Here is a 57,671-nt window from a genome sequence, read left to right on the forward strand (position 1 = left end):
CCGCCCGGACCAGCACCCGCACGGCGCGTCACGAGGCAAACGTTCCCTGACACGGCACTAGTCGTCGCGTTCCGCGCAGAGCAGGTCCCGGACCCGGTGCAGGCGCAGGGCGAGCTGCATGTCGAGGGCCCGGTCCGGTCTCTGCCAGTCGTCGCCGAGGAGCTGGGCGATGCGGTCCAGCCTTCGGGAGACGGTGTTCGGGTGGACGTGCAGCATCTCCGCCGCGCGGGTTCGGCTGCCGCCCGAGTCGAAGTAGACCTCCAGGGTCTCGGCGAGGTTGGCGAACCGCCGGGCGTCGTAGTTCAGCACCGGCCCGAGGACCCGGTCGACGAAGCCGGGGACGTCGCGGCCGTCGGCCACCAGCAGCCCGAGGAAGCCCAAGTCCCGCGAGCAGGCCGCCCGTCCCGTCGCGTCCAGCGCGGCCAGGGCGTCAACGCACCGGGCCGCCTCCTGGTAGGTACCTCTGACCGCGTCGGCGGTCCGCACCGGGCCGGCCCCGCCGGCGGTGACCGGCAGGCCGAGCAGCCCGCCCAGTTCGCGGGAGACGTCCCGGGCCCGGGCTCCCGGGTCGTGCCCGGGCAGCAGCAGCACCGCGTGTCCGTCGCGCATCGCCTTCATCCCGTCCAGCCCGTGCGCGACGGAGACCGCCCGTTCGACCACGCCGGGCGGGGCGGTGCCCTCGGGCCGGGCGACCACCACCACGTACGGCCGGTCCAGGTCGAACCGGGTCCGGCGGCCATGTTTGCCGTCCCGGTCCAGTTCCGGCCAGGGACCCAGCAGATCCTCCAGCAGCTGGTCGCCCGGACGACCCCGGATTCCGACGGTCTGGGTCAGCAGCAGTGCGACGGACTGGGCGACAGCCGGCAGGATCGCCATCCGCTCGGCGTCGAACGTCTCGTCGGGGTGGAACAGCACACAGCCGAGGTCGTCGGCGCTGGCGGTCACCGGCACCACCCAGGAGCCGGTGCTCAGCCGGGCGGGCCGGCCGGTGGTGCGGGCGCCGAGCCGGGCGCGGGACACTTCCCGCTCGTCGGGTGCAGGGAGGCCACCGACCGCGGCCAGCGCGACACCGGTCCGGTCGCGGACCTGCAACGCCCCACCCAGCCGACGTACCGCGCTGGCGGCCAGGTCGTCCAGTCCGCCGCTGTCGAGGACAAGCTGGACCAGTTCGGGTTGCAGGCCGCTCACCTCCCGGACCGCGCTCAGCTCGGCGCGGGCCTGGGCGGCCTCCTGCTGGGCCTGCTTGAGGTCGGCCAAGGTGTCGCAGAGCACGCTGATCCGGTTCACGGCGGTCGCCGCGAGGTCGGCGAGCAGGCGCAGGGCGGCCACCTCGTCCGGGGCGAAGTGCCGGATCTGCCGGTGGCCGACGTGCAGGTCCCCGAGGTGCTGGCCGTCCACCCACAGGGCCACCGACAGGACGGCGTGCAGCCCTTCCGCGCGGATCAGGCCGTCGGTGACCGGGTGACGTTCGAGCCGCTCGTCGGTAAGGTATTCGGCCGTCCAGGAGATCGGCTCACCGCCGCCGACGGGGACGAGCAGGCCGCGCCGGCGGGGCAGCCGGAAGCCGTCGTTCAGTGTGGTGGCCGCGCCGACGGCCGAGGCGATGTAGGAGTCGCCGGTCACCTTGTCGACCAGGCTGACGAACGCCACGTCGATGGCGAGCAGCAGTTGCGCCCGCCGGACGACCAGGTGCAGCCCGGCCTCCAGATTCGGGGCCCCGGCGAGGTCCCGGGCGGTGTCGACGAGGGCGGCCAGTTCGGCTCCGCGCCGGCACCGCCGGCCGACGGTCTCCCGCAGCTCCAGGGCGAGCCGCTTGGCCGTCACTATCCGGTCGAGCGCGGCCCGGTCCACGCCGTCGCGCTGCGCCTGCTGCACCAGTTCCTCGTACCGTGGGACGGGCGCCTCCCGGGCCAGGAGTTCGAAGAACTGAAGTTCGTGGTCTCGCGACGGAGAGCCGGAGCCAGTCATGCGTCCCACCACCTCGCACACAACGCCTACGGACAGGGGCCAGGAATCCGGGAATCTCCGTTTGCGGCCATCGATACACCTATCGTATCCCGCGAACCGCAACCGATCCCGCACAATCCTTTGTCGACGCTCTGGCGTGCACGGGTACCGCACTGCGCCCTGCCACACCCGCGCAGAGCTGGTCTTTCGCCGTCGGCACCGGGCGGACAGGCCGGCCAGGTCCGGCCCGTGCGAGGTTGCAGACACTTCCTGACTCTCCTATTTGTCCCCGACCGTCGTGAAAGGTCTCACTCCGGCACGCGGAACCGGTTGATCTCGGGTAGGTGGCGCTCCCGCAGCTCGACGTTCCGCACCCCGAGCCCGGACCGTGGCGCGAGTGCCAGGACACCCACCTTGCCCTGGTGGAGGTTGTGGTGCATGTCGTACACCGCCTGGCCGATCTCCTCCATCGGGTAGCAGCGGGACAGCGTCGGGTGGATCTTCCCCTTCACGACCAGCCGGTTGGCCTCCCACGCCTCCCGGTAGTTGGCGAAGTGGGTACCGATGATCCGCTTCAGAGACATCCACAGGTACCGGTTGTCGTAGACGTGCTCGAAGCCACTCGTCGAGGCGCAGGTGACCACGGTGCCGCCCTTGCGGGTGACGTAGACCGAGGCGCCGAAGGTCTCCCGGCCGGGATGCTCGAAGGCGATGTCGACGTCCTCGCCGCCGGTCAGCTCCCGGATCTGCCGGCCGAACCGCTTCCACTCCCGGGGGTTCTGGGTGTGCTCGTCGGACCAGAAGCGGTAGTCCTCGGCGACCCGGTCGACGATGGCCTCGGCGCCCATCCGGCGGCAGATCTCGGCCTTCTGCGGACTGGAGACCACGCAGACCGGGTTGGCCCCGCCAGCCAGCGCGAGCTGGGTGGCGTGCGCCCCGAGGCCGCCGGTGGCGCCCCAGATGAGGACGTTGTCGCCCTGCTTCATCCGGGCCCCGTTGCCGGAGACGAGCTGCCGGTAGGCGGTGGAGTTGACCAGCCCCAGCGAGGCGGCCTCCTCCCAGGTCAGGTGGGCCGGCTTGGGCATCAGCTGGTTGGCCTTGACCAGCGCGATCTCGGCGAGCCCGCCGAAGTTGGTCTCGAAACCCCAGATGCGCTGCTCCGGGTCGAGCATGGTGTCGCCGTGGCCGTCGGCGGACTCCAGCTCCACCGAGAGGCAGTGCGCGACGACCTCGTCGCCCGGCCGCCAGCGGTTCACCCCCGGTCCGACGCGCAGCACCACGCCGGCCAGGTCCGAGCCGAGGACGTGGTACGGCAGGTCGTGTCGCCGGGCCAGCTCGGACAGACGGCCGTACCGCTCCAGGAAACCGAAGGTGGCCAACGGTTCGAAGATCGACGACCAGACGGTGTTGTAGTTGACCGAGCTGGCCAGCACCGCGACGAGGGCCTCCCCGGGACCGAGTTCGGGGACAGGCACCTCCTCGACGTGCAACGACTTGCGCGGGTCCTTCTCCTGGCGGGAGAGGCCCGCGAACATCTCCGTCTCGTCCTTGTGCACGGTCACCGCCCGGTACGAGGGCGGCAACGGCAGGGCGGCCAGCTCCCGCGCGTCCGGCTCCGGAGCGAGGATCGCGTCGAGGATGCGGTTCATTTCGGTGGTGTCTCGCACCTGTGTCTCCCAGGAGTCGGGGTGGGCGGGAAGGGGTCAGGTCACGTTCCGGCGTCCGGGGCCGAGCCCCGGGGGGCCGGGCCGGGCGGTCAGGGGTGGACGCCGACGAAGAGGCCCCGGCCGGACGGGCCGGGCGTCAGGTACTCCGTGGTGAAGCCGGACCGCGCGAAGGCGCGCTCGTAGTCGGCCCGCTCGAAGAGGGTGATCAGATGGCTCTCGTCGAAGTGCCGGATCCCACCGTCGGCGCTGGCCACCAGGTAGTGCACGGTGATTCGGGTGGTGCCGCCCTCACGCACCGAGTGGGAGACGCGGGAGATGGTGCGGCCGTCGACCTCCAGCAGGCTCGCGCCCACGTACCCGGGCGTGAACGTCTCCGGGAACCACCACGGCTCGACGATCACCACACCCCCGGGGGACAGATGCGCGGCGAACCGGGCCAGCGTCGCGTCCAGCTCGGCTGTTGTCCCCAGGTGGCCCACCGAGCTGAACATGCAGGTGATGACGTCGTAGCGATGTCCCAGGTCGAAGGTACGCATGTCTCCGAGGTGCAGGGCCGCGCCGGGGTTGCGCTGCTGGGCGATGCTCAGCATGTCCGGGGCCAGCTCGACGCCGCCCACGTCGTCGAAGAGCCCGGCGAGGTGCCGCAGGTGCAGGCCGGTACCGCAGGCCACGTCCAGCAACGTCCGGGCACCTGGCCGGCGGGCCCTGGCCAACGCCGTCAGCTCCTCCGCCTCCGCCGCGTAGTCCTTGCCTTTCCCCTGATACACCAGGTCGTAGACCTCGGCGATGGCGTCCGCGTACATCATGGATCGTGTCAGCCCTTCACGAGTGGTCGGTGGCAGTGCCGGCCGGACGGCCGGACCGGTGCGCTGCGATGAGGGACTCCAGGATCCGGACCACCTCGGCCGGCGACGGTGCGGCAAGCAGCTCGTCGCGTTGCCGACGGGCAGCGGCCGTGATCGACGGATCGCCGAGGACCCGGGCCACGGCGGCACGCAGGGAGTCGGCGGTCAGCTCCTCCGGCCGGATGGCGATGCCCGCCCCGAGCCGTTCCGCCTGCTGCGCCTTGAGCGGGGCGTCCCACAACGACGGGATCATGATCTGCGGGACGCCGTAGAGCGTCGCCGTCGACCAGGTGCCCGCGCCGCCGTGGTGGATGATCACGGCGCAGCTCGGCAGTAGCACGTCGAGTGGCACGAAGTCGCAGATCCGGACGTTGTCCGGAAGGTCGCCGAGGTGGTCGCGCTGGGCGTCGCTCAGCGTAGCCACGACCTCCACGTCCAGGTCGCCGAGGGCGCCGAGCAGCTCCTGGAAGGAGACCGCGTCCTTGCCGTACGTCTCCCGGCTCGACACCCCCAGGGTCAGGCAGACCCGGGGCCGCTCGGCCTTGGCCACCCACTCGGGCACCACCGACGGACTGTTGTACGGCACGTACCGCATGGCCACCCGGCGACCGGGGACGGGCAGGCCGGTGCTCCCTGGTGTGGGGTCGACGGTCCACTCGCCGGTGACCAGGGTCTCCACCTCGTCCTCGCCGATCTGGCAGCCGTACCGGTGCAGCGTCCAGCGCAGCCATTCGGCCATCGGGTCCTCGCGCTGCTCGGCCGGCAGCCCCGCCAGCGCCTCGGTGAACAGCCGCCGGGAGTTGCCCACCACGTCGGGCCCCCAGAGCAGCCGGGCGTGCACCGCCCCGACGACCCGGGCCGCGACCGGCCCGGCGTAGGTAAACGGCTCCCAGAGAACCAGGTCCGGCTGCCAGGAGCGGGCCAGCGCGACCATGTCGTCCATGGTGGAGTCTCCGTTGAGCGGGGCGAAGCACAGCGCCGTGAGCATCGTCTGCTGGCCGAGCAGGTACTCCCAGGTCAGCACCTCGGGCCGGGTCTCGGTGAAGTCCAGGCCCCGCTGGTACGGCACCAGGTCGCCACCGATCTCGGTAAGCAGGTCGATGATCGCCTGGTCGTCGCCGACCGGGACGGCGGTCAGCCCGGACGTCACGATGGTGTCGGTGAGCGAGGGCTGGCTCGCCACCCGGACCTCGTGGCCGGCCGCACGCAGCGCCCAGGCAAGCGGTACCAGGCTGTAGTAGTGGGTGTTGTGCGCGAAGGACGTGATCAAAACCCGCATCAGGTGGCCTCTTTCGTCGCCGGGCGGTCATCGGGCTCAGGGGTGCCGCCGTCCCGGGTGACCGGGAGCCGGGCGTGGCCGAGCAGGACGGGCGAGCGTCGCCACCGGACCCCGCGCCCGGCCGGCCGCAGCGTGGGTGCCGCCTCGGCCAGGGTCCGCAGGGCGGTCGTGACGACGAGCCGAATCAGTTCCCCCGCCCCGGCCAGGTGCGGCACCCCGACGAGTCCGAGCGCCGGGGCCGCCGGGCGGGTCAGGTCGAAGCCGTCCCGGCCGGGGTCGCCCGCCGCGAGCACCGCCCGGTTCGCGGCGGCGACCAGCACGACCAGGTGACCGTCCGCCGGGACGAGCTGCCCGACGACGGTGACGTCCTCCAGCGCGACCCGGCTCTCCAGACGCACCGGAGGGAACCAGCGCAGGGTCTCCTCGACGGCGACGGCGGCCAGGTCGGGGTCGGCACGGAGCAGGGCCCACTGCGAGGGCCGGTCCAGCAGTGCCCGGACCGCGCTGCAGAGCAGGGTCGTCGCCGGTTCGGCGGTGCCGACCGCCAGGGCAAGCCTGGCGGTCACCCGGTCGTCGGCCCGCACGTCAGTGGCCGGGCCGGCCGCGGACGCGCCCTGGGTCGCTGCGGACGCCTCGGCGAGCAGGCCGGCCAGTTCGGCGGTGGCGGCCGCCATGGCCAGGGCGTGCGCCACGGTCTGCGGGCAGAGCCGGCTGTCCAGGGTCCGACCGGCGGCGGCCAGGGTCTGCTCGAACCGGCCCTGCCGACCGGCCGGCACCCCGAGCAGGTCGGCCAGGACCGACGCGGTCAGTCGGCGGGCCAGGGTGGCGAGGTCCACGTCGGTCCCGGCCCCGTCGAGCAGGGTCAGGGTGCTCTTCTCGACCCGGATCCGCAGCCCTTCGGCGTCGGTGCGCAGGACCGGGCCGCCGAGCCCGGTGAGCGCGTCGAGTCGCCGCCGCGTCTCCGGCCCGTAGTCCAGCGCGGTACCGGCCAGCGGCAGGGTCTGCTCGGCGGGGCGGTGCCCGGACCGGTTCAGCCAGCCGAACCGGTCGTCGGTCAGCACCTCGCCGGCCAACGCGGCGTCCCCGGTCACCCAGGTGTCCAGGTGGTCGCTGCGGAACAGCGGCCCGTGCGCGACCACCTGTTGCTCGTACCGGGTGGGGTCGTCGGTCTCCGCCCGCAGGATCAGCGCGTACGGGTCGCCGTGGTTGCCGGCGAACCACTGCGCCGCGCGGGTCAGTTGCAGCCGGCGAGCCCAGGTCGCGGGGTCTCCGTCAATGAGGGCTGTGGTCATCTGCGTTTCCTCCTGCTGTCGTCGGGTCAGCGGGGACGGACCGGACCGGACGGGTCACGGCACGCGGTTCGGGCACACCTCGTCGAGCCACGTGTGCACGGTCGCGGCGGTGACCGCCGCGTGTTCGGTCATCATCGAGAAGTGGGTGCCGGGCACCTCGGTGCTGGTGTGCGCGCCGGCCCAGTGCGAGCGCCAGTCCTGCCTGGCGTCGTCCGGCCAGGTGCCCATCGGCTCGCCGGCGTACAGGTGCAGGACGGGCGCCCGGGTCGGCCGGGGCACCCAGTCCAGGAGCATCCGGTGGTACGCGCCCATGGCGGTCAACCGGGTGTCGTCGACCGGCAGGACGGACCGTTCGGTGGCCCAGGCCAGCATCTCCTCCCGCCACATCCCCATCGCCCCGGGGGCGGCGGGCGTGTAGATGTCCATCAGCACCAGGGCCACCGGCCCGCTGCACCGGGCCTCCAGGTGCAACGCCAGCGCGTGTGCCATGTTCGCCCCGGCGGAGTGGCCCACCAGGACGAAGGCTCTCCCGGCGGCGTACGCCCGGACGGCGTCGGCCTGGGCGTCGAGCAGGGCGTCCAGCCCGGCGGGCAGCGGCTCGCCGGGCAGGAAGCCGGTCTGCGGCAGCACGGCGACGTCGCGCTGGCCGGCCAACGCCGCGGCGAAGGCCGTGAACTCCCGGGGGCCGGACGCCACGGCGGTGCCCGCGCAGCAGATCAGCAGAGGGCCGCCCGCCCCGGTAGCGAGCGGCACCGGCGTCGGCTGCCGCCCGTTCAACTCAGCCGGGCTGGTGAAGAGGGGACGGAAGGTGGCGACGGTGCCGAGGACCGTCACCGCTTCGCCGGCCCGACCGTCGCCGACCGCCCGCCGGTACATGCCGACCAGGGCGCTCTCAGCCGCCGACGGGGCCGCTGCGCCGGCCACGTCCGAGCCCAACCGGTGCAGATGCGCGGCGAGGGCGTCGGGGGTGCCGTGGTCGAAGACCACGGCACCCGGCAGATCCAGCCCGGTGGCCGCGGCGAGCCGGCGGCGCAGGTGCACGGCGGCCAGAGAATCGACACCGAGGGCGGCGAACTCCGCGTCGGCCGGGACGTCGTCGGTGCCGTCGTGCCCCAGCACCTCGGCCGCCTCGGCGAGGACCAGGGCCAGCAGGGCGGCCCGGTCGGCGGTCGCCGGCAGGCGTCGCGGGGGCACGTCGGCGGGTGCCGGGTCGGCCGGGCCAGGCTCCCCGGCCGGCAGATCAGCCAGCAGCGGGGCGGGTCGGGCGGCGGCGAACCCGGCGGCGAACCGGGCCCAGTCCGTGTCGGAAACAGTCACCCCGGTCTCGTCGGCGTCCAGGATCCGCCCGAGTGCGGTGAGCGCGGCCCCCGGGGCCATCGCGCGCACGCCCCGCCGGCGCAGGTACTCCTCCCCCACGCCCTCGCCCATCCCGGCCCCACCCCAGACGCCCCAGGCGACGGAGGTGGCGGGCAGCCCGGCGGCGCGGCGGCGCGCGGCGAGCGCGTCGAGGGCGGCGTTGGCTGCCGCGTACGCGCACTGCCCGCCGCTGCCCCACACCCCGGCGGCGGACGCGAAGGTGACGAAGGCGTTCAGGTCGCCGGTGAGGTCGTGCAGGTGCACCGCCCCGGCGACCTTTCCGGCGCAGACCTCGGCGAACGACTCCGCGCTGGTCTCGCACAGTGGTGACACCTGCGGCACGCCCGCCGCGTGGAAGACCGCGGTGAGCGGCGCGTCGGCAGGCAGATCGGCGAGCAGGTCGGCCACCGCCGCCCGGTCGGCGACGTCGCAGGCGACCACGGTCACCGAGGCGCCGAGCGCGGTCAGTTCCGCCCGCAACGCGGCGGCACCGGGGGCGTCGTCGCCCCGGCGGCTGGTGAGCACGAGGTGCGCCGCCCCGGCGCGCGCCAGCCAGCGGGCGGTGTGCGCGCCGAGCGCCCCGGTGCCGCCGGTCACCAGCACCGTGCCGTGTGGACGCCAGGACCGCGCGGCCGCTGGCGGCGGGGCGGGGACCAGCCGGCGGGCGTACGCGACGCCGGCCCGGACCGCCACCTGGTCCTCCGCGCCGGTCAGGGCGGCCCGGAGCCGGTCCCAGTCCTGGTCGTCCGGCTCGGCCGGCAGATCCACCAGGCCGCCCCAGAGCCGGGGCAGTTCCAGCGCGGCGACCCGGCCGAAGCCCCAGAGCTGGGCCCCGGCGACTGACGGACCCTCGCCGGCCGTCACGGCGACCGACTGCCGGGTCACACACCACAGTGGCGCGGACGCCGCCCGGTCGGCCAGGGCCTGGGTGAGGAACAGGGTCGCCAGCACCCCGCTGGGCACCGCGACGAACCGGGGATGCGGCCGGTCGTCGTCGCCCAGCAGGCTGAGCAACCCGTCCGGACGGGTGCCGCCGACGGCGTCGGCCAGCAGCGCGGCGAGGGTGTCCCGGTCGACGTCGGAGGCGTCCACAGTCACCGGGGTCACCGTGGCACCGGCGCGCCGCAGGGCCGCCTCGGCCGCGCCGGGCAGCGACGGGCGGCCCGGGTGGGTGGGCGCCAGGAGGATCCAGTGCCCACTCCGCGAACCGGGGTCGGCGGCCGGCGGCGGCAGAGACCGCCAGTCGATCCGGTACCGCCAGTCGTCGACGCGCGGGACCGGCGGGGCGGGCGGGGACACCCAGTACCGCCGGTGCTGGAAGGCGTACGTGGGCAGCTCGACCCGGCGGGCGCCGGTGCCGGCGAAGAGCCGGGACCAGTCCAGTTCGGTGCCGCCCGCGTACGCGGTGGCGAGCGCGGTCAGCAGGGTGACCGCCTCCGGCCGGCCGGGACGCAGCAGCGGTACCAGCACCGGCTCCCGCCCGGTGTCGGTGTCGGTGTCGGTGAGGCTCTCCTCGGCCAGCCCACACAGCACCCCGTCGGGGCCGAGTTCGACGAAGGTGGCGACACCCCGGTCCCGGGCCGCGTGCACCCCGTCACGGAACCGGACGGGCCGGCGGACGTGCCGGACCCAGTACTCGGGGTCGCGCAGCTCCTCGGCGGTGGCGAACCGACCGGTCACGTTCGACACCACCGGGATACGCGGGGGGTGGTAGGTGAGGCCCCGCGCCACCTGCCGGAACGGCTCCAGCATCGGGTCCATCAGGGGCGAGTGAAACGCGTGGCTGACGGTGAGGCGCTTCGCCTTGTGGCCGAGGGCGGCGCAGCGCTCGGCGACGGCCAGCACGATTTGCTCGTCGCCGGAGAGGACGACCGCGCGAGGCCCGTTGACCGCAGCCACGGCGGCCCGGTCCCCATGCCCGGCCAGCAGCGGCGCGACCTCGGCCTCGGTGGCCCGGACCGCCACCATCGCGCCGCCTGGCGGCAGCTCGCCCATCAGCCGCCCGCGCGCCGCGACCAGCGCGCACGCGTCGTCGACGGCGAGCACCCCGGCAACGTGGGCAGCGGCCAGTTCGCCCACCGAATGGCCGAGCAGCGCGTCGGGGCGCACCCCCCAGCCGTCGAGCAGCCGGAACAGCGCCACCTCGACGGCGAAGAGGGCGGCCTGCGCGTACCGGGTGCCGTCCAGCAGCCGGGCGTCGGCCGAGTCCGGCTCGGCGAAGAGCACCCGCAGAAGGGGACGGTCGAGGTACCGGTCCAGCCCGGCGACGAGCTGGTCCAGGGCGGCGGCGAAGGCCGGGTAGGCCCCGTACAGCTCCCGCGCCGCACCCACCCGCTGGCTGCCCTGCCCGGTGAAGAGGAAGGCGGTCCCGCCATCGCGCCGTACCGTGTCCCGGACCAGGCCGGGTGCGGGGCCGCTGGCGGCCAGCGCGTCGAGGGCGTGGCGCAGGCCGTCCCCGTCGGGTGCCAACAGTACCGCCCGGTGGGCCAGGGCGGCCCGGGTGGTGGCCAGGGAGAACCCGACGTCCAGTGGGTCCGGTTCGGTGGCCGCAGCCAGGTGCGCACGCAGGCGATCGGCCTGGGCGCGCAGCGCGGCTTCGGTGCGGGCGGAGAGCACCCATGGCATCAGCGGCAGGGCCGTCGGAGGGGCCGCCCCGGCGGGCGGGGCCGGGGCGGCGGTGGAGGGTGCGGGCGGCTGCTCGACGATCACGTGGGCGTTGGTGCCGCTGACGCCGAACGCGGAGATCGCGGCCCGTCGGGGCGCCCCGGACACCGCCGGCCAGGGCACCGCCCCGGTCGCCAGCCGGACTGCCCCGGTGGACCAGTCGACCAGCGGGGTCGGCACCTCGGCGTGCAGGGTGGGTGGGATCGCCTCGGCCCGCATCGCCATCAGCATCTTGATCAGTCCGCCGACGCCGGCCGCCGCCTGGGCGTGGCCGATGTTGGACTTCAGTGAGCCGAGCCAGAGCGGCCGGTCCTGGTCCCGGTCGGCGCCGTAGGTGGCGAGCAGGGCCTGCGCCTCGATCGGGTCGCCGAGCCGGGTACCGGTGCCATGCGCCTCGACCACGTCGACCTGGTCGGAACCGAGCCTGGCGTCGGCCAGGGCCAGCCGGATGACCCGCTGCTGGGCCGGGCCGCTCGGGGCGGTCAGCCCGTTGCTGGCACCGTCCTGGTTGACCGCCGAGCCCCGAATCAGCCCCAGCACCCAACGGCCGTCACGGACGGCGTCGGAGAGGCGTTGCAGAACCAGGACGCCGACGCCCTCCGCCCAGCCGGTGCCGTCCGCGCCCGCGCCGAAGGCCTTGCAGCGGCCGTCGGCCGCCAGGCCCCGCTGCCGGGAGAACTCGACGAAGGCCGCCGGGTCCGGCATCACGGCCACTCCACCGGCCAGCGCCAGCCCACACTCCCCGCGGCGCAGCGCCTGCACCGCCAGGTGCACCGCGACCAGCGAGGACGAGCAGGCCGTTTCGACGGTCAGCGCCGGGCCCTCCAGCCCGAGTACGTACGAGATCCGTCCGGACAGGACGGCGTCCGCGCTGCCGGTCAGCCGGAAGCCCGCCGACCCCTCGGGCACCTGCGACGGGTCGGTCGCGTACCCCTGGTGGGCGGCGCCGACGTACACCCCGGTCCGGGAGCCGCGCAGGCTGCGCGGATCCGTCCCGGCGCGCTCCAGCGCCTCCCAGGACACCTCCAGCAGCAGCCGCTGCTGCGGGTCCATCACGATCGCCTCGTGCGGGGAGATCCCGAAGAAGGCGGCGTCGAAGTCGCCCGCCCCGGTGAGGAACCCGCCCTGCCGGCAGTAGGTGGTGTGCGGCGACTCGGGATCCGGGTCGAACACCGCGTCGACGTCCCAGCCCCGGTCGGCGGGGAAGTCACCGATCGCGTCGGTGCCCGACGCGACCAGCCGCCACAGGTCCTCGGGGGAGGCCACCCCGCCCGGGTAGCGGCAGGCCATCCCCAGCACGGCGACGGGCTCGTGGAGCGCTGCGAGCAGTTCCCGGTGCTGTCGGCGCAGCCGCTCGGTCTCCTTGACGGAGGTCCGCAGCGCCTCGATCACCTTGTCGGGGGGCATGGCCATGGGTGGGCTCCTTGAGGAAGGGGTCGGGCGGGTCAGGAGCCGGCGCTGTCCAGCGCCATACGCACCAGTTCCTCCGAGTCGAGGTCGTCGATCTCGTCGGTGACCGGGTCGGGCCGGGACGGCACCGCGTCGTCGCGCAGCCCGGCCAGCGCGAGCAGGCCGTCCAGCAGCCCGGCGTCACGCAGTCGGGCCAGCGGCAGGGTGGCCAACGCCCGCCGGACCTCGGCCTCACCGGGTTCGCCGCCGGTTGGCGCGGGCGCCACCAGCCCGTCCAGATGCCCGGCGACCGCCGTCGCGGTGGGATGGTCGAAGACCAGCGTCGCCGGCAGCGGCACGCCGACCGCGGCCTTGAGCCGCTTGGCCAGGTCGACGGCGGTGAGCGAGTCGAAGCCGATCTCCCGGAACGCGGCGTCCGGGCCGACGTGCTCCGGGCCGGGGTGCCCGAGGACGGCGGCGACGTGCCGGCGGACGAGGTCGAGCAGGATCCGGTGGCGTTCCTGCGGGGCCGCCGCGGCGAGCCGCTGCGCCAGGTCGTTGTCGGCGGGTGCCGCCCCCGGCGACACGGCGGCGGCCAGCGCGGCACCGACCTCCGGCAGGTCGCCGATCAGCGCGCTGGGCCGGAACGCGGTGAACCCGGCAGTGAACAGGGCCCAGTCCACATCGGCGACGGCGACGAAGGTCTCGTCCCGGTCCAGGGCCGCCAGCAGGGCGTCCACGCCCCGCTCGGGCGGCATCGGCCGCAGGCCCCGGCGGCTGAGGTAGTCCCCGGCGGCGCCGTCCCCCATGCCACCCGCGCCCCACAGGCCCCAGGCGACAGAGGTGGCGATGTGGCCCTCGGCGCGACGCCGTTCGGCGAGCGCGTCCAGGGCCGCGTTGGCCGCCCCGTACGCGCTCTGCCCGCTGCTGCCCCACACGCCCGCGTTCGAGGAGTACAGGACGAAGGCGTCCAGGTCGTACCGCCGGGTGAGCTCGTCGAGGTGCCGGGCCCCGGCGACCTTCCCGGCGAACACCTCGGCGACCTCGGGCAGACCGGTCTCGTCGATCGGCACCGAGTGCGCGACGCCCGCCGTGTGGAACACAGCGGTCAGCGGCGGGTCGGCGGGCAGGCCGGCGAGCAGCTCCGCCACGGCGGCCCGGTCCGCGACGTCGCAGGCGGCCACGGTCACCTCGACGCCCAGCGCGCGCAACTCCTCGACCAGGTCGGACGTGCCCGGGGCGTCCGACCCGCGCCGGCTGGTCAGCACGAGGTGCGCGGCCCCGTCGGCGGCCAGCCGGCGGGCCACGTGCGCGCCGAGCGCGCCGGTGCCGCCGGTGACCAGGACGGTGCCCCGGGGCCGGTACGCGCGCTTCTGGGGCAGCGTGGGCGCGCGCCGCAGCCGACGGCCGTACGCGACCGCGCCACGCAGCGCGACCTGGTCTTCCGCGCCGGTCAGCAGGTCGACCAGCAGGTCCCAGACCGGCCCGTTCGCCGCGGTGGGCAGGTCGACAAGTCCGCCCCACGACCGGGGCAGTTCGAGCGCTGCGACGCGGCCGAACCCCCAGACCTGCGCCTGGTGGTCGTCGGCGGTCTCGGTCGGCGCGACGGCGACCGCGCCCCGGGTGACGGTCCACAGCCGGGCCGCAGGCAGGGCGTCAGCGACGGCCTGGGTGAGCAGCAAGGTCGCGGTGGTGGCGACGGCGACGGCCGGGTGCTCGGGGTGCGGACGACGGTCGGTGCCGAGCAGGGACAGCACGCCCTCGGTGTCCGGGCCGGCGGTGGTGGTGAGCAGCGCGGCGAGGGCGGCCCGGTCGGCGGTGACCGGATCGACGCTCAGGTGCCGCACCTGCGCGCCCCGCGCGGTGAGCGCAGCCGTGGCCGCCTCGACCGGCTCCGCCGGCTGGTCCCCGGCGGTGACCAGCAGCCACCGTCCGGTCAGCGGGCCACCGGTGTGCGCCAGCCGCTTCCAGCCGACCCGGTACCGCCAGCCGTCCACTGTCGTCGCGGCGGTGGCCGGAGCGGCGGGCTCCAGCCAGTAGCGCTGCCGCTGGAAGGCGTAGGTGGGCAGGTCCACGGCGGTGCGGGCGGTACCGGCCAGGGCCCGGGACCAGTCCACGGCCACCCCCTGGGTGAACGCTTCGGCCGCCGAGGTCAGGAACCGGGCCAGGCCGCCCGCGTCCCGGCGCAGCGACCCGACGGCCACCACCCGGACGCCGGCCGCGTCCGCGATCTGCTGGATGCCGGGAACGAGGACGGCGTGCGCGGCGGCCTCCACGAAGGTGCGGTGCCCGGCGTCGAGCAGTAGCCCGACGGTCTCCGCGAAGCGGACCTGACCGCGGAGGTTCCGGTACCAGTACCCGGCGTCCAGGGCGGTGGTGTCGATCCGGGCGACATCCACTGTGGAGTAGAAGGGGATCTGCGCCGGGCGGGCGGCCACGGGGCCGAGGGCGGTGAGCAGGTCGTCGCGCAGCCGCTCGACGTGCGCCGAGTGGGAGGCGTAGTCCACCGGGATCCGCCGGACCCGGACCTGCTCCGCCTCGTACGCCGCGACCAGGGCGGTGACCGCGTCGGCGTACCCGGCGACCACGGTGGACTGCGGCCCGTTGACGGCAGCCACGTCGAGCCGCCCCGCCCAGTCAGCCAGCCGAGGCGCGACCTGGTCGGCCGGGAGCTGGACCGAGGCCATGCCACCAGGGCCGGAGAGCACCCGGCCGATGACCTGGGACCGCAGCGCGACCACCCGGGCGGCGTCGGCCAGGGTCAACGCGCCGCACACCACGGCGGCGGCGATCTCGCCCTGGGAGTGGCCGACCACCGCGTCCGGCTCGACGCCGAGCGAGCGCCACAGCTCGGCCAGGGACACCATCACCGCCCAGGAAGCCGGCTGGAGCACGTCGACGCGCTCCAGCGGCGGGCTGCCGGCAGTGCCCCGGACCACGTCGCCTAGCTTCCAGGCGGTGTACGCCGCCAGCGCCTGCTCGCAGCGGGCCATCGACTCGGCGAAGACCGGTGCCTCGTCGAGCAGGTCGGCGGCCATGCCGGCCCAGTGCGTGCCCTGGCCGGGGAAGACGAAGACGGTCCGCCCGGTCGGCGCGGCGAGACCGGTCGTCACGGTGGGGCCGGGTTCGCCCGTGGCCAGCAGATCCAGCGCGTCGAGCGCCGGTTGCCGGTCGGTGGCCGTCACCACCGCCCGGTGGTCGAAGACGGACCGGGTGGTGGCCAGTGCGAGGCCGGTGGCGGCCAGGTCGGGGGCCGGGGTGGCCGCCAGGGTGTCGCGCAACCGCCGGGCCTGCCCGGCCAGCGCCGCCGCCGACCGGGCGGAGAGCACCAGCGGCACCACCGGCAGCGGGGTGCCGGTCGTGGCGGTCGGATCGGCAGACGCGGGGGCCTGCTCAAGCACCACGTGGGCGTTGGTGCCGCTGACCCCGAAGGAGGAGACCCCGGCGCGGCGCGGCCGGTCCGTCTGCGGCCACGGCCTCGCCTCGCGCAGCAGGGCAAGCTGACCGGTCGACCAGTCGACCTCGGTGGTCGGGGTGTCCACGTGCAGGGTCGGCGGCAGGATCCCGTGCCGCATCGCCAGCACTGTCTTGATCACCCCACCGACTCCGGCGGCGGCCTGGGTGTGGCCGATGTTCGACTTCAGTGAGCCGAGCCAGAGCGGCCGGTCGGCGGGCCGGCCGGCACCGTAGACGGCCATCAGGGCCCGCGCCTCGATCGGGTCGCCGAGCCGGGTACCCGTGCCGTGGGCCTCGATCACGTCGACGTCCGCCGCCGGCACCTGGGCGTCAACCAGCGCCTGCCGCAACACCCGTTCCTGGGCCGGGCCGCTGGGCGCGGTGAGCCCGTTGCTGGCCCCGTCCTGATTGACCGCTGTGCCGGTGACCAGGGCCAGCACCCGGCGCCCGTGCCGGACAGCGTCGGAGAGCCGCTCCACGACCAGCATGCCGACTCCCTCGGCCGGCCCGAACCCGTCCGCCGCGTCGGCGAACGCCTTGCAGCGGCCGTCTGGGGCCAGCCCCCGTTGCCGGGAAAACTGTACGAACACCGCCGGGTCGGCCAGCACCGTGGCCCCGCCGGCCAGTACCAGGTCGCACTCCCCCTGCCGCAGCGCCCGTACCGCCAGGTGGAGGGCCACCAGCGACGACGAGCAGGCGGTGTCCACGGTGACCGCCGGGCCCTCCAGGCCCAACAGATACGAGATGCGCCCGGAGGTAAAGCTGACCACGCCGCCGGTCAGCAGGTGCCCCTCCAGTTCTGCCGAGGGTTGCCCGGCCAGGTCGGTGTAGCCGTTGTGCCAGGCCCCGACGAACACTCCGGTACGGCTGCCACGCAGCAGGTCAGGGGGGATACCGGCGCGCTCCAGTGCTTCCCAGGAGGTCTCCAGCAGCAGCCGCTGTTGCGGGTCCATGGTCAGCGCCTCGCGGGGCGAGGTGCCGAAGAAGGCGGCGTCGAAGTCACCGACCCCGTCGAGGAAGCCACCCTCCCGGCAGTAGGTACGCCCCGCGGCCGCCGGGTCCGGGTCGTACAGCGCGTGGCCGTCCCAGCCATGGTCGTCGGGAAACGGGGAGATCGCGTCCGTACCCGAGGCCACCAACTCCCACAGCTCCTCCGGGGAGCTGACCCCGCCCGGGTAGCGGCAGGCCATCCCGACGATCGCGATCGGCTCGTGCGCCCGCGACTCGACCGCGCGCAGCCGGTCGGAGACCCGGGTGAGTTCGGTGGTGGTCCACTTCAGGTACTCGCGGAGCTTCTGCTCGTCCGACATGCCCAAACCCATCCTTGTCCGTCGGTTCCGTCCGTCTCGTCGCCGTCCCGAGCGCCGGTCAGGAGGTGCGGAACCGCTCATCGATGAACGCGAAGATGTCGTCGTCGGCGGCGGACTCCAGCATCTCGGCCGCCTCGGCGCCGTCGGGTTCGGCCGCGTCGTCCCAGATGGCACCCCACCGGCCGGGCAGCGCCGCGAGCCGGACGCCGATCTCCCGCCGCACCAGGTCGTCCAGCTCATCGAAGATGGCCCCGTCGGTGCCGGCCAGGGCTGCCTCCAGCCGGCTCAACTCGGCCAGCAACGGCACCTGCGCCGTGGCCGGCTCGGGTGCGAGGGCGGCGAGCAGGTGCGTGGCGAGAGCATCCGGGGTGGGGTGGTCGAAGACCAGCGTCGCCGGCAGGCGCAGCCCGGACGCGGTGGCGAGCCGGTTGCGCAGTTCCACCGCCGTCAGGGAGTCGAAGCCGATCTCCCGGAAGGCCCGGTCGGCGTCGACGGTCTGCGGATCGGTGTGCCCGAGGACAGCTGCGGCGTGCCCTCGGACGGTCTCCAGCACCACGTCCCGCTGCTCGTCGGCGGTCAGCCCGGCGAGCCGGTCGGCGAGGGTGCGCTCCCCGTCGTCGCGGGCCACGGCGCCGGCCGCGCTGCCGGTCGCCGCAGTCGGCACCAGGTCGGACAGGAACGCCGGGACGGGGCCGGCGGCCCGTAGCGCGCCGACGGTGAGCCGGATCGGGACCTGGAGCGCCTCGTCCACCCGCTGCGCGGCGTCGAACAGGGCCAGGCCCTGGTCGACGTTGAGCGGCAGCACGCCGCCCCGGGCCATCCGGCGGCGCATCCCCTCCTGGTCGAGGTGCCCGGCCATCCGACTGCTCTCCGCCCACAGGCCCCAGGCCAGCGACACCGCCGGGAGTCCCTGCGCACGCCGGTACTGGGCGAACGCGTCGACGAACCCGTTGGCTGCCGCGTAGTTGCCCTGACCGGGGCTGCCGAACAGGGCCGCCGCCGAGGAGAACAGCACGAACGCGGACAGGTCCAGATCCCGGGTCAGCTCGTGCAGGTTGATCACCGCATCGGCCTTGGGCCGCAGCACGGCGTCCACCTGCCCGGGGGTCAGCGCGGTCATGGTGGCGTCGTCGAGGGCACCGGCGGTGTGCACGACGGCGGTGAGCGGGTACGCGGCCGGGATGCCGTCGAGCAGGCCGCGCAGCGCCTCCCGGTCGGCGACGTCGCAGGTGACGACGACGGCCGACGCGCCGGCCGTAGCCAGCTCCTCGACGAGCGCGGACGCGCCCTCGCCGGCAGGTCCACCCCGGCTGGCCAGCACCAGGTGCCGAGCGACGGCGCTGCCGAGCGTACCGGTACCGCCGGTGATCAGCACCGTGCCGTACGGGTCGAACGCGGGCGGCATGGTCAGCACCACCTTGCCGACGTGCCGGGCCTGGCTGATCAGGCGGAACGCGTCCCGGGACCGACGCACGTCCCGGACGGTCAGCGGCAGTGGCCGCAGCACGCCCGCGTCGAAGAGCGCCATCAGCTCCCCGAGCAGCTGCCCGACCAGCTCCGGCCCGGCCTGTACGAGGTCGAACGCCCGGTAGTCGACGCCCGGGTGCCCGGCGGCGATCCGTTCGGGGTCACGGATGTCGGCCTTGCCCAGCTCCAGGAAGTGACCGCCGCGCGGCAGCAGCCGCAGGGAGGCGTCCACGAACTCCCCAGCGAGGGAGTTCAGCACCACGTCCACGCCCCGCCCGCCGGTGGCCGCCAGGACCTGGTCGGCGAAGTCGAGGCTGCGTGAGTCGGCGATGTGCGCGTCGTCGAGGCCGAGGCCACGCAGGACCTCCCACTTGCCCCGGCTGGCCGTGGCGTAGACCTCCACGCCCAGCTGCCGAGCGAGTCGGAGGGTCGCCATGCCGACCCCGCCGGCGCCGGCGTGCACCAGCAGCGACTGTCCGGGGCGGATCCCGGCGAGCCGGGTGAGTGCGTAGTGGGCGGTGAGGAACACGGCCGGCACGGACGCGGCCTCGGCGAACGACCAGCCGGCCGGTACCGGGGCGACCATCCGGGCGTCGGCGACGGCCACCGGGCCGAACCCGCCGGTCCACATGCCCAGCACCCAGTCGCCGGGGGCGATCCCGGTCACGTCCGGCGCGACCTCGGTGATCACCCCAGCGCCCTCCGCGCCCAGCACCGGGTTGCCCGGGTACAGGCCGAGGGCGATGAGGGTGTCCCGGAAGTTGACCCCGGCGGCGCGGACCGCGACCCGGACGTGGCCGGCCGGCAACGGCGCCTCGGCGTCCGAGGCCGGCACCAGCGCCAGGCCGTCCAGGGTGCCCTGCCCACCGGCGGCGAGCCGCCAGGCGACGTCGGTCGGGGGCGTCAGCGGGCCGTCGGGCCGGGGCCGGGGCCGGGTCAACCGGGGCACGTACGCCGTTTTGGCGCGCACCGCCACCTGCGGTTCCCCGGTGGCCAGCGCGGCCGGCAGGGCCTGCGCGGCGGCCGGGTCGGCGTCCACGTCGACGAGGACGAACCGGTCCGGTTCCTCGGACTGGGCGGACCGCACCAGCCCCCACACGGCGGCGGGGACCGGATCGACCTGCTCGGGTCCGTCGCCGACCGACACGGCCCCGGTGGTGACGAACGCCAGGGTGGCCGCGCCCAGCCGGCCGTCGACCGCGAGCCACGACCGGGTCAGCTCCAGGGTCCGGAGCACGACCGCGCGGACCGCGTCCGGCCCGACCGGCGCCCCGGCGGCGACCGGCACGGCGACAACGTCGGGCACCGTCGCGCCCTCAGCCACCGCCGCGACCAGGGCGGCCAGATCCGGGTACGGGTCGCAGACCGTGCCGGCCCGGGCCAGCCCCCCGGTCAGCCCGTGGTCGTCGCCACCGACGACCGCCCAGCGCTGGACCGGTACGGCGGTCAGGGCCGGCCGGGCGGCCCAGGTCACCTGGTACAGCACGCCGTCCCCGGTGCCGGGAGCACCCGAGGTGAGCGCCGCCACCGGGACCGGACGCACCAGCAGCGAGTCGACCGCCACCACCGGGCGGCCCTGCTCGTCGGCGCAGACGATCCGCACCGCGTCGTCGCCTGCCGGGCTGACCGTGACCCGCAGCCGGTCGGCGGCACCGCCGGACGACGACACGCCGCGCAGCGCAAACGGCATCCGCAGCTGCCCGTCCTCGGGAAAGAACGCGCCTAGGCTCATCACCTGGAACGCGGCGTCGAGCAGCGCCGGGTGGATCCCGAAGCGGGGCTGCCCGGCCTGCGGGGTGGGCAGGGCCACCTCGGCGTACACGGTGTCGCCGGCCCGCCAGGCGGCCCGTACCCCCCGGAACAGCGGCCCGTACTGGTAGCCCCGGTCGGCGAAGCGGTCGTACATGTCCGCCACGTCGACGGGTTCCGCGCCGGCCGACGGCCAGGTCGGCTCCGGCGTACCGGCGTCGGCGGGGTCGGCGTCGGCGGGGTCGGCCGGGCCGAGGGTGCCCTGGGCGTGCCGGGTCCACGCGGTGTCCGGTTCCGCCCCATCGACGCGGGAGTGGACGGTGAGCTGCCGCCGTCCGTCCGCGTCCGCCTGGCCGACCACCAGCCGGACCTGCACCGCCCCGTCGTCGGCCAGCACCAGCGGCGCGTCCAGGGTGAGCTCCTCGATTCGCTCGCCCCCGTTGCGCCGTCCCGCCCAGAGAGCCAGCTCGGCGTAGGCGGCGCCGGGCAGGATCGCCGTGCCCAGCAGGGTGTGCTCGGTAAGCCACGGGTGGCTGCGGGGACCGAGCCGGGCCGAGTACACCTGACCGCCCTGGTCAGGCAACTCGACGGCGCCGCCGAGCAGCGGATGGTCAGTGCCGCTGAGACCGACGGAGGCGAGGTTCCCGGCCACGGCCGGTGCCTGGTACCAGTACCGTTCCCGCTGGAACGGGTACGTCGGCAGGTCGACCCGGCGAGAGTCGGTGCCGAAGAGCACCGCGGCGTCGATCTCGACACCGTGCGCATGGGCGAGACCGAGCGCGACCCCGAAGCCCCGGGCACCGCCCTTGCCGCGCCGCAGCGTCCCCAGCACCGCCACCGTGGCGTTGACGTCCGCCGCCGTGCCCTGCACCGACACCGCGAGCATCGGATGCGGGCTGGGCTCCAGGAACGCCCGGTGCCCCTCGGCGAGCATTGCCCTGGTGGCCTGCTCGAACTCCACCGGATCACGCATGTTGCGGTACCAGTAGTCGGCGTCGAGCTGCGCGGTGTCCAGCAGCCCGCCGGTGACGGTGGAGAAGAACGGGATCTGCGAGCTGCGCGGCGACACCGGGGCGAGGACCGCCATCAGATGGTCCTTGAGCACGTCCACCTGCGCGGAGTGCCCGGCCGTGTCCACCCCGGGGATGGCCCGCGCGTGCACCTCCTCGGCGGTCAGCTCCTCGACGAGGTCGGCGAGCGCGTCGGGGTAGCCGCTGACCGCGGCCGTCCCGGGACTGTTGACGGCCGCGACTGAGAGCCGGTCGCCGAAGCGGGCCAGTCGGGCGCGGAGCTGGTCAACCGGCAGCGACACGGCCGCCATTCCGCCCTGACCGGCCAGCCGCAGCCACGCCTGGCTGCGCAGCGCGACGATCCGCGCGGCGTCGTCGAGGGTGAGGCCACCGGCCACGTAGGCCGCCGCGATCTCTCCCTGGGAGTGGCCGACCACGGCGGCGGGGTGCACGCCCAGCGCCCGCCAGGCCGCGGCCAGCGACACCATCATCGTGAACAGCACCGGCTGGACCACGTCCACCCGGCTCAGTGACGGTGCGTCCGGTTCGCACCGGAGCACGTCCAGCACCGACCAGTCGAGGTACGCCCGCAGCGCCGTGTCACACTCCTCGGCGCTGGCGCGGAACGCCGGGGAGCGGTCCAGCAGCTCGTCGGCCATCTCGGCCCACTGCGAGCCCTGCCCGGGGAAGACGAACGCGACCCCGCCCTCGGTGGCGGCCCGGCCCCGCAGCAGCGACGGGTGCTCCTCGCCCCGGGCCAACGCGGCGAGGGCGTCGAGCGCCTCGGCCCGGCTCTCCCCGACGACGACGGCCCGGTGCTCGAAGTGCGCCCGGCTACCGGCCAGGGTGTACCCGACCTCGGCGATGTCCAGGTCGGGTGCCTCGATCAGCCGGGCCCGCAGCCGGCCGGCCTGCGCGCCGAGCGCGGTGGTGCTCCGGGCCGACAGGAACAGCGGGACGGTGACCTCGTCGGAGGGGTGGTCGTGCAACTCGTGCACGGTGGGCGGGGCCTGCTCGACGATCACGTGGGCGTTGGTGCCGCTGATACCGAAGGAGGAGACCGCTGCCCGGCGTGGCTCGTCGCCCGCCGGCCACGGCACCGCCTCGGTCAGCAGGGACACCGCGCCGGAGGCCCAATCCACCTGGGGGGTCGGCCGGTCCACGTGCAGGGTGCGGGGCAGCGTGTCGTGGCGCAGCGCCAGGATCACCTTCAGCACCCCGGCGACACCGGCGGCCGCCTGGGTGTGGCCGATGTTCGACTTCAGCGACCCGAGCCACAGCGGCCGGTCCGCCGGCCGCCCCTGCCCGTACGTCGCCAGCAGCGCCTGCGCCTCGATGGGGTCGCCCAGGGCGGTGCCGGTACCGTGTGCCTCCACGGCGTCGACCTGGTCGGCGCGCAGGCCCGCGTCGGCCAGCGCCTGCCGGACGACCGCTTGCTGGGCGGTGCCGTTCGGGGCGGTGAGGCCGTTGCTGGCGCCGTCCTGGTTGACCGCCGTGCCCCGGATGACGGCGAGGACCTCCTGACCGTCCCGGCGCGCGTCGGAGAGCCGTCGCACCACCATCATGGCGGCGCCCTCGCTGAGCCCCACGCCGTCGGCCGCGGCGGCGAACGCCTTGGACCGGCCGTCCGGTGACATGGCCCGCTGCCGGGAGAACTCCACCAGCATGTCCGGCGTGGACATCACGGTGGCCCCGCCGACCAGGGCCAGGCCGCACTCGCCCCGACGCAGCGCCTGGACGGCCAGGTGCAGGGCGACCAGCGAAGCGGAGCAGGCGGTGTCGACGGTTACCGCTGGGCCCTCCAGGCCGAAGACGTAGGAGAGCCGGCCGGACATCACGCTGGCCGAGTTGCCGGTGCCGAGATAGCCGTCGAAGTCGTCCGCGCCGCCGCGCAGCAGCGGCATGTAGTGCTGGCCGTTGGTGCCCACGAAGACTCCGGTCCGGGTACCCCGCAACGTGGTCGGGTCGAGGCCGGCCCGTTCCAGGGACTCCCAGGTGGTCTCCAGCAGCAGGCGCTGCTGCGGGTCCATGGCCAGCGCCTCACGGGGGGAGATCCCGAAGAAGGCGGCGTCGAAGTCCGGCGCGTCGTGCAGAAAGCCGCTCTCCCGGACGTAGGTGCGGCCGGGTGCGGCCGGGTCCGGGTCGTACAGCCCGTCGACGTCCCAGCCCCGGTTGGTGGGGAACGTCGAGATGCCGTCCCTGCCCTTGTCCAGCAGTTCCCACAGCTCCTCTGGGGAGGTGACACCGCCGGGAAACCGGCAGGCCATCCCGATCACCGCGACCGGCTCGTCGTCGCCCACCGTCGACGGGGCGACCGGCAGGTCGCCAGCGGTGGGGTCCGCCGGGCCGTCGCCGGCCGCCGGGCCGAGTAGTTCGGTACGCAGGAACGCGGCCAGCGCGCGGGAACTCGGGTGGTCGAATACGACCGAGGCCGGCAGGGCGAGTCCGGTGGCGGCGTTGAGCCGGTTACGCAGTTCGACCGCCCCCACGGAGGTGAAGCCCAGCTCCCGGAACGCCCGGCCCGGGTCGACGTCCTCGGTCCCGTCATGGCCGAGGACGACCGAGACGTGGGCCTGGACCATCCGCAGCAGCGCACGGTGTTGGTCGGCCACGGGCCGGCCGCGCAGGGATCGGGCCAGGTCGGAGCCGGCGTCGTCGGCAGGGGCGTCGTCGGCAGGGGCGTTGTCGGCGTCGCGGAACGTGCCCGTCCCGGGCAACTCGTCGAAGAGCGTGCTCGGCCGCGCAGCCGTGTACGAGGCGACGAAGCGGGCCCAGTCCACGTCGGCCACGGTGACGTGGCCCTCGCCCATGGCCACGGCCTGCGCCAGCGCATCGAGCGCGGTCCCCGGCTCCAGGGGAGTGAGCCCGGTACGACGCAGCAGGTCGAGGTCGGGGCCGACCCCGTCGACGGGCTCCGGGTGCGCCCACGGTGCCCAGGCGACCGCCGTCCCGGGCAACCCCCGGGCCCGCCGGGCTTCGGCGAGCGCGTCCAGACGGGCGGTCCCGGCCGCGTAGCCGGCGTGCCCGGCACCGCCCCAGGTGCCGGTGACCGAGGAGCAGACGACGAAGGCGTCCAGCTCCAGATCCAGTTCCGTCACGAGGGCGTCGAGGTGGTCGGCGGTCGTGGTCTTGGCGGCGACGGCGGCGGCGAGTTCCGTGCGGCTGGTGTCGGTCAGGGCGGCGGCCGCGACGGGCGGCGGGGCCACCACGACCGCGCGGGGCCGGTGGGCGGTGAGCAGGCCGGCGAGCGCGGCGCGGTCGGTCGGGTCGCAGTCGACCAGGGTCACCCGGTCGGCGGGCAGGTCGGTGCTGGACACGTCGGCCGGGCCGGCGAGCACCACGTGCGCCGCGCCACCGTCGAGGAGACGACGGACCAGGGGTACGGTGACCGGCCCGGGCTCGCCGACGAGCAGTGCGGTGTCCCGGAGCTGCCAGTCGCCGGTGGCGGGCCGGGCGTGGACGAGGCGTCGGCCGTGCAGCCCGGAGACCCGGACGGCGACCTGGTCCTCGCCGCCTGTGCCGGCCAGCGCGGCGGCCAGGTGAGGGTAGGCGCGGGGGTCGGGGCTGGCCGGCAGGTCGACCAGGCCACCCCAGCGGTCGGGTAGTTCCAGTGCGGCGACCCGGCCGAGTCCCCACACCGGGGCCTGCCCGGCGTCCGGCGAATCGCCTGGGAAGACGGCCACGGCACCCCGGGTGACCGCCCAGAGACGGGCTGGCGTGTCGGTGTCGGCCAGGGCCTGGATCAGGGCGAGCGTGGCGGTCAGGCCGAGCAGCGCGGCGTCCGGCTCGTCGCCGCCGGCGCGGGCCAACAGGGAGACCACGCCGGTCAGGCCGGCCGGGTCCGTCGCGGTGACGGCGGTCAGGTGCTCGGCGAGGCGGACCCGGTCGGTCGCCGGGTCGACGGTCAGCAGGTCCACGGTGGCGCCCCGGGCGGTCAGAGCCTGCCGGACGCCGTCGGTCGTCTCGTCACCGCCCAGCGCCTCGGGCGCCACCAGCAGCCAGCGTCCGGTGAGCCACCGAGGGCTACCGACCGGAAGCGGCTTCCAGGTGATCCGGTACCGCCAGCCCGTCGTCGGGTCGGTGTCACCGCCGACAGCGGTAACCGGCCTGGGAGTCTCGGCCCAGTAGCGGCGTCGCTGAAAAGGATACGTAGGCAAATCAACCACCCGACCCCCAACACCAGCAAACACCGCACCCCAATCCACATCAACCCCACCAACAAAAGCCTCCGCCACCGAAACCAAAAACCGATCCAACCCACCATCATCACGCCGCAAAGACCCCACCACCACAACCGGATCCCCACCACCCACCAACCCAACAGTCTCCTCCACACCCGGCACCAACACCGGATGCGCACTACACTCCACAAACCCCGAAAACCCATCCCCCACCAAACGCCCCACAGTCTCACCAAACAACACCCGCTGCCGCAAATTCCGATACCAATACCCCCCATCCAAACCAACACCATCCACCACACCAGCCTCCACCGTCGAATAAAACGGCACCTCCCCCCGACGCGGAACCACCCCCGCCAACACCTCCAACAACTCAGCCTCAACAGCCTCCACCCGCACAGAATGCGACGCATAATCCACCGGAATCCTCCGCGCCCGAACCCCCTCCCCCTCACACCACGCCACAAAATCCACCACCGCACCCACATCCCCCGAAACAACAGTCCCCGACGGACCATTCACCGCCGCCACACCCAACCCACCACCAAACCCCACAAGCCTCGACTCCACCTCAGCCACCGGCAACGCAACAGACGCCATCGCACCCGGACCCGCCAAAACCCGACCAATCACCCGAGACCGCTCCGCCACCACCCGCGCACCATCAGACAAACTCAACACACCAGCCACCACCGCCGCCGCAATCTCACCCTGCGAATGACCCACCACCGCCGACGGCACCACACCCACCGACCGCCACAACCGCGCCAACGACACCATCACCGCCCACGACACCGGCTGCACCACATCAACCCGACCAAACACATCCACCCCACCACCACGCACCACCTCCACCAAATCCCAATCCACAAACTCCGACAACACCCCCGCACACTCCACCATCGACTCAGCAAACACCGACGACTCATCCATCAACCGCGCACCCATACCCACCCACTGCGCCCCCTGACCCGGAAACACAAACACCACCCGACCACCCGACAACCCACCCGACCCCCCACACACCACACCACCCACACCAAAATCACCCGACGCCACAGCCGCCAACCCACGATCCACAACCACAGAATCAGCACCAAAAACCACCGCCCGACGATCAAACACCGACCGCGTCGACACCAACGACCACCCAACATCCACCAACCGCGCACCCCCCAAAACACCCCGAAGACGATCAGCCTGCGCCCGCAACGCCACCTCCGACCTACCCGACAACACCACCGGAACCACCGGAAGCCCCCGCACCACCACCGAATCACCGACACCACCAACAGAAACAGACTCCCCCACCACAGGAGCCTCCTCCAAAATCAAATGAGCATTCGTACCACTAACCCCGAACGCAGAAACCGCAGCCCGACGCGGCCGACCAGTCACCGGCCAATCACGCCGCTCCGACAACAACTCCACCGACCCCGACGACCAATCCACAAACGGCGACGGCTCATCCACATGCAACGTCGCCGGCAACACCCCCTCCCGCAACGCCAACACCATCTTCATCACACCAGCAACACCCGCAGCCGCCTGCGTATGACCCACATTCGACTTCAACGACCCCAACCACAACGGACCACCCGAACGACCACGCCCATAAGTCGCCAACAACGCCTCAGCCTCAATCGGATCCCCCAACCGAGTCCCCGTACCATGCGCCTCCACCACATCAACCTCATCAGCCGCCACACCCGCCACCGCCAACGCATCACGAATCACCCGCTGCTGCGCAACCCCCGACGGCGCCGTCAAACCATTCGACGCCCCATCCTGATTAACCGCAGAACCCCGCACCACCGCCAACACCCGATGACCACGCTCCCGCGCCACCGACAACCGCTCCAACACCACAACACCAGCACCCTCAGCCCAACCCGTACCATCCGCACCACCCCCAAAAGCACGACACCGCCCATCAACCGACAACCCACCCTGCCGCGAAAACTCCACAAACAAACCCGGCCCCGCAATAACCGTCACCCCACCCGCCAACGCCACATCACACTCACCCAACCGCAACCCCTGACACGCCAAATGCAACGCCACCAACGACGACGAACACGCCGTATCAACAGAAACCGCAGGACCCTCCAACCCGAGAACGTAGGACACCCGACCCGACACCACACTCGGCGTCGTCCCCGTCAACAAAAACCCCTCAAACCCGCCACCCCCCTCCGACAACCGAGGCCCGTACTCCTGACCCATCACCCCCACATACACACCAGTCCGCGACCCCCGCAAACCCACCGGATCAATACCCGCATGCTCCAACGCCTCCCACGACGTCTCCAACAACAACCGCTGCTGCGGATCCATCGCCAACGCCTCACGAGGGGAAATCCCAAAAAACTCGGCATCGAAAAACCCCGCGTCATACACAAAACCCCCCTCACGCACATACGACTTCCCCGCCACCCCCCGCACCGGATCAAACAACGACTCCACATCCCAACCCCGATCCACCGGAAAACCAGAAACCGCATCCCCACCCGACACCACCAAATCCCACAAACCAGCCGGAGACACCACACCACCCGGCAACCGACAACCCATCCCCACAATCACAACCGGATCATCATCCACAACAGCCGTGCGAGCGGCAGGAAGATGATTGTCCTGGGTAGTCGATCGACCGAGGATTTCGTCGCGAAGGTGACGGGCGGCGGCCAACGGGGTGGGGTGGCTGTAGACGAGGGTGGTCGGCACCCGCTTGCCGGTGCCGAGTCGCAGGTGGTTGCAGAGTTCGACGGCGGTGATGGACTCGAAGCCCTGTTCCTTGAAGGTCCGCTCCGGATCGACCGCCTCGGCGGAGTCGAGGCCCAGCACGACGGCGGTACTCGCCCGGACGACGGTCAGCAGCCGGTTCAGTTGCTCGGCGTCGGACAGCGTCAGTAGTTCCGCGTGGAGTCCTGGCGCGCCGACTTCCGGGGCAAGCTCCGGCTCTGCCTGGTCGTCGACCAGGACCGGTGAGGTGGCCCCGTCCGTCTGCGGCGCCCAGTGGTGGCGTCGCTGAAAAGGATACGTAGGCAAATCAACCACCCGACCCCCAACACCAGCAAACACCGCACCCCAATCCACATCAACCCCACCAACAAAAGCCTCCGCCACCGAAACCAAAAACCGATCCAACCCACCATCATCACGCCGCAAAGACCCCACCACCACAACCGGATCCCCACCACCCACCAACCCAACAGTCTCCTCCACACCCGGCACCAACACCGGATGCGCACTACACTCCACAAACCCCGAAAACCCATCCCCCACCAAACGCCCCACAGTCTCACCAAACAACACCCGCTGCCGCAAATTCCGATACCAATACCCCCCATCCAAACCAACACCATCCACCACACCAGCCTCCACCGTCGAATAAAACGGCACCTCCCCCCGACGCGGAACCACCCCCGCCAACACCTCCAACAACTCAGCCTCAACAGCCTCCACCCGCACAGAATGCGACGCATAATCCACCGGAATCCTCCGCGCCCGAACCCCCTCCCCCTCACACCACGCCACAAAATCCACCACCGCACCCACATCCCCCGAAACAACAGTCCCCGACGGACCATTCACCGCCGCCACACCCAACCCACCACCAAACCCCACAAGCCTCGACTCCACCTCAGCCACCGGCAACGCAACAGACGCCATCGCACCCGGACCCGCCAAAACCCGACCAATCACCCGAGACCGCTCCGCCACCACCCGCGCACCATCAGACAAACTCAACACACCAGCCACCACCGCCGCCGCAATCTCACCCTGCGAATGACCCACCACCGCCGACGGCACCACACCCACCGACCGCCACAACCGCGCCAACGACACCATCACCGCCCACGACACCGGCTGCACCACATCAACCCGACCAAACACATCCACCCCACCACCACGCACCACCTCCACCAAATCCCAATCCACAAACTCCGACAACACCCCCGCACACTCCACCATCGACTCAGCAAACACCGACGACTCATCCATCAACCGCGCACCCATACCCACCCACTGCGCCCCCTGACCCGGAAACACAAACACCACCCGACCACCCGACAACCCACCCGACCCCCCACACACCACACCACCCACACCAAAATCACCCGACGCCACAGCCGCCAACCCACGATCCACAACCACAGAATCAGCACCAAAAACCACCGCCCGACGATCAAACACCGACCGCGTCGACACCAACGACCACCCAACATCCACCAACCGCGCACCCCCCAAAACACCCCGAAGACGATCAGCCTGCGCCCGCAACGCCACCTCCGACCTACCCGACAACACCACCGGAACCACCGGAAGCCCCCGCACCACCACCGAATCACCGACACCACCAACAGAAACAGACTCCCCCACCACAGGAGCCTCCTCCAAAATCAAATGAGCATTCGTACCGCCCATTCCGAAGGAACTGACTCCGGCGAGGCGTGGCAGGCCGACCTCGCGGCCCGGCCACCGCTGGAGGTCCGTCTGCACCCGCAGGTTGAGGTCGTCGAGCGGGATGTCCGGGTTCGGCGTCTGGAAGTTGAGGCTCGGGGGCAGCATTCCCTCCCGGACGGCGAGCACCGCCTTGAGCAGGCCGGCGATGCCGGCGGCTCCCTCAAGATGGCCGATATTTGTCTTGACAGATCCGACGGCGAGTCTGGTGTCGGGGGTACGGGCCGCGCCGAGTACCGCCCCGAGGGCAGCCGCCTCTACGGGGTCGCCGGCCTTCGTTCCGGTGCCGTGCAGTTCGACGTAGGTGATCTGCTCCGGCGCGACCATGGCCCGCTCGTACGCCCGACGCAGCAGCGCCTCCTGGGCCGCCCGGTCGGGGTGGGTAAGGCTCGGGCCACCACCGTCGTTGTTGACCGCGCCGCCACGGATCACGCAGTGCACCCGGTCGCCGTCGTCGATCGCCTGGTCGAGGGGCTTGAGGACGAGCGCTACGCCGCCCTCACCACGGACGTAGCCGTTGGCGCGGGCGTCGAAGGTGAAGCACCGTCCGTCGGGAGACAGTGCGCCCATCAGCGCCATGCCGACGCTGCTCTCCTCTGCCAGGACGAGGCTCACGCCGCCGACGAGCGCGACCGTGCTCTCGCCCCGGCGCAGGCTCTCGCACGCCAGGTGGACGGCGACCAGGGACGACGACTGCGCAGAGTCGACGGTGAGGCTGGGCCCGCGCAGGCCGAGCAGGTACGACAGGCGGTTTGCGGTAAGGCTGCGGTGCAGGCCGGTGGCAGTGTGGCCGTTGATGGCAGCGCCGGAGCGGTGCAGCAGGGTGGCGTAGTCGTCGGCGGCGATGCCGACGAAGACACCGGTGTCGGTGCCCTTGAGGTCGGCGGGTCGGATCCGGGCATGCTCCAGTGCCTCCCAGCCGAGTTCGAGCATCAGGCGCTGCTGCGGGTCCACCGCGGCAGCCTGCCGCGGGGACATCCCGAAAAATGTGTCGTCGAATTCCGCCTTACCCTCCACCACGGCCCGCCAACTGCCGTCGGGTTGGCGTTCGACCGCACTCCGACCGGTACGTAGCAGTTCCCAGAATTCCTCGATGCCGGGCGCGCCGGGCAGCCGGCACGCCATTCCGACCACGGCAATATCGCTGGTGTGCAGCACGCTGCTCTTCACGGTCATGAGGTCTCCTGGGTCGAGAAGAACGCGCTCGGGAGACTCACCGACTATCCGAAGGAGGGCTCTGGCGCGCTGCGCGTCCGCGCGCAGCTCGATCATTCTCCCGGCGAGAATACGTAACGATGATGGCCGACAGGGTGGCATCACCAGCCCGCGTTTTAGATTGGGCCGTGGCGGATCATCCGGTGCTTACTCGGCCCCTCATCCGAACTGGTCGTGGAGCTGGATCACCACCTCACCGGTAGGGTCACGAGGCTCCGTACCATCATCCCCCGGTGCCATTCGAGTTCGTTCTCCTTGACCGCGAGGCGAAGGTTGGGGAGTCGTCTGACCAGAGCTCCGATGGTGGCCTGGATCTCCAGTCGGGCGAGGCTGGCACCAATGCAGAAATGCGGGCCGTATCCAAACGCGATGTGCGGATTGGGTTCACGGTCGAGGACGACGTCGGCGGCGTCCGGGAAGGCGTCATCGTCGAGGTTGGCGGAGGTCAAGGAGAAGATCACGGCGTCACCGGCACGGATGGTGGCCCCGTTGAGTTCCAGGTCCTCGGTGGCGATGCGGGTGGGCCCCACTGTGGCCCACATCGGGGCGATGCGGAGCAGTTCCTCGACGGCTGTCGGGATCAGCTCGGGCCGGGCGCACAGGGTCTCGTACCGGGTCCGGTCGCGCAGCAGGACGAACAGGTGCGAGGCGATCTGGCTGGCGGTGGTCTCATGGCCGCCGACGAGGAGGCCGCCGGTGAGCATGATCAGCTCTTCCTCGCTGAGCCGGTCGCCATCGTCGCGGGCCTCGATCAGCGCACCGATGAGGTCGTCGGTACGGTTCGCGCGGCGGTGCGCGAGCAGGCCGCCGAGGTACGCGATGAACTCCTGGACGGCCTGTTCGACCTCGTCGTCCGAGTAGCGGGTGCTGGACATCAGGGCATCGCTGAAGGCCCGGAAGATGGGCTGCTCCTCGGTGGCGACCCCCATCATCTCGCAGATGATCGTGACCGGGACGGGGAGGGCGATCTGGCGTACGAGGTCCGCTGGCGGGCCGGTCTCGATCACGTCGTCGACGAGCCGGTCGGCGATCTCGGCGACCCGGGGGGCGATGTCCCGGACGCGTTTCGGGGTGAACGCGGTGGCGACGAGGCGGCGCAGCCGGGCGTGCGCCTCGGGGGGCATACCCATCAGCCCGTCCGCCTCCTGAATGCGGGGGGAGGCGCGGGGCACGTCCCGGCCGGCGCCGGCGGCGATGCTGAGCCGCGGGTCGGAGAGCGCCTTCCTGGCATCGGCGTGCCGGGTGACCAGCCAGGCGTCCCCACCGCCGTAGGGCATGCGGACGCGGGCGACCGGCTCCTTTGAGCGCAGGTCCCCGTAGGTCGGGTCGACAGTGAGGTCGGCGCGGTCGCTGAAGGGGTAGAGCCGTAAGGATCCGGCTGTTACGGGACACTTCATGGCTGCTTCTCCTCCAGAAAGGGGGCCGTCCTGTACCGATCTTGACAAGTTCCCTCCCTGAGAGCCCGCCCTTTCCCGACAGCCCACCCTTTCCCGATTCACCCAACAGGAGCCGGCGACACGCTGTCACGAAATCACAGAGGACTATGTCAGGTCCCGTAGTTTAACTGACCGAACCGTCTGTGACAATCGCTACAGTCGATCTCCTCCGGGCGTGCTCTCAGCGTTGGAGACGGCACTATGTCAGGTCCGGCCTTGCGACCGCAGGCACCGGGCCGTAACTTTCAATGCCACGGAACGGTTCTCGGCATGCCCCCCGACAGCTCAGTCCGGTGCACGGTTCGACGCCAGCACATCGACCACAATGGCACACATTGCAGACCACGTTTCGCCGTAGCTGGTTTCGATTCGTTTCGCGCCCACCAACGCCCGAAAAAAGTCGCCATAACCGGTACACCTGCGGATCCGGCGACCGCTACTGTCAGACCGCCGAATCCTGGCAAGGTTGAGTTCCTCCCCGCCCTAAAAGACGGAAATCCCCTTGGTCGCCCTCGGGGTTTCCTGTTTCGTCGACGACCGCCCGTCCGAGAGGAGAACTCCCGTTGAGGTCTGACACCGCCTCCACAGGCAATCACGGAGAGCCTCCCCAGGGCACCGCATGCGGAGCGCAGCCGGGTCGACGGGAACCAGCGGTCCACGACCGCCAGGTCTCGGCCGTACCAGTCGGCCTTGTCCGCCAGCATGGTCCGGAACTGCCGCAGCGCCTGCTGCAACGGCACCGACGAGACCTCGGTGAGGAAGGCGAACTCGTCGGTCGCCTCGGTGCGGACGGCCAGCGCCATGTGGTAGACCGGCCGGACACAACCGAACGTCCGGGCAAGCTCGGCCGCCTGCCCCGGGGTGGGGTAGAGGCGGTACCGGAACGCCCACTTCACGGTTTCGGGAACAGTCCACAATCTCGCAATCCGGTCGGGAAACCTGGGGTGGCGTGTGGATGGACGCCGATCCGCCCTGGCGGCAGATCGGCTTTCCCTGTCCTGCTCCGCAGGAGTTCCGTTTCCTCCCCGGCCTGAACGCCGACGTATCCACGGAAGGGCTCCGATGACGCAGACGGACAACGCAGCCGCGCCACCGCTCGACATGCCCAAGGGCGCGGACGCCCGGGGGCTGCTGGACTGGTTCGCCTACATGCGGGAGCACAGTCCCGTCTCCTGGGACGAGACCCGGCAGGCCTGGCACGTGTTCAACTACCGGGACTACCTGACCGTCACCGCCAACCCGCTGATCTTCTCCTCGGACTTCAGCCCGGTCTTCCCGGTTCCGCCGGAGCTGGCCCTGCTCATGGGGCCAGGCACCATCGGCGGCATCGACCCGCCCCGACACGGTCCGATGCGTAAACTGGTGAGCCAGGCGTTCACTCCCCGGCGGATCGCCCAGATGGAGGCGCGGATCGAGACGATCACCGCCGACATCCTCGAGCAGGTTCGCGGCCAGGAGCGAATCGACATCGCCGCCGAACTCGCGTACCCGCTGCCGGTGGCGGTCATCGCCGACATGCTGGGCATCCCGAACGAGGACCACGAGAAGTTCCGCGAGTGGGTCGACATCATCCTCAGCAACGAGGGCCTGGAGTATCCGAACCTCCCGGACGACTTCACCGAGACGGTCGGCCCGGCCATCGCGGAGTGGTCGGAGTTCCTCTACGCCCAGATCGCTGAGAAGCGGGCCCGGCCGCAGGACGACCTGATGAGCGGGCTGCTGGCGGTAGAGGTCGAGGGCCGCAAGCTGACCGACGAGGAGGTGGTCAACATCGTGGCGCTCCTGCTCACCGCCGGGCACATCTCCAGCGCCACGCTGCTCAGCAACCTCTTCCTGGTACTGGAGGAGCACCCGGAGGCGCTGGCGGCCGTCCGCGCCGACCGCAACCTCGTCCCCGGTGTGGTCGAGGAGACCCTTCGCTGGCGGTCCCCCTTCAACTGCATCTTCCGGTTGCTCGCCGAGGACACCGAGATCTTCGGCCAGCCGATGCGCAAGGGGCAGATGGTGATTGCCTGGATCGCCTCCGCGAACCGCGACACCGAGGTGTTCACGGACCCGGACATCTTCGATATCCGGCGCGAGCCGAACAAGCACCTGGCCTTCGGCTACGGCATCCACCACTGCCTGGGCGCGTTCCTGGCCCGACAGGAGGCCAAGGTCTTCCTCAACCACGTCCTCGACGAGTTCAGCGAGTTCAGCATCGACCACGACGAGGTCGAGTTCTACGACCCGGACCAGCTCACCGCGCGACACCTGCCCGTCCAGGTGGTCCGCGGCTGATCGCCGTCGACCCGCTGACCTGCCCCGACCCCACGCACGGACCCGAGGTGACAGTGGAGGTTCCCTTCCTCGACCTGGTTGCGGCCAACGACGAGGTACGGGCCGACCTGGACGCGGCGTACACGCGGGTGTCCGCGTCGGGCCGCTACCTGCTCGGTCCGGAGCTGACGGCGTTCGAGAGGGAGTTCGCGGCGTACTGCGCGGCGCGGCACTGCGTCGGGGTGGGCAGCGGGCTGGACGCGCTGGTGCTGGCCCTGCGGGCGCTCGGCGTCGGGCCGGGTGACGAGGTGATCGTGCCGGCGCACACGTTCATCGCGACGTGGCTGGCGGTGTCGGCCACCGGTGCCCGCCCGGTGCCGGTGGAGCCGGGCGGGTCCAGTTTCGGCATCTGCCCGGAGCGGTTGGCGGACGCGCTCACCCCGCGGGTCAAGGCGGTGCTCGTCGTACATCTCTACGGGCACCCTGTCGACCTGGACGCGGTGCGGGCGGTCGCCGACCGGTACGGCGTACCGGTGGTGGAGGACGCGGCGCAGGCCCACGCCGCCACCTACCGGGGGCGGCCGATCGGTGCCGGCGGGGTGGTCGCGTTCAGCTTCTACCCGGCGAAGAACCTCGGCGCGCTGGGCGACGGCGGAGCCGTGGTCACCGACGATGCGCGGCTCGCCGAGCGGGTCCGGCTGTTGCGCAACTACGGCTCCGCACGCAAGTACGAACACCAGGTGCAGGGCGGCAACTCGCGGCTGGACGAGTTCCAGGCGGCGGTACTGCGGGCCAAGCTGCCGTACCTGGACGAGTGGACCGCGCGACGGGACCGGGTGGCCCGGCGGTACACGGAGGCGCTGAGCGAGGTGCCCGATCTCGTCCTGCCCACCGTCGCGCCCTGGGCCACGTCCGCGTGGCACCTGTACGTGGTCCGGACCCGGCATCGTGAGCTGCTGCGGGGTCGGCTGGCCGAGGCCGGGGTGGAGACGCTGGTGCACTACCCGACCCCGGTGCACCGGTCCGGCGCGTACCGGGACACCGAGACGGTCCGCCGGGCCGGCCCGTTACCACTCAGTGAACGCCTCGCCGAGGAGGTCCTAAGCCTGCCCATCGGCCCCCACCTGTCCGACGAGAGCGTCGAGATGGTGGTCTCCGTGGTCCGCGCCGCCCTGACCGACATGGCGGCGCAGGTCGGGGCCGCATCGTCCCGGTCGGTGCGCCGGGCCGCGCCCACCAGGCCACCGACCACCTGAGCACCGCATCATCGAGGAAACCGAGGAGCGTCCACCCTCATGTCCCGGGCCGCCGATTCACCCGAGCTCTGGCTGCGTCGTTACCAGCCGGACGACGACCCCGCCGTCCGGCTGTTCTGCTTCCCGCACGCTGGCGGCGCAGCCAGCGCGTACCTGCCGTTCGCGCGCCGGCTGCCGGCCACGTTGGACGTGGCGGCGGTCCAGTACCCGGGCCGGCAGGACCGCCGGGACGAGCCCTTCGTCGACTCCATCGACGCCCTCGTGGAGCGGCTGCTGCCCATCCTGCTCGCCGCAGCGGACCGGCCGATCGCCTTCTTCGGACACAGTATGGGCGCCACGGTCGCCTTCGAGGTCGGTCGGCGGCTCCCACCCGCCGCCGCCGACCGGCTGGTCCACCTCTTCGCCTCCGGCCGGCGGGGCCCGGCCACCCCCCGCCGCGACCGGTACTACCACGCAGACGACGAGCTGATCGCGGAGATCCGCCGGCTGGAGGGCACCGACTCCAGCCTGTTGGCCGACGAGGAACTGCTGCAGATGGTCCTCCCGGCGATTCGCAACGACTACCGGGCGGCGGCGACCTACGACTACCGCCCTGGGCCACTGCTGCGCTGCCCGGTCACCGTGCTCACCGGCGACAGCGACCCCAACGTCACGGCCGAGGAGGCGGCGGCGTGGGCCGAGGTGACGACGGCAACGACGGTGGTCCACACCTACTCCGGCGGGCATTTCTACCTCAACGGCCAGATCGACGCGGTCTGCGGGCGGGTCACCGCCGCGCTCAAGGCGCTGACCCCGGCGGGGACCGGCGGCGTCGGCGGCTGAGGTACTCCTCCCGCCCGGCCGTCACACCCGCGTGGAGCCGGCGACCGCGCCCTCGCGCAGCTCCAGCCGGGTCCCGGTGAAGGTGCTGCGCATCCGGCGGTCGTGCGTCACCACGACCAGGGCCCCGGCGTAGCCGTCCAGCGCCCGCTCCAGCTCCTCGACCAGCAGCGGGGCGAAGTGGTTGGTGGGCTCGTCCAGTAGTAGCAGGTCGGCCGGGCGGGTGACCAGGCGGGCCAGGTCGATCCGGCGGCGCTGCCCGACGGAGAGCGTCCCGACTGGCATCCCCAGATCGTCCGGGCGGAAGAGGCCGAGCGCGAGAAGGTCCTCGGCGTGCTCGTCGGGGTGCCCCGGGCGGCCCGCCGCGAACGCCTCCAGCAGGGTGCGCCCCGGCTGCTCCGCCGCCACGTCCTGGCGCAGGTGACCGACCCGGGCCGGGAGCCGCACCTGCCCACCGTCCGGAACGAGTTCACCGGCGAGCACCCGCATCAGCGTGCTCTTGCCCGCCCCGTTGCGACCGGTGACCAGCAGTCGCTCGGACCGGCCGACGACCAGGTCGGGAACGTGGAGCCGGTCGCCGACCCGAACGTCGGTCAACTGGGCGCAGAGGGTGTCGGCGTCCACCGGGCCCGCCGTGACGGACGCGGTGAACCGCAACGGGTCGGCGGGGCGCGGAACCGGCTCCTCCCGGAGGCGGCGCAGCCGTTCGTTGGCGTTGCGGGCCTTGCGGGAGGTCGCCGTTGACGAGGACCGGGACCGGTGCGCGCCGGCCCCGCTGAACGCCGCCGGACCCTTGCGGGAGATGGACCGGAGCATCTCGCCGGCCCGCTCCGCGAGGTCGGTCTGCCGGTCGACCTCGGCCAGCCAGTCCGCGTACGCGCGCTCCCAGGCGGCCCGGGAGGCGGCCTTTGCCCGCAGGTAGTTGGCGTAGCCGTCCCCGTACCGGCGCACGGTCAGGGTGTCGGCGTCGACCTCCAGGATGGTGGGAGTGACCGCCTCGAGGAACATCCGGTCGTGGGTGACCACCAACACCGTGCCCCGGTGCGTGCGCAGGTGCTCCTCCAGCCACTCGACGGCCTCGGTGTCGAGGTCGTTGGTGGGCTCGTCGAGTAGCAACAGCTCCGGCGCGGCGGCCAGGGTGGCCGCGAGGGCGAGCCGGGACCGTTCCCCGCCGGAGAGGGTGTCGACCGCCCGGTCCCGGTCGAGATCGGGCAGGCCGAGGCCGTGCAGGGCTGCGTCCACCCGGGCGTCGGCCGCGTAGCCGCCGCGGGCTTCGAACTCGGTGAGCAGCGTGCCGTACTCGTCCAGCTGCTCAGCGGTCGCGGCGGCGAGGGCCGCCTCGGCGGCCCGCAGCCGCGCCTCCATGTGCCGTAGGTCGGCCAGTGCGTGGTCCACCACGTCCCGCACGGTGCCGCCGGGTGGCAGCCGCAGCCGCTGCGCCAGGTATCCGGTGCCGCCGGGCGCGGAGACCGTCAGGTGCCCGCTGTTCGGCGTCTCCAGCCCGGCGATGAGCCGGAGCAGGGTCGACTTGCCCGACCCGTTCTCGCCGATGACACCGACCCGCTCCCCCGGCTTGACGGTGAGCGACACCCGCTCCAGGACGACCCGTTCGGGGTAGCGCTTGGTGACCTCGTCAAGGACGAGTTGCGAGTCGGGTGACGACGGGCAAGTCCGCACGAGGGAACTCCTGCTTCGGGCTGGGCCGAACATCCAGCCTTAGTCAACCACGCGGCCGTCCGCCACGCGTCGTGGAAGGCTCTGCCGCGCGGTCGCGGCCACCGCGTCCCTGGAAACCTGACCGGCGAAGAGATGCCCTGACCAGCAGGCCTGCTGGTCAGGGCATCTGTTGGAGCCGCCTGACGGAATCGAACCGTCGACCTACGCATTACGAGTGCGTCGCTCTGCCGACTGAGCTAAGGCGGCAACGATGAACCAGTGTACGGCACCGGGCGGAGATCACGCCGGGCGGCCGAGAGGCACCGACGGGACGGCCGAGGGCCGGCCACGGGTGACAGGCGTCAATGACCGACAGTAGGCTCCGGACGTGTGACGGACGAACCGAGCACGCCTGCCCCAGCCGCCGACCCGGCCGGCCCCGGGCCGATCGATCCGGACCCAGCCGCCGCCGAACATCACCGGCCCCGGTCGCTGGACCCGAGGGAGCTCGGCTTCGCCCCGCGACCACCGGTGCCCTGGCTGGCCCCGATGCTGCTGCTCAGCACCGGGCTACGCACCCTGCTGGCGATGCTGTTCGGCGCGTACCTCGACAAGCGGGAACTGCAGGGCGCGCTCCCCGACGACGTGCACCACCACGACGCCGTCGACGGGGAGCTGTGGATCGACTACGTGGCCGACCTGGGTGACGGCTTCCCGGCCACCTACTCGCTGGCGTACCTGCTGGCACAGCCGGAGCTGGACGTCGACGGCGTCGGCCGGCTGCGCCGCGGCGACCTGCTGGTGATGGGCGGCGACCAGGTCTACCCGGCGGCCAGCGGCGAGGCGTACGAGGACCGGAGCAAGGGGCCGTACCAGGCGGCCTTCCCGAAGCCGCCGGCCGGGCAGCCGCGACCCACGCTGTACGCCATCCCCGGCAACCACGACTGGTACGACGGGCTCACCGCGTTCCTGCGGCTGTTCGCCCGCCGACGCGACGCCACCATCGGCGGCTGGCGGACCGAGCAGAAACGGTCGTACTTCGCCACCCGGCTGCCGAACGACTGGTGGCTGTTCGCCATCGACGAGCAGTTCGGCGCGTACCTGGACGACCCGCAGCTGATCTACTTCGAGAAGGCGGCCGAGCAGCTCAAGCCGGGTGACCGGGTGATCCTGGCGGTGCCGGAACCGACCTGGGTCAAGGCGGTCGGCGACCCGCAGGCCTACGACGCGGTCGACTACTTCCTGCGTACGGTGGTCAAGCCGGCCGGTGCCCGGGTGCCGCTGATGATCTCCGGCGACCAGCACCACTACGCCCGGTACGCCAACCCGGACCGGCAGTTGATCACCTGTGGCGGCGGCGGCGCCTACCTGTCGGCGACGCACAAGTTGCCCGAGCGGATCACCGTACCGCCGGTCGACACCCTTTCCCGCAACGCCAGCCCGCAACGCGACTACGAGCTGGCCGGCCGCTACCCGGAGGCGGCCCGGTCCCGCCGCTACAGTTGGGGGATCTTCCACCGGCTGCCGCGCCGCAACCCGGGCTTCGCCACCCTGCTCGGCACCCTGCAGACGCTGCTGATGCTGGCCGTCGCCGGGGTCATCGTCTCCTGGGCCGATCCCGACAACCAGCGACTGTTCAGCATCCCGCTGGTCGCGATGGTGGTGCTCACCCTCGCCGCGTCGGTGGTCTTCGCCAAACCGCCGAGCGCCAGCGGCGCCCGACATTCCCGGCACTGGCTGCTCGGGCTCGGGCACGGTGTCGCGCACATCGCGCTGGCCTGGGTCGGTGCGCTGATCTGGCTGGAGCTACCGTTCGTCGACTGGCCCTGGCCATTGCCGGTGGTCGCCGCCGCAGTCGTCTACGGCCCGGTCGCCGGGCTGGTCGCAAGCCAGCTGACCGCCGGTTACCTGGTGCTGGCCGGCGCGTTCGACGTCAACCTCAACGAGCTGTTCGCCGGGCAGGGCATCGAGGACTCGAAGTGCTTCATCCGGATGCGGATCGCCGCCGACGGGTCGCTGACCCTCTACCCGGTGGCCGTCGACCGGGTGTGCCAGCGCTGGCGGGCCGACCCGCAGGCGCCCGCGCACGCCCCGTGGATCGTGCCGGAGCAGCCGCTGACCACCCGACTCGCCGAGGAACCGATCACCATCCGCTGAGCCGGCGACGTCCGGTGAGCCGCGAGGTCAGCCGTACGCCTGGTCGTGGGCCCGGCGCGGGCCGCAGACGTCGGCCAGGGCACAGCGTTGCACCGCCCCGTCGGCAATCTGCCGTACGGTGACCGACTCGCTCGGCGGATGCCGCGACACCACCTTGGCCGGACCGTCCGGGGTCTCGACCCGCTGGCCCGAGGTGGGGTAACTGCTGCTGTCCGCGTACAGTGGATGTTCGTACTTGAGGCAGCACATCAGTCGGCCGCAGGCGCCGGAGATGCGCAGCGGGTTGAGCGGCAGATCCTGGTCCTTGGCCATCCGGATGGTCACCGGCTCAAAGTCGGTGAGGAAGGTCGCGCAGCACAGGTCCCGGCCGCAGGAGCCGATGCCGCCCTGCACCCGGGCCGAGTCGCGGGCCGCCAACTGCCGCAGCTCCACCCGGCAGTGCAGGGTCGCGCCGAGGTCGCGCACCAGCGACCGAAAGTCGACCCGGTGCGGCGCGGTGAAGTAGATGGTGGCCCGGGCGCTGTGCAGCGACCCCGGTTCCAGCACGTGGTCAACGGCGACCACCTTCATCGGCAGCCCGTGCTCGCGGATCAGCCGCTTCGCCGCGACCTTCGCCTCCGCCTTGCGTTTGCGTTGCACCTCGTCACGGTGCAGATCCTGCTCGGTGGCCAGCCCGGCCAGCCGGGGAAAGCCGTCGGTGGGATCGTCGACCCACTGCGGGGCCCAGACGCACTCGGCGACCTCGGTGCCGTCGTCGGTGGGCACCAGCACCTTGTCGCCGACCGCCGGCCGCAGATCACCGGGGTCGAGGTAGAAGAGGCGCCCGTACCGGTTGAAGCTGACCGCGCAGAGCATCCCCATGGCCCTACCCTACGTCGACCTCGCGGCATCGAGAAGGCAGCCGGCGGCAGCCGATCCGCCGGATGGAGCCGGCTGAACGGCTGAATGTGCCGGGCGGCCCGCAACCTGTCCGGGCCGGCCGCGTTCCCTTCGGTGTCAAGAGCCTGCGGGGGGTGCAGGAAGGGTCACGGCGTCGCAGCCGGAGCAACAGGCGAATAGCCGTGCTCCTGAGCGCGGCGCCGTTGCCTGTTCCGGGTCAGTAGCGCAGCCGGATCGTCCCGTCGGCACCGGCACCAGGGCTGGCGACATCGGCCGGCCGGTGCCCGCCGGCCGGCGCCAACCGGGGCCGCCAGCGCTCCAGCAGGTCCTCGCCCCGCTCGGCGATCTCCAGGATCGCGGTCAGCACCGCCGCCGCGATCGTGGCGGCGGCGTCGGCCGCTGCCGACCCCGGCGGCCCGGAACCCGGAACCGCCGACCATCCGGGTTCGGCGTCGACGGTCCGTACGGTGACCGCCTCGGCCGAGCCCAGTGCCTCGGCCAGCACGGCGGCCAGGCCGGCCCGGCTCAGCGCCGCCCAGCCGGCGACCGCCTCGGCGTACCCGGCGGTGGCCGTCAACCGCCCGGCCAGGCTGTCCGGGTCGGCAGCGCCACCGCCACCACCACCGGTCAGCCGGGTGGCGAGGGTACGGCGTGCCGCGTCGTACGCCTGAGCCGCCGGGCCGGACCAGTCCAGCCGGCCGGACAGCACATCGACCGCTTCGGCGTACCCGTCCAGTTGCGGGCGGAGCGCGGCGCCGGCGGCGGCCAGCGGCTCCGGGCGCACCGCGACGAACGCGGCCACCGCGTCACCGGGCAACGCCCGCACCTGGCGCAGCAGCGGCCAGACCGGATGCCCCGGCGGCGCGCCGGTGCCGATGAGCAGCGCGTCCACTCGGGCCAGCAGATCCCGGGCCGGGGCGGCGACCCGGTCCAACACGTCCATCAGCTGCCCTCCGTCGACTGCCGGCGGCGGGCCGTCAGGTCGACGTCGCGGTACGCGCCGACCACGGACCGCAACCCGGCTGCGGTGTCGGCGAGCCGCCGGCCGGCGTCGTCCGCTTCAGCCGCCCGCTGCGCCATCGTGTCCCGCCACTGCCGGCCCAGCGCTGCGGTGAGCGCGCCCAACCGGCCGGCCGACACCGCCTGCGGCCCGCCGACGGCGGCGCCGCTCAACTCGCCGCCCAGTCCACGGTCTGCGTTGTCGCGCAGCCCGGTCAGCTGGCTCGCGGTGCCAGCCAACTGGTCGGCGCAGCGCGTCAGCTCGGCGGCGATCAGCTGCACGGTGGCGTCCATGTCAGACCTCCCGCAGCGACGGGTGGGCACCGAACGTCTCGGCCCACAGTTTCTCGCGCGCCCAGCGGGCGGCGTCGGCTGCCGCCGCCACCGTGGACCGCACGGCGGCGGCCAGTTCGGTGTTGCTCCGGGTGTGCAGGGGACCGAGGATCCGTACGTCGGTCACGGTGCCGGCGGCGTTGACCACGATCTCGACCGACCCGTCCGGCGAGCGCACCGTCACCTCGACGGTGTGCACCGCCTTGTCGAACTCGACCTGCCGGGCCTCGATTTGGCGGTACCGCTCGACCGCGTCCTCGATCCACGCTTCGTCGATCTGCCGTACCACGGGGTCCTCACCATCGTCGGCAAACGGGCACAGACCGGTCTGCACCCTACGTACGGATGGGGCTGCGCTACGGCACCGAACCGTACCGGCAGCGACCTAGCCGCGCCAGAGGCTGAGCATCATCGCTTCGACGGCGATCCGTGGCTTGACGTTGCCGGTGATCGCTTCTCGGCAGCTCAGCACTGCTTCCAGCCGGCGCAGCGCCGACTCCGCTGTCCACTTTTCGGCAGCTGCGCCGGTGAGCCCGGCGATGTCGGTGTGCACCGGGGCCACCGGGGCCCGCAGCGCGGAAACCAGTACGTCGCGGTAGAAGCCGGCCAGATCAACCAGCGCCCGGTCCAACGCGTCCCGCTGCGCCCGGGTGGCCCGGGACTTCTGCCGCCGTTCCAGCTCCTTGATCTGCCCGGCGGTCCCCCGGGCAGCGCTGGCGGCACCGCGCCCGGTGCCGCCGGCACCCAGCGCGGTCTGCAGCGCCGTACGCTCCGCCGCGTCAACATCGGCGACCGCTGCCTCGGCCTCCGCCTCGGCGGCGGCGATCAACGCCGACGCGGCGTCGAAGCAGGCCCCGACCGTGGTCAGCCGACGCGGCACCGCCAGAACGGCGTCCCGGCGCTCCCGCGCCTGCTGGTCCTGGGCCAGCCGCCGGGCCCGGCCGACGTGCCCCTGCGCGGCCGCCGCCGCCCAGGTGGCGGTCTCCGCCGGTACGCCGTCCCGCTCGGCCAGCACCTGGGCGACCGCCTCGGCCGGCGGCTGCCGCAGGCTGACCACTCGGCAGCGGGACCGGATGGTCACCGAAATGTCGTCCGGGTGGGTGGACGGCGTACAGAGCAGGAACACCGTCCTGGGCGGCGGTTCCTCGATCGCCTTGAGCAGCGCGTTGCCGGCCGCCTCGGTGAGCCGGTCGGCATCCTCGATCACCAGCACCTGCCAGCGTCCGGCGGACGGCGTGCTGGCCGCCCGCAGCACCAGCGCGCGCATCTCGCCGACGCTGATCGACAGGCCGTCCGGCACGACGAACCGGACGTCGGCGTGGGTACCGGCCCGGGTGGTGTGGCAGCCGGCGCACCGGCCGCAGCCCTGCCCGTGCAGGCACTGCAGCGCGGCGGCCAGCGCGCGGGCGGCCACCGACCGCCCGGAGCCGGGTGGCCCGGTGAAAATCCAGGCGTGGGTCATCGCCCCGGCCGACGGCGGCGGGTCGCCGTCGCCGGCGGCTAGCAGCTCGCCAGCCGCCGCAGCGGCCCGGCGCAGGGTCTGCACCGCCTCGTTTTGACCGACCAGGTCGGCGAAGACGTCAGCGGGCATGCTCACGGTCGTCACGTCGGTCGCCCCGCTTCGGCGTCGGCCCTCGGCTCCGCGTCGGCGTTCGGCTCGGCGGGCGCCGCCGGGTCGGCCCGGCCGGTCAGCACCTCGACCCGGTCGAGCACCGCGCCGCGTACCTCGTCGACGCCACGGGTGGCGTCCAGCACCAGGTAGCGTTTCGGGTCGGCGGCGGCCAGGTCGAGGAACGCGTACCGGACCCGTTCGTGGAACGCCAGCGACTCGCTCTCCAGCCGGTCGGCACCGGCCCCGCGCCGCTGCGCCCGGTCCAGGCCCGCCCGTGGCTCGATGTCCAGCAGCACCACCAGGTCGGGTTTGAGACCCCCGGTGGCCCAGGAGGAGAGCCAGGAGACCTCATCGACCGGCAGGGTCCGCCCGGCACCCTGGTACGCCAACGACGAATCGACGTAGCGGTCGCTGACCACGACCGCGCCCCGGGCCAGCGCCGGCCGGACCACGGTCGCCACATGGTGGGCCCGGTCGGCGGCGTACAGCAGGGCCTCCGCGCGGGGCGACGGCGCGTCGGGTCCGCCGTCGAGCACCAGCCGGCGGATCTTCTCGCCGAGCCCGCTGGCCCCCGGTTCGCGGGTCACCACCACCTCCCGGCCCCGCTCGCGCAGCGCCTGCGCCAACGCCGTCACCTGGGTCGACTTGCCGGCGCCCTCGCCGCCTTCGAAGACGACGAAGACCCCGTTCGCGGTGAACGGCTCCGCCGACGCCAACGGCCGCCCCCGGATCGACCCCCACAGGTCGGCCAGGACCGGAACGCCTGGTTTGTCATCCATCTGGCGGAAGGCGCTGAGCCCGGCGAAGATGCCGAACACCCCGGCGAGCAGCAGCAACAACCGGGTCGAGGAGAACGAGACGCCCAGGTTGGCGATCTGCAGCTGGCGGGAGCCGCCCACACCGACCAGCACGCTGCTGACCGAGATGGCCAGCATCAGCACCACCCGGGTGCCGGTCTGTACCACGGCGAAGACCCGGCCCCGGACGTCGTCGGCGATCTCCCCGCCGAGCAGGGTGATCCCGGCCAGGAACGCCATCCCGGCCGCCGCGCCGACCAGCACCGCGCCGAGGATGGCCATGGACAGATGGATGGACAGGGCGAGGATCAGCACCGAGCCGCTGGCCAGCATGATGCTCAGCCCGAACCAGCGCCGCCGGGACAGGTCACGCACCACCGTCGGGCCCAGCCCGATCCCGGCGCCCAGACCGACGAAGATCGCCGCGAAGAGCAGGTAGAACGCGGCGTCACCGGCGCTCAGCGAGGCGGTGAAGAACTTCGCGGTGCCGATCACGATGCCACCACCGGCGAACGCGCCGAAGATGCCCAGCACCAGACCCCGGACCAGCGGGGTCTGGCCGATGAACCGCCACCCCTCGACGAACTGCCGGATCAGGCTCTGGTCGGCGCGCCCGGCGGCGCCGGCCCGTCCGCTGATCTCCTTGATGCCGTAGAAGACCACGATCGCCGTGGCCAGCCGGGAGGCGGCGTTGAAGAACAGCGCCAACTGCGCCGGCTCCGCCCAGGCCGGCAGATCGGTCACCGCCGCCGCCCGGACGGCGGCGTCGAGGACAGCCAGGCTGATCGCGGCGAGCACCGGGGTGAACCCGTACGTGGCGATCAGGGTGAGTTGGTTGGCGATCTCCAACCGGGCCTTGGGGATCAGGTTGGGGACCGCCGCCTCCTTCGCCGGGATCCAGATCAACGTGATCGTCTCGATCAGGAAGATCGCGATCGCCGCCCAGGCGACCGTGAGGGCGCCGCTCGCGCCGAACATCGGCAGCAGCGGGATGGAGGCGAACAGCACGAACCGGAGCAGGTCGCAAATGACCATCGTGTAGCGGCGGTCGAACCGGTCGGCGAGCACCCCGGCGACCGGGCCGAGGACCAACGCCGGCAGCAGCCGTACGGCGATGACACCGCCGAACGCCGCGCCCTGCGCCGCACCGCCGGAGACCTGCCCGGCCGCGAAGATCGAGGTGGCGAGCAGGCCCAGCCAGTCGCTGAACGAGGCGACCCCGAGCACGATCCACAGCCGCCGGAACGGACGGATGCGCAGCACCGAACGCAGCGCCGGCAGACCGGACAGGTCGACCGGGGCGGCAGCCTGGTCGGCCGGCGGTGTGTCGGGCGCACCACCGCGCTGCGGCCTGGTGGCGTTGTCGTCGATGACCGTTCCTCCCCGTCGGCCCGGCGGCCGGGCCCCGGTCACACTCTAATCCTGGCGCTCAGCCCGGTCGGTCACGGTCACCGTCGCGGTCACCGGTCGCGGCGGGGTCGACGTGGCGGTGCAGGTATTCGCGAATCAGGGCCTTCGCTTCGCGCAGTACGCTCTCATCGCCCTCGGCGGTGCGCCGGAACGCCAGTTTGATCAGCGCGTCGGCGGCCTCCACCGCGATCTGCAGCGCGAACCGCAGCCGGGGTTCGTCCGGGATACCGAACCGCCCCACCAGTACCTTGGACAGCTCACTGGCGATCACCGCGTTGTTGTCCCTGCTCTCGTCCAGCAGCCGTACGTCGACCACGTCGCCGAAGTGCAGGGTGCGGAATCCGGGCACCGTACGGTGCATGCAGATGTACTCGTCGATGCCGGCGGCGACGCCGTCCCACCAGTGGTCGAACTCGCCGCCGGTGAACCGTTCGTTGAGCCGCTGCACGTACGCCTCGATGTTGCGCAGCGTCAGTGCCTGCACGATCGCCCGCTTGTCCGGAAAGAACTGATAGACGGAACCGATGGCCACCTCGGCTCGTTCAGCGAGCAGGGTCGTCGTCAGACCCTCGTAGCCAACCTCGTCCACGATCTCGGCGCACGCGTCGAGCATGCGCTGGACCCGGGCGAGACTGCGCCCCTGGACCGGCACCCGCCGCAGCGGGCCACTGGTGACGGCTGGTGTCGACACTCGTCCCACTCCTTCCGAGAAAGATCCCCCGCGCGTCGGAACCACCGTCGGCAGCAGTGAGATCAAAAACGTTACTCGGATTAACGAGCGAAACGGATATCGGTATTCACCTGTCCCACATCATCCTTACCATGAAGATCATTTGAGAAGATCATTCATGACAATCTGGCCCTCGGCGGGCCACCGCCGGCCAGGAGCACGGCCAGGAGTCATCCACCTGGCGCGTGGTCTGCGGCGTGGTCTGCGGTGCGGTCAGGAGTCGTCGGACCGGTCTGCGGCCCGGCTGGCGGTGGCCTTCTTCGGCGCGGTCTTCTTGGCCGTAGCCTTCTTCGCACCGGTCGCCTTGGCGGTGGCCTTCTTCGCCGGCGCTTTCTTCGCCGCCTTCTTACGCGGCGCCGGGCCCTTCGCCCGCTTCTCGGCCAACATCTCCGACGCCTGCTCGATCGTCAACGACTCGGGCGTCTGGCCACGCCGCAGCGAGGCGTTGCTCTCGCCGTCGGTGACGTACGGGCCGAACCGGCCGTCCTTGATCACCAGCGGACGCTCGGTGAGCGGATCCGCGCCCATCTCCCGCAACGGCGGCGCGGCGGCCCGCCGCTGCCGGGTCTTCGGCGCGGCGAGCAACGTCAGCGCCTCGTCCAGCGAGACGGTGAACAACTGCTCCTCGGACTCCAGCGACCGAAACTCGTCGCCCTTCTTGACGTACGGGCCGTACCGGCCGGCGGCGGCGAGCACCTCGGCACCGTCCGGTGCCACCCCGACCACCCGGGGCAGCGACAGCAGCCGCAGCGCCTCGGCGATGCTCAGCGTCTCCGGTGACTGGGAGCGCAGCAATGAGGAGCGGCGCTCGCCACTGGCGACGTACGGGCCGAACCGGCCGGACTTGAGCACGATCGGCTCGCCGGTCTCCGGGTGTTCGCCGAGCTTGCGCTCGCCACCACCGCCGAGAAACAGTTCGTTGATCTTTTCCGGGGTCAGCTCGTCCGGCGCGATCCCCTCCGGCAGCGAAACGCGGTCCCCGCCGGCTCCGGCTGCCGCCCCCTCCGCCTCGTCACCGCCACCGGCCGCCGGCTCGGCACCGCTGGCAGCACCCGCTGTGGGCGCGGCCGCTGAGCCATCTCCGGTCGGCCCGGCCGCCGCGTGGTCGGCACCCTCCGTGTCGGGCAGGAACCGCTGCAGGTACGGACCGTAGCGGCCGACCCGGACGACGACCTGACGGCCCTCGTCGTCGACACCGAGCGGGATCGAATTGACGCTGCGGGCGTCAATCTCGGCGAGCTTCTCGGTGACCAACCGCTTGAGGCCACCGGAGCGGGCGACCGACTCGTCCCCCGCGGTGTCGCTGCCGAAGTAGAACGAGGTGAGGAAGTCCACTGCCTGGTGGTCGCCGGACGCGATCTCGTCCAGCTCGTTCTCCATGCTGGCGGTGAAGTTGTAGTCGACCAGTCGCGGATAGTGTCGCTCCAGCAGCCCGATCACCGCGAAGGCCAGGAACGACGGGATCAGCGCCTGGCCGCGTTTGGCCACGTACCCCCGGTCCTGGATGGTCTGCATGATCGACGCGTAGGTGGACGGGCGCCCGATGCCCAGCTCCTCCAACGCCTTGACCAGGGAAGCCTCGGTGTAGCGGGCCGGCGGCTGGGTGCTGTGCCCGACCGCCGCCAACTCCCGCGCGGTGAGCGGTTGGTCCTTGGCCAGGTTCGGCAGCCGGCGCTCAGCGTCCTCCGCCTCGGCCGACTCGTCGTCGGACGACTCGACGTAGGCGCGCAGAAAGCCCGGGTCGGTGATCGTCTTGCCGGTCGCGCCGAAGTCGCATTCCTCGCCGACGGTCGAGACGGCCCGGATCCGCACCGACACGCTGGAACCCACCGCGTCGGTCATCTGGGACGCGATGGTCCGCCGCCAAATCAGCTCGTAGAGCTTGAACTCCTCGGCGGACAGCTCGTTGGCCAGCTCCCCAGGGGTGCGGAAGTGGTCACCGGCGGGGCGGATGGCCTCGTGCGCCTCCTGGGCGTTCTTGACCTTGCCGGTGTAGCGACGCGGCTCCGGCGGGACGAAACGGTCGCCGTACAGCTCGGCGACCTGGCTGCGGGCGGCGGCGATCGCCGTCTCCGACAGGTTGACCGAGTCGGTCCGCATGTAGGTGATGTAACCGTTCTCGTACAGGCGCTGCGCGGTGCGCATCGTCTGCTGCGACGAGAACCGCAGCTTGCGGGCCGCTTCCTGCTGCAGGGTGGAGGTGATGAACGGGGCGTACGGCCGGCGGCGGTACGGCTTCTCCTCGACCCGGGTGACGGTGAACGGCCGACCGTCGAGCCGGGCCGCCAGGCCCCGCGCCCCGTCGCCGTCCAGATGCACCACCGACGCCTCCGGGCGGACCCGTCCGGTGCTCGGCTCGAAATCCTTGCCGGTGGCGATCCGGTCGCCGCCGAGCGCGATCAGGTTGGCGGTGAACGAGCGGGGTCCGTCGGCGTCGGCCGCCGACTGGCCGGTCACTGCCAGGGTGGCCTGGATGTCCCAATACTCGGCGGTACGGAACGCCATCCGCTGCCGCTCGCGCTCCACTACGATCCGGGTGGCCACCGACTGCACCCGGCCGGCGGACAGCCGGGGCATCACCTTCTTCCACAGCACCGGCGAGACCTCGTAGCCGTACAGCCGGTCCAGGATCCGCCGCGCCTCCTGGGCGTCGACCAGGTTGCGGTCGATCTCCCGGGGATTGGCCACCGCGGCCCGGATGGCGGCCCGGGTGATCTCGTGGAAGACCATCCGACGCACCGGCACCCTGGGTTTGAGAGTCTCCACCAGGTGCCAGGCGATCGCTTCGCCCTCGCGGTCCTCGTCAGTGGCGAGCAGGACCTCGTCGACCTCCTTGGCCAGCTTGGTCAGCTTGGCGATCTGCTGCTTACGGTCGGCCGAGACGACGTACAGCGCGGCGAAGCCGTTGTCGACGTCGACGCCGAGCCGGGCCCACGGCTCCTTCTTGTAGCGGGCCGGCACGTCGGCGGCGTTGCGCGGCAGGTCCCGGACATGCCCGAGGCTCGCCTCGACGACGTACCCCGGGCCCAGGTAGCCCGAGATCGTCTTGGCCTTCGCCGGCGACTCGACGATGACCAGACGGCTGGTTGAGGTGTTGCTCGGCACGTCTCTCCTGACCTCGACCCACTCGGACCGCCCGGCGACAGGCGGCGGCCCAGATCGACCGGCGCCCGCCACGACAAGCGGGCGGGCGACGGTCACGATGTCCAACGTAACGCGAACCCGGGGCCGGTGGAGCACACGCACCCAAGCCTTCGGCCCGATTTGCGTCGGTCGTCCGGTTGGTTCACCGCAGCCGGTCAGCAGCCCACCCGATGCCGACCCAGCTCGTTCCTACCGCACCAACGGCGACACGGTACACCCACCGACCGGCGTGACGTGGCGCACCGCACCGCAACAGCCGCTGGCGTCGGTCGATGTCCCGGCTGTTCTGTCAGCGATCAGACAGCGATCGGGACCGGGTCGGAGAGCAGCCGCGCCATCACGCCCAGCCGTCCTCGGGGGCGGCGGCGGGCCGGTCGCCGAGCAGCTCGGCCAGTCTGGTCAGCCGGCGTCGGCCCACGATCCGGTACGCCGGACCGCCGGACCGGGCATCGAGCAGCACCGCCGGCAACCCGATCGCGGCGAGCGCGGCACCCACCTGGGGCCAGTTGTCCGCGTCCGACTCGACCAGCCGCAACCGGTAGCCGAGCGGATCCCTGGCGCCGGCCGCCGCCGCCCACAACCGCAGCCGCTGACCGGCCAGGTGGAATCCGGTCGGCGGCCGCTTGACCAGCCGGTCGTCCTCGCCGCCGTGCACCGGCTCGGCCGCCGGCAGGTCGGCGTCCGGTTGGTCCGGCGTCGGCGGATGCAGCCAGGCCGCGCCGAGCCGGGCCAGCACCGCCGTGTACGCCGTCCGCACCGTCAGCCGGCCGTCCGGCAGCTGACGCCAACTCGGCGCCAGCCCGCGCCGCCGGAACTCGGCCACCAGCACGTGCACTCGCCAGGCCGGCTCGACGTCCACCGACACCCGTACCGTGCCGCCCATCCGGCTGATCCGGCCCGGACCGGCGAGCAGACCCGCCAGGTCGCCGGGCGTCGGATCCGCCGCCGCCACGCCGAACAGCGACAACTGCCGGGCCGTCGGGACACCGGCGGAGGAGTCGGTCGGCGGCGTCAGCGACACTCCGGGACCTCGTAGAAGGCCCTATTGAGCTCCGCGGAACCCAGTGAGCTGGTGTCCAGCGCGCTGCGCTGGTAGTCGTCGGTGAGGGTGGCAAGCACCGCCTCGACCCCGTCGTAGAAGCTGTCCGCCGGTCCGGTGGCGTCCAGCCCGGCGATGCCCTCTTCGGCCTTGCCGTACGCGTCGCGCACCGCGCCGAGCGAGTCGGCGAACCCGGTGGCCACCTGCTCACCCTGGTCCGCGTCGGGCACCCCGGCCTCCACCACCCGGACCCGGGCGGTCTCGGTCGCGGCGGCCGCGCCGGACAGCAGCCGGATCAGGTTCTCCTGCGCCTGCGCCGGCGTCGTCTGCGCGGTCATCTGCTGCTGGGTGCTGCTGGTCAGATTGCTGATCTCCGCCCGCCACGGGCGCAGCGCGGTGCACACCTCGGCCGCCCAGACGACCGGGCTGGGCCCTCCGCCGCAGCCCGACAGCGTCAACGCCACGGCGGTGAGCACCACTGCGATCCGAGCAGTTGACACCACGCGGCGCGCTCCCATGCTGTGCAGCGTACGCACCGGCGACGACAGCCCTACGGCCCGCCGCCGGTCGGCGGTACGTCGAAGCCGGTGGCTCCACCCGGTCCACAAGGATCGGGTGGAGCCACCGGTCGGTCAGACGCTCACCCGCTCCGATTCGGACCCGGCGCTGCCGCCACCGGCCGGGCCGCCGTCGATGTTCTCCCCCATCGCCATCGGCTTGCGCTTGGTGAACACCACCGCGGCCACCACGACCAGGGTCGCCACCACCGCGATGGCGATGCGCAGCGGGTCGTTCTGGTCGGTGCCCACGCCCCACATGATCACTGCGGGGGCGATCAGCAGCGCCACCAGATTCATCACCTTGAGCAGCGGGTTGATCGCCGGACCTGCGGTGTCCTTGAACGGGTCGCCGACGGTGTCGCCGATGACCGTGGCGGCATGCGCCTCGGAACCCTTGCCGCCGTGCGCGCCGTCCTCCACCAGCTTCTTGGCGTTGTCCCAGGCACCGCCCGAGTTGGCCAGGAACACCGCCATCAGCACACCGGTGCCGATCGCGCCGGCCAGGTACGCGGCGAGCGCACCGGCACCGAGGCCGAAACCGACCGCGATCGGCGCGAGCACCGCCAGCAGACCCGGGGTGAGCAGCTCCCGCTGGGCGTCACGGGTGCAGATGTCGACCACCTTGCCGTACTCCGGCCGTTGGGTCCGCTCCATGATTCCGGGGTTGTCGCGGAACTGGCGGCGGACCTCCAGCACGACGGCGCCGGCCGAGCGGGACACCGCGTTGATGGCCAGCCCGGAGAAGAGGAAGACCACTGCGGCACCGATGATCAGTCCGACCAGGTTGCCCGGGTTGGCGACGTTGAGCGAGTCGGCCAGGTAGCCCGGCACGTCGTCGATCCCGGCGTCGTTCAGCGCGATGCTGACCGTGTCGGTGTAGGAGCCGAACAGCGCCGTCGCGGCGAGCACGGCGGTGGCGATCGCGATGCCCTTGGTGATCGCCTTGGTGGTGTTGCCGACCGCGTCCAGCTCGGTGAGGGTACGGGCGCCGGCCTCGTCGATGTCACCGGACATCTCGGCGATGCCCTGCGCGTTGTCGGAGATCGGGCCGAAGGTGTCCATCGCCACGATCACGCCGACCGTGGTGAGCAGGCCGGTACCGGCCAGCGCCACGGCGAACAGCGACAGGGTGATGGAGCCGCCACCGAGCAGGTACGCCCCGAACACCCCGGCGCCGACCAGCAGCGCCGAGTAGACCGCCGATTCCAGGCCGACGCTGATGCCGGCCAGGATGACGGTGGCCGCGCCGGTCTGCGAACTCTTGCCGATGTCCTGCACCGGGCGGCGGTGCACTTCGGTGAAGTAGCCGGTGAGCAGCTGGATCGCGGCGGCCAGCACGATGCCGATGAGCACCGCGCCGACGGCCAGGCCGGCCGGGGACAGCGGCAGGTCGGCCCCGTCGTCGACACCGAGCTGCGCACGCCAGTCGTCGCCGAGCAACTCGGTCCAGCTGCCCGGCAGGTAGAGGAGGGCGGCGACGGCGACCAGCACCGCGGCCAGCACCGCCGAGGTGAAGAACGCCCGGTTGATCGCCACCATGCCGTTGCGGTCCGATGGACGCAGCCGGGTGATCAGTACGCCGAACAGCGCGATCACCGCACCGATGGTGGAGACGATCAACGGGAAGACCAGGCCTTCCTCGCCGAACGCGGCCCGGCCCAGGATCAGCGCGGCGACCAGGGTCACCGCGTACGACTCGAACAGGTCGGCGGCCATGCCGGCGCAGTCACCGACGTTGTCGCCCACGTTGTCGGCGATGGTCGCCGGGTTACGGGCGTCGTCCTCCGGGATGCCCTGCTCGACCTTGCCGACCAGGTCGGCGCCGACGTCGGCGGCCTTGGTGAAGATGCCGCCGCCGACCCGCATGAACATGGCCAGCAGGGCCGCGCCGAAGCCGAAGCCCTCCAGCACGGTCGGTGCGTCGACCCGGTAGAGGACGACCACCAGGGCCGCGCCGAACAGGCCGAGGCCCACCGTGAGGAAGCCGACCACGCCGCCGGTCCGGAAGGCGATCTTCATCGCGTTCTCCCGGCCACCGGTGCCGGTGCCGGCCGCCGCGGCGACCCGCAGGTTCGCCCGGGTGGCCAGCGCCATCCCGGCACCGCCGATGAACGCGCTGAACACCGCGCCCACCACGAAGAAGACGGATCGACCGACCTTCACCATCATCTCGCTGCCCTGTGTCTCGTGCACAGGGAGCAGGAAGAGCAGTATGACGGCGAGTACGACGAACACGCCGAGGGTTTTGAACTGGCGGAACAGGTACGCCGACGCGCCTTCCTGCACGGCGCCGGCGATTTCCTGCATGTTCGTGGTGCCCTTACCGGTCGCCAGCACCGCCCGTACCAGGGCGGCGGCGAAACCCAGCGCCACCAGCGCGATGACCGCGGCGATGACGACGTACGTCAGGTGTGTGCCGGTAAGGGACAGCCCGCCGCCTTCGGCGGCCAAGGTGGTCCCGGACATCAGTGTCCTCCTGTACCGAACGCTCGCCCCGGTCGGTGGACGAACCGGCGGGGCGACTCCACGCGGGGAGCAACGAGGTCTGCTGGCACCCACAGGTTTGTGGGGCCAGGACAGTTGGTGATAACCCGCGTACTCTAGCCGGACCGGGTAAGGCAGGTCACACCGTCCACCCACCGAGTTGTGGACCATTCCTGCAGGCGGAACGGACAGTTGTGACGACGGAGGTTGATCTTCAGCTGGTGGGCGGGGCCGACGCGGGTCTCACCGGCCGACCGGCCAGACCATCCGCACCTCGGTCCCGACACCTTCGTCGACCGGCCGCACCTGGAGGTCCTCGACGAAACCGGCCAGCAGGGCGAAACCGACACCGACCGTCAGGGCCTCGTCGGTCAACGACTCGTCGGCCAGTTCGTCGGGCGGCAACGCGCTCAGACCGAGCCCGGCTTCGATCGGGGCCCGGTCGATGACCCGTACGGTGTAGGTCTCCTCATCGGACATCTCCACCTGAACCAGGTCGGCCAGCCCGTACTGGCGGTGCAGGGCGACGGCCCGGGTACAGGCCTCGCCGATCGCCAGCCGGACCTCGTCGAGCAACTCCTCGGCCACCCCGGCCCGGCGGGCGACGGCGACGCCGACCAGGCGGGCGGTGCGCACGTGCACCGGCGCCGGGGAGAACGAGAGGCGGACGGTGGCCATCACGCCGTCGGCGCTGCGCCAGCTGAGCCATCCGGTTCCCCACCGGTGGCGGCCTGTACGGTCGGGAAGATCGGGAAGACCTGGTCCAGCGCGGTGATCCGGAAGATCTTCAGCAGGGACTCCTTGTCGCAGACCAGCCCAAAGGTGCCGCCGGCCGGGCGGAGTCGCTTCAGCGCGCCGACCAGCACGCCGAGCCCGGTGGAGTCGAGGAAGTCGACCCGGTGGAGATCAACGACGATCTTGTGGTTGCCGGCGTCGATCAGCTCGATCAACCGCTCCCGCAGCCGGGGAGCGGTATAGACGTCCACTTCGCCGCCGACCTCCAGCACCGTGTACTCGCCAACGGTGCGAGTCGACAGCGACAGCTCCATCGGTCCCCTCCTCGGCTGCGATGCACGCCTATGGCATCTAACCACCGCGCGGCGCGGTTGCGCCGCGCGACTCCGCACGGTCGATGATCTCCCTGCACCCCGCATACCTACCCCGGGATGCCGACGTCGGCACCCCGGTGCGAGAGTGCAGACGTGACCTCACCCGCCACCGTAACGCCCGGACCGGGTTCGGACCCGGCGGGGTTGCTGCGTCGGTGGGGCGCCGCCGGGGAACTGCCACGCCAGTCCGGGGCCGCCCCGACGCACCAGGCAGCACCCACGGTCACCCATGTCGAGCGGTTGCCGGTGCGCCCCGGTGCCACCGCGCCGTGGCCCGACTGGGTGCCCGCCGACCTGCGGGACGTGTTGACCGCACGCGGGGTCCAGCAGCCTTGGCGGCACCAGGCGTACGCAGCCGAGCTGGCCCACTCCGGCCGGCACGTCATCGTCGCCACCGGCACCGGGTCCGGCAAGTCGCTGGCGTACCTGCTGCCGGCGTTGGCGAAGCTGCTGGCCGACCCTCGGGCCACCGTGCTGTACCTGGCGCCGACGAAGGCACTCGCCGCCGACCAGTTGCGCGCCGTCGCCGAGCTGGGACTCGACGGAGTACGGCCGGCCTGCTACGACGGCGACACCCCGCAGCCGGAGCGGGCCTGGATTCGGCAGCACGCCCGCTTTGTGCTGACGAATCCGGACATGCTGCATCGAGGAATCCTGCCCCGGCACGGGGCCTGGTCGAACTTCCTCCGCCGGCTGACCTACGTCATCGTCGACGAGTGCCACAGCTACCGGGGCGTGTTCGGCTCGCACGTGGCCCACGTACTGCGTCGGCTGCGTCGCCAGACCGAGCGGTACCAGCGGGTCCGGCCCGGTACCGTGCCCAGCGCCCGACCCGCCCTCGGGTCCGGAGCCCGGCCCACCACCGGGCCCGGCACGCCGGTGTTCATCCTGGCGTCGGCGACCTCGGGAGAGCCGGCGCGGGCGGGCAGCCAGCTGACCGGGCTGCCGGTGGAGCCGGTCACCGAGGACAGCGCCCCGCGCGGGGCGGTGACCTTCGCGCTGTGGGAGCCGCCGCTGCTGCCCGGTGCCCGCGCCGACACCGACGATCTCACCCCGGTACGGCGGTCGGCGCTGCGGGAAAGCGCCGATCTGCTCGCCGACGCGGTCGCCGCCGGGGTCCGCACGCTCGCGTTCGTCCGGTCCCGGCGCGGGGCGGAGGTGGTGGCCAGCAACGCGCGCCGGGCACTTGACGAGGTGGCTCCCGGGCTCGGCGACCGGGTGGCGGCGTACCGGGCGGGTTTCCTGGCCGAGGAGCGACGGGCGTTGGAGCGTGCGCTCACCTCCGGCGAACTGCTCGGGCTGGCCTCGACGAACGCCCTCGAGCTCGGGGTGGACCTGGTCGGTCTGGACGCGGTGCTGATCTGCGGGTACCCCGGCACCCGGGCGTCGCTGTGGCAGCAGGCCGGGCGGGCCGGACGCGCCGGACGCGAGGCGCTGGCGGTGCTGATCGCCCGGGACGACCCGCTCGACACCTACCTGGTGCACCATCCGGAGGCGGTCTTCGGCCGGCCGGTGGAGGCGACGGTGCTCGACCCGACCAATCCTTACGTGCTCGGGCCGCAACTGTGCTGCGCGGCCGCCGAGGGTGCGCTGACCTCGGCCGACATCGAACTGTTCGGTGGCGCGTCGGTCAAGCAGACGCTGGACGAGCTGGTCGCCGCCGGGCTGCTGCGGCGACGCCCCACCGGGTGGTACTGG

At 72.3% G+C, this 57,671-nt stretch carries 27 protein-coding genes, 1 tRNA gene and 3 pseudogenes (1 of these 31 running past the window's edge); 5 read left to right on the plus strand and 26 right to left on the minus strand.

What is annotated here, in order from left to right; translation table 11 throughout:
• Positions 1-57: 57 nt before the first annotated feature.
• The 11 genes and pseudogenes from ACFHW1_RS16220 to ACFHW1_RS16270 all read right to left on the minus strand — a co-directional run bounded on the left by ACFHW1_RS16220 (position 58) and on the right by ACFHW1_RS16270 (position 33,833).
• Complete coding sequence (locus ACFHW1_RS16220; protein ID WP_416569029.1) at positions 58-1,968, minus strand: helix-turn-helix domain-containing protein; 1,911 nt, start codon at positions 1,966-1,968, stop codon at positions 58-60.
• A 287-nt stretch (positions 1,969-2,255) separates the two neighbouring features.
• Entirely contained in the window at positions 2,256-3,596 is a 1,341-nt protein-coding gene (gene ccrA, locus ACFHW1_RS16225; protein ID WP_416569038.1) for a crotonyl-CoA carboxylase/reductase, read from the minus strand.
• A gap of 107 nt (positions 3,597-3,703) precedes the next feature.
• A complete protein-coding gene (locus ACFHW1_RS16230) occupies positions 3,704-4,417 on the minus strand; it encodes a class I SAM-dependent DNA methyltransferase (protein ID WP_416615682.1) in 714 nt (237 codons plus the stop codon).
• A gap of 19 nt (positions 4,418-4,436) precedes the next feature.
• A complete protein-coding gene (locus ACFHW1_RS16235) occupies positions 4,437-5,738 on the minus strand; it encodes an activator-dependent family glycosyltransferase (protein WP_416569031.1) in 1,302 nt (433 codons plus the stop codon).
• Positions 5,738-7,030: a P450-derived glycosyltransferase activator gene (locus ACFHW1_RS16240; protein ID WP_416569032.1), complete on the minus strand. Its 1,293-nt coding sequence runs from the start codon at positions 7,028-7,030 to the stop codon at positions 5,738-5,740. Before ACFHW1_RS16240 ends, ACFHW1_RS16235 begins: the two co-directional genes overlap by 1 nt.
• A 54-nt stretch (positions 7,031-7,084) precedes the next feature.
• Positions 7,085-12,463 carry an SDR family NAD(P)-dependent oxidoreductase gene (locus tag ACFHW1_RS16245; RefSeq protein WP_416615683.1) on the minus strand — a complete coding sequence of 1,793 codons (5,379 nt, stop codon included), beginning with the start codon at positions 12,461-12,463 and terminating at the stop codon, positions 7,085-7,087.
• A gap of 32 nt (positions 12,464-12,495) precedes the next feature.
• Positions 12,496-17,205 (minus strand): annotated as a pseudogene (locus tag ACFHW1_RS16250) (type I polyketide synthase); the annotation flags it as partial.
• A 58-nt stretch (positions 17,206-17,263) separates the two neighbouring features.
• Positions 17,264-28,420, minus strand: a pseudogene (locus ACFHW1_RS16255) (SDR family NAD(P)-dependent oxidoreductase); the annotation flags it as partial.
• Positions 28,421-28,768: 348 nt separating this feature from the next.
• Positions 28,769-31,396, minus strand: a pseudogene (locus ACFHW1_RS16260) (type I polyketide synthase); the annotation flags it as partial.
• Positions 31,397-31,479: 83 nt separating this feature from the next.
• Positions 31,480-32,691: a cytochrome P450 gene (locus tag ACFHW1_RS16265; RefSeq protein ID WP_416568542.1), complete on the minus strand. Its 1,212-nt coding sequence runs from the start codon at positions 32,689-32,691 to the stop codon at positions 31,480-31,482.
• A gap of 284 nt (positions 32,692-32,975) precedes the next feature.
• Positions 32,976-33,833 (minus strand): helix-turn-helix domain-containing protein, encoded by an 858-nt coding sequence (locus ACFHW1_RS16270; protein ID WP_416568543.1) that lies wholly within the window; start codon positions 33,831-33,833, stop codon positions 32,976-32,978.
• Here ACFHW1_RS16270 and ACFHW1_RS16275 point away from each other — a divergent pair.
• Genes ACFHW1_RS16275 through ACFHW1_RS16285 form a run of 3 tightly spaced genes read left to right on the plus strand, consistent with a single transcriptional unit; the run spans position 33,793 to position 37,067 of the window.
• Complete coding sequence (locus ACFHW1_RS16275) at positions 33,793-35,010, plus strand: cytochrome P450 (protein WP_416568544.1); 1,218 nt, start codon at positions 33,793-33,795, stop codon at positions 35,008-35,010. The two genes, ACFHW1_RS16270 and ACFHW1_RS16275, sit on opposite strands and share 41 nt — an antisense overlap.
• Before the next feature lie 47 nt (positions 35,011-35,057).
• Positions 35,058-36,245, plus strand: a complete 1,188-nt coding sequence (locus ACFHW1_RS16280) for a DegT/DnrJ/EryC1/StrS family aminotransferase (RefSeq protein ID WP_416615685.1) — start codon at positions 35,058-35,060, stop codon at positions 36,243-36,245.
• A gap of 39 nt (positions 36,246-36,284) precedes the next feature.
• Positions 36,285-37,067, plus strand: a complete 783-nt coding sequence (locus tag ACFHW1_RS16285; protein ID WP_416568546.1) for a thioesterase II family protein — start codon at positions 36,285-36,287, stop codon at positions 37,065-37,067.
• A 21-nt stretch (positions 37,068-37,088) separates the two neighbouring features.
• On the opposite strand, the gene abc-f is transcribed toward ACFHW1_RS16285, so the two are convergent.
• Both abc-f and ACFHW1_RS16295 read right to left on the minus strand, forming a co-directional pair.
• Complete coding sequence (abc-f, locus tag ACFHW1_RS16290) at positions 37,089-38,741, minus strand: ribosomal protection-like ABC-F family protein (protein ID WP_416568547.1); 1,653 nt, start codon at positions 38,739-38,741, stop codon at positions 37,089-37,091.
• Between the two features lie 170 nt (positions 38,742-38,911).
• A tRNA-Thr gene (locus ACFHW1_RS16295) sits at positions 38,912-38,987 on the minus strand.
• 123 nt (positions 38,988-39,110) lie between these two features.
• Here ACFHW1_RS16295 and ACFHW1_RS16300 point away from each other — a divergent pair.
• Complete coding sequence (locus ACFHW1_RS16300) at positions 39,111-40,877, plus strand: metallophosphoesterase (RefSeq protein ID WP_416568548.1); 1,767 nt, start codon at positions 39,111-39,113, stop codon at positions 40,875-40,877.
• Positions 40,878-40,904: 27 nt separating this feature from the next.
• On the opposite strand, the gene ACFHW1_RS16305 is transcribed toward ACFHW1_RS16300, so the two are convergent.
• The 13 genes from ACFHW1_RS16305 to ACFHW1_RS16365 form a co-directional block, all read right to left on the minus strand.
• The gene (locus tag ACFHW1_RS16305; RefSeq protein WP_416615686.1) at positions 40,905-41,738 is read right to left on the minus strand and encodes a PSP1 domain-containing protein; all 834 of its coding nucleotides are present in this window, start codon (positions 41,736-41,738) and stop codon (positions 40,905-40,907) included.
• Between the two features lie 235 nt (positions 41,739-41,973).
• Positions 41,974-42,699, minus strand: a complete 726-nt coding sequence (locus ACFHW1_RS16310; RefSeq protein ID WP_416556458.1) for a hypothetical protein — start codon at positions 42,697-42,699, stop codon at positions 41,974-41,976.
• Positions 42,699-43,049, minus strand: a complete 351-nt coding sequence (locus tag ACFHW1_RS16315) for a hypothetical protein (protein ID WP_416556457.1) — start codon at positions 43,047-43,049, stop codon at positions 42,699-42,701. Before ACFHW1_RS16315 ends, ACFHW1_RS16310 begins: the two co-directional genes overlap by 1 nt.
• A 1-nt stretch (position 43,050) precedes the next feature.
• Positions 43,051-43,377 carry a YbaB/EbfC family nucleoid-associated protein gene (locus ACFHW1_RS16320; RefSeq protein ID WP_416556456.1) on the minus strand — a complete coding sequence of 109 codons (327 nt, stop codon included), beginning with the start codon at positions 43,375-43,377 and terminating at the stop codon, positions 43,051-43,053.
• A 96-nt stretch (positions 43,378-43,473) separates the two neighbouring features.
• On the minus strand, positions 43,474-44,679 hold the full coding sequence (locus ACFHW1_RS16325; protein WP_416556488.1) for a DNA polymerase III subunit delta': 1,206 nt from the start codon (positions 44,677-44,679) through the stop codon (positions 43,474-43,476).
• Positions 44,680-44,690: 11 nt separating this feature from the next.
• A complete protein-coding gene (gene tmk, locus ACFHW1_RS16330) occupies positions 44,691-46,724 on the minus strand; it encodes a dTMP kinase (RefSeq protein ID WP_416615701.1) in 2,034 nt (677 codons plus the stop codon).
• Between the two features lie 202 nt (positions 46,725-46,926).
• Positions 46,927-47,598, minus strand: a complete 672-nt coding sequence (locus ACFHW1_RS16335; RefSeq protein WP_416556455.1) for a TetR family transcriptional regulator — start codon at positions 47,596-47,598, stop codon at positions 46,927-46,929.
• A gap of 252 nt (positions 47,599-47,850) precedes the next feature.
• Entirely contained in the window at positions 47,851-50,742 is a 2,892-nt protein-coding gene (gene topA / locus ACFHW1_RS16340) for a type I DNA topoisomerase (protein WP_416615687.1), read from the minus strand.
• Between the two features lie 376 nt (positions 50,743-51,118).
• Positions 51,119-51,802, minus strand: a complete 684-nt coding sequence (locus tag ACFHW1_RS16345) for a hypothetical protein (protein WP_416556453.1) — start codon at positions 51,800-51,802, stop codon at positions 51,119-51,121.
• Positions 51,793-52,338, minus strand: a complete 546-nt coding sequence (locus tag ACFHW1_RS16350) for a hypothetical protein (RefSeq protein WP_416556452.1) — start codon at positions 52,336-52,338, stop codon at positions 51,793-51,795. Before ACFHW1_RS16350 ends, ACFHW1_RS16345 begins: the two co-directional genes overlap by 10 nt.
• Before the next feature lie 114 nt (positions 52,339-52,452).
• Positions 52,453-54,846, minus strand: coding sequence for a sodium-translocating pyrophosphatase (locus ACFHW1_RS16355; protein WP_416556451.1), 2,394 nt, complete (start codon positions 54,844-54,846; stop codon positions 52,453-52,455).
• A gap of 261 nt (positions 54,847-55,107) precedes the next feature.
• Positions 55,108-55,545, minus strand: coding sequence for an ATP-binding protein (locus ACFHW1_RS16360; protein WP_278173352.1), 438 nt, complete (start codon positions 55,543-55,545; stop codon positions 55,108-55,110).
• The gene (locus ACFHW1_RS16365; RefSeq protein WP_123604332.1) at positions 55,542-55,913 is read right to left on the minus strand and encodes an STAS domain-containing protein; all 372 of its coding nucleotides are present in this window, start codon (positions 55,911-55,913) and stop codon (positions 55,542-55,544) included. The genes ACFHW1_RS16360 and ACFHW1_RS16365 overlap by 4 nt, the downstream gene beginning before the upstream one ends.
• 153 nt (positions 55,914-56,066) lie before the next feature.
• On the opposite strand from ACFHW1_RS16365, the gene ACFHW1_RS16370 reads away from it, so the two are divergent.
• Positions 56,067-57,671, plus strand: partial view of a DEAD/DEAH box helicase gene (locus tag ACFHW1_RS16370; protein ID WP_416568551.1) — the 5' portion only. The gene runs 846 nt beyond the window's last position; only the first 1,605 of its 2,451 coding nucleotides appear in the window; its start codon is at positions 56,067-56,069; its stop codon lies off the right edge, out of view.

Source organism: Micromonospora sp. LOL_014, assembly GCF_048060245.1.
GTDB lineage: Bacteria > Actinomycetota > Actinomycetes > Mycobacteriales > Micromonosporaceae > Micromonospora_E.

Excerpts from the sequence above, each read along its gene's own strand:
- ACFHW1_RS16315 (WP_416556457.1), bottom strand. The coding sequence starts at position 43,049 with ATGGACGCCACCGTGCAGCTGATCGCCGCCGAGCTGACGCGCTGCGCC.
- ACFHW1_RS16310 (WP_416556458.1), bottom strand. The coding sequence starts at position 42,699 with ATGGACGTGTTGGACCGGGTCGCCGCCCCGGCCCGGGATCTGCTGGCC.
- ACFHW1_RS16365 (WP_123604332.1), bottom strand. The coding sequence starts at position 55,913 with ATGGAGCTGTCGCTGTCGACTCGCACCGTTGGCGAGTACACGGTGCTG.
- ACFHW1_RS16270 (WP_416568543.1), bottom strand. The coding sequence starts at position 33,833 with ATGTCGAGCGGTGGCGCGGCTGCGTTGTCCGTCTGCGTCATCGGAGCC.
- ccrA (WP_416569038.1), bottom strand. The coding sequence starts at position 3,596 with ATGAACCGCATCCTCGACGCGATCCTCGCTCCGGAGCCGGACGCGCGG.
- ACFHW1_RS16235 (WP_416569031.1), bottom strand. The coding sequence starts at position 5,738 with ATGCGGGTTTTGATCACGTCCTTCGCGCACAACACCCACTACTACAGC.
- ACFHW1_RS16350 (WP_416556452.1), bottom strand. The coding sequence starts at position 52,338 with ATGGGAGCGCGCCGCGTGGTGTCAACTGCTCGGATCGCAGTGGTGCTC.
- ACFHW1_RS16230 (WP_416615682.1), bottom strand. The coding sequence starts at position 4,417 with ATGTACGCGGACGCCATCGCCGAGGTCTACGACCTGGTGTATCAGGGG.
- ACFHW1_RS16265 (WP_416568542.1), bottom strand. The coding sequence starts at position 32,691 with ATGAAGTGTCCCGTAACAGCCGGATCCTTACGGCTCTACCCCTTCAGC.
- ACFHW1_RS16240 (WP_416569032.1), bottom strand. The coding sequence starts at position 7,030 with ATGACCACAGCCCTCATTGACGGAGACCCCGCGACCTGGGCTCGCCGG.
- ACFHW1_RS16355 (WP_416556451.1), bottom strand. The coding sequence starts at position 54,846 with ATGTCCGGGACCACCTTGGCCGCCGAAGGCGGCGGGCTGTCCCTTACC.
- ACFHW1_RS16220 (WP_416569029.1), bottom strand. The coding sequence starts at position 1,968 with ATGACTGGCTCCGGCTCTCCGTCGCGAGACCACGAACTTCAGTTCTTC.
- ACFHW1_RS16275 (WP_416568544.1), top strand. The coding sequence starts at position 33,793 with ATGACGCAGACGGACAACGCAGCCGCGCCACCGCTCGACATGCCCAAG.
- ACFHW1_RS16325 (WP_416556488.1), bottom strand. The coding sequence starts at position 44,679 with ATGCCCGCTGACGTCTTCGCCGACCTGGTCGGTCAAAACGAGGCGGTG.
- ACFHW1_RS16305 (WP_416615686.1), bottom strand. The coding sequence starts at position 41,738 with ATGGGGATGCTCTGCGCGGTCAGCTTCAACCGGTACGGGCGCCTCTTC.
- ACFHW1_RS16285 (WP_416568546.1), top strand. The coding sequence starts at position 36,285 with ATGTCCCGGGCCGCCGATTCACCCGAGCTCTGGCTGCGTCGTTACCAG.
- ACFHW1_RS16245 (WP_416615683.1), bottom strand. The coding sequence starts at position 12,463 with ATGGCCATGCCCCCCGACAAGGTGATCGAGGCGCTGCGGACCTCCGTC.